General features: G+C 35.4%; 42 protein-coding genes and 2 riboswitches (1 of these 44 running past the window's edge). Of the genes, 5 read left to right on the forward strand and 37 right to left on the reverse strand.

Annotated features, from left to right (window positions below; genetic code table 11):
- The 14 genes from queA to KO493_RS00310 form a co-directional block, all read right to left on the reverse strand.
- Positions 1 to 545: the 5' portion of a tRNA preQ1(34) S-adenosylmethionine ribosyltransferase-isomerase QueA gene (queA, locus tag KO493_RS00245; protein WP_216065949.1), read on the reverse strand. It extends 505 nt beyond the left edge of the window; the window shows 545 of its 1,050 coding nt (coding positions 1–545); it begins with the start codon at positions 543 to 545; the stop codon falls past the left edge of the window.
- An 80-nt stretch (positions 546 to 625) separates the two neighbouring features.
- The gene (locus KO493_RS00250; RefSeq protein WP_216065950.1) at positions 626 to 1,849 is read right to left on the reverse strand and encodes a 3-phosphoshikimate 1-carboxyvinyltransferase; all 1,224 of its coding nucleotides are present in this window, start codon (positions 1,847 to 1,849) and stop codon (positions 626 to 628) included.
- Positions 1,850 to 1,883: 34 nt separating this feature from the next.
- Entirely contained in the window at positions 1,884 to 2,210 is a 327-nt protein-coding gene (locus tag KO493_RS00255) for a nucleotide pyrophosphohydrolase (RefSeq protein ID WP_216065951.1), read from the reverse strand.
- Complete coding sequence (locus tag KO493_RS00260; protein WP_216065952.1) at positions 2,210 to 4,225, reverse strand: DUF3857 domain-containing protein; 2,016 nt, start codon at positions 4,223 to 4,225, stop codon at positions 2,210 to 2,212. The genes KO493_RS00255 and KO493_RS00260 overlap by 1 nt, the downstream gene beginning before the upstream one ends.
- A complete protein-coding gene (locus tag KO493_RS00265; protein WP_216065953.1) occupies positions 4,225 to 6,138 on the reverse strand; it encodes a DUF3857 domain-containing protein in 1,914 nt (637 codons plus the stop codon). Before KO493_RS00265 ends, KO493_RS00260 begins: the two co-directional genes overlap by 1 nt.
- A gap of 76 nt (positions 6,139 to 6,214) precedes the next feature.
- A complete protein-coding gene (locus tag KO493_RS00270; RefSeq protein ID WP_216065954.1) occupies positions 6,215 to 6,739 on the reverse strand; it encodes a metal-dependent hydrolase in 525 nt (174 codons plus the stop codon).
- Positions 6,739 to 7,191 carry a D-aminoacyl-tRNA deacylase gene (gene dtd / locus KO493_RS00275; protein ID WP_216065955.1) on the reverse strand — a complete coding sequence of 151 codons (453 nt, stop codon included), beginning with the start codon at positions 7,189 to 7,191 and terminating at the stop codon, positions 6,739 to 6,741. Before dtd ends, KO493_RS00270 begins: the two co-directional genes overlap by 1 nt.
- Positions 7,188 to 8,138 (reverse strand): ribosome small subunit-dependent GTPase A, encoded by a 951-nt coding sequence (gene rsgA / locus KO493_RS00280; RefSeq protein WP_216065956.1) that lies wholly within the window; start codon positions 8,136 to 8,138, stop codon positions 7,188 to 7,190. Before rsgA ends, dtd begins: the two co-directional genes overlap by 4 nt.
- Positions 8,139 to 8,354: 216 nt before the next feature.
- On the reverse strand, positions 8,355 to 11,678 hold the full coding sequence (locus KO493_RS00285) for a proline dehydrogenase family protein (RefSeq protein ID WP_216065957.1): 3,324 nt from the start codon (positions 11,676 to 11,678) through the stop codon (positions 8,355 to 8,357).
- 390 nt (positions 11,679 to 12,068) lie between these two features.
- Positions 12,069 to 12,599, reverse strand: coding sequence for a porin family protein (locus tag KO493_RS00290; RefSeq protein ID WP_216065958.1), 531 nt, complete (start codon positions 12,597 to 12,599; stop codon positions 12,069 to 12,071).
- A 141-nt stretch (positions 12,600 to 12,740) separates the two neighbouring features.
- The gene (locus tag KO493_RS00295) at positions 12,741 to 13,823 is read right to left on the reverse strand and encodes a bifunctional 3-deoxy-7-phosphoheptulonate synthase/chorismate mutase type II (protein ID WP_216065959.1); all 1,083 of its coding nucleotides are present in this window, start codon (positions 13,821 to 13,823) and stop codon (positions 12,741 to 12,743) included.
- Positions 13,824 to 13,833: 10 nt separating this feature from the next.
- The gene (locus KO493_RS00300; protein ID WP_216065960.1) at positions 13,834 to 14,685 is read right to left on the reverse strand and encodes a prephenate dehydrogenase; all 852 of its coding nucleotides are present in this window, start codon (positions 14,683 to 14,685) and stop codon (positions 13,834 to 13,836) included.
- 2 nt (positions 14,686 to 14,687) lie between these two features.
- A complete protein-coding gene (locus KO493_RS00305) occupies positions 14,688 to 15,833 on the reverse strand; it encodes a pyridoxal phosphate-dependent aminotransferase (protein WP_216065961.1) in 1,146 nt (381 codons plus the stop codon).
- On the reverse strand, positions 15,830 to 16,657 hold the full coding sequence (locus KO493_RS00310) for a prephenate dehydratase (RefSeq protein WP_216065962.1): 828 nt from the start codon (positions 16,655 to 16,657) through the stop codon (positions 15,830 to 15,832). The genes KO493_RS00305 and KO493_RS00310 overlap by 4 nt, the downstream gene beginning before the upstream one ends.
- Positions 16,658 to 16,992: 335 nt before the next feature.
- Here KO493_RS00310 and gldA point away from each other — a divergent pair, with 335 nt between their 5' ends.
- The 3 genes from gldA to KO493_RS00325 all read left to right on the forward strand — a co-directional run bounded on the left by gldA (position 16,993) and on the right by KO493_RS00325 (position 21,322).
- Positions 16,993 to 17,889, forward strand: a complete 897-nt coding sequence (gene gldA / locus KO493_RS00315; RefSeq protein ID WP_216065963.1) for a gliding motility-associated ABC transporter ATP-binding subunit GldA — start codon at positions 16,993 to 16,995, stop codon at positions 17,887 to 17,889.
- A 152-nt stretch (positions 17,890 to 18,041) separates the two neighbouring features.
- A complete protein-coding gene (gene pta, locus KO493_RS00320) occupies positions 18,042 to 20,132 on the forward strand; it encodes a phosphate acetyltransferase (protein ID WP_216065964.1) in 2,091 nt (696 codons plus the stop codon).
- A 2-nt stretch (positions 20,133 to 20,134) separates the two neighbouring features.
- Entirely contained in the window at positions 20,135 to 21,322 is a 1,188-nt protein-coding gene (locus tag KO493_RS00325; RefSeq protein WP_216065965.1) for an acetate/propionate family kinase, read from the forward strand.
- Here KO493_RS00325 and KO493_RS00330 read toward each other — a convergent pair.
- The 23 genes from KO493_RS00330 to KO493_RS00440 form a co-directional block, all read right to left on the reverse strand.
- Positions 21,308 to 22,054 carry a head GIN domain-containing protein gene (locus tag KO493_RS00330; RefSeq protein WP_216065966.1) on the reverse strand — a complete coding sequence of 249 codons (747 nt, stop codon included), beginning with the start codon at positions 22,052 to 22,054 and terminating at the stop codon, positions 21,308 to 21,310. The genes KO493_RS00325 and KO493_RS00330 overlap by 15 nt on opposite strands.
- Positions 22,051 to 23,148 (reverse strand): acyloxyacyl hydrolase, encoded by a 1,098-nt coding sequence (locus KO493_RS00335; RefSeq protein WP_216065967.1) that lies wholly within the window; start codon positions 23,146 to 23,148, stop codon positions 22,051 to 22,053. Before KO493_RS00335 ends, KO493_RS00330 begins: the two co-directional genes overlap by 4 nt.
- 33 nt (positions 23,149 to 23,181) lie before the next feature.
- Positions 23,182 to 24,138 carry a methylenetetrahydrofolate reductase [NAD(P)H] gene (metF, locus tag KO493_RS00340; protein ID WP_216065968.1) on the reverse strand — a complete coding sequence of 319 codons (957 nt, stop codon included), beginning with the start codon at positions 24,136 to 24,138 and terminating at the stop codon, positions 23,182 to 23,184.
- Between the two features lie 123 nt (positions 24,139 to 24,261).
- Positions 24,262 to 26,961, reverse strand: a complete 2,700-nt coding sequence (gene metH / locus KO493_RS00345; RefSeq protein ID WP_216065969.1) for a methionine synthase — start codon at positions 26,959 to 26,961, stop codon at positions 24,262 to 24,264.
- On the reverse strand, positions 26,958 to 27,320 hold the full coding sequence (locus KO493_RS00350; RefSeq protein WP_216065970.1) for a four helix bundle protein: 363 nt from the start codon (positions 27,318 to 27,320) through the stop codon (positions 26,958 to 26,960). Before KO493_RS00350 ends, metH begins: the two co-directional genes overlap by 4 nt.
- 34 nt (positions 27,321 to 27,354) lie before the next feature.
- Positions 27,355 to 27,648, reverse strand: a complete 294-nt coding sequence (locus KO493_RS00355; protein ID WP_216065971.1) for an antibiotic biosynthesis monooxygenase family protein — start codon at positions 27,646 to 27,648, stop codon at positions 27,355 to 27,357.
- 96 nt (positions 27,649 to 27,744) lie between these two features.
- Positions 27,745 to 28,752: a homocysteine S-methyltransferase family protein gene (locus KO493_RS00360; RefSeq protein WP_216065972.1), complete on the reverse strand. Its 1,008-nt coding sequence runs from the start codon at positions 28,750 to 28,752 to the stop codon at positions 27,745 to 27,747.
- 52 nt (positions 28,753 to 28,804) lie between these two features.
- Positions 28,805 to 28,917: riboswitch (SAM riboswitch) on the reverse strand.
- A 107-nt stretch (positions 28,918 to 29,024) separates the two neighbouring features.
- On the reverse strand, positions 29,025 to 29,915 hold the full coding sequence (cysM, locus tag KO493_RS00365) for a cysteine synthase CysM (protein WP_216065973.1): 891 nt from the start codon (positions 29,913 to 29,915) through the stop codon (positions 29,025 to 29,027).
- Positions 29,905 to 30,642, reverse strand: a complete 738-nt coding sequence (epsC, locus tag KO493_RS00370; protein ID WP_216065974.1) for a serine O-acetyltransferase EpsC — start codon at positions 30,640 to 30,642, stop codon at positions 29,905 to 29,907. The genes cysM and epsC overlap by 11 nt, the downstream gene beginning before the upstream one ends.
- A 174-nt stretch (positions 30,643 to 30,816) precedes the next feature.
- The gene (locus KO493_RS00375; RefSeq protein WP_216065975.1) at positions 30,817 to 31,872 is read right to left on the reverse strand and encodes an NAD(P)/FAD-dependent oxidoreductase; all 1,056 of its coding nucleotides are present in this window, start codon (positions 31,870 to 31,872) and stop codon (positions 30,817 to 30,819) included.
- Positions 31,873 to 31,888: 16 nt separating this feature from the next.
- A complete protein-coding gene (locus tag KO493_RS00380) occupies positions 31,889 to 32,464 on the reverse strand; it encodes a precorrin-2 dehydrogenase/sirohydrochlorin ferrochelatase family protein (protein WP_216065976.1) in 576 nt (191 codons plus the stop codon).
- Positions 32,465 to 32,466: 2 nt separating this feature from the next.
- Positions 32,467 to 33,228 (reverse strand): uroporphyrinogen-III C-methyltransferase, encoded by a 762-nt coding sequence (cobA, locus tag KO493_RS00385; protein ID WP_216065977.1) that lies wholly within the window; start codon positions 33,226 to 33,228, stop codon positions 32,467 to 32,469.
- Positions 33,229 to 33,256: 28 nt separating this feature from the next.
- Positions 33,257 to 35,344 (reverse strand): HEPN domain-containing protein, encoded by a 2,088-nt coding sequence (locus KO493_RS00390; RefSeq protein ID WP_216065978.1) that lies wholly within the window; start codon positions 35,342 to 35,344, stop codon positions 33,257 to 33,259.
- A gap of 236 nt (positions 35,345 to 35,580) precedes the next feature.
- Positions 35,581 to 36,828 carry a sulfate adenylyltransferase subunit 1 gene (locus KO493_RS00395; RefSeq protein WP_216065979.1) on the reverse strand — a complete coding sequence of 416 codons (1,248 nt, stop codon included), beginning with the start codon at positions 36,826 to 36,828 and terminating at the stop codon, positions 35,581 to 35,583.
- 114 nt (positions 36,829 to 36,942) lie between these two features.
- Complete coding sequence (gene cysD / locus KO493_RS00400; protein WP_216065980.1) at positions 36,943 to 37,848, reverse strand: sulfate adenylyltransferase subunit CysD; 906 nt, start codon at positions 37,846 to 37,848, stop codon at positions 36,943 to 36,945.
- 91 nt (positions 37,849 to 37,939) lie between these two features.
- Positions 37,940 to 38,560 (reverse strand): phosphoadenosine phosphosulfate reductase domain-containing protein, encoded by a 621-nt coding sequence (locus KO493_RS00405; protein WP_216065981.1) that lies wholly within the window; start codon positions 38,558 to 38,560, stop codon positions 37,940 to 37,942.
- 10 nt (positions 38,561 to 38,570) lie between these two features.
- Complete coding sequence (locus KO493_RS00410) at positions 38,571 to 38,828, reverse strand: DUF2061 domain-containing protein (RefSeq protein ID WP_216065982.1); 258 nt, start codon at positions 38,826 to 38,828, stop codon at positions 38,571 to 38,573.
- A gap of 161 nt (positions 38,829 to 38,989) precedes the next feature.
- Positions 38,990 to 39,409, reverse strand: coding sequence for an RrF2 family transcriptional regulator (locus tag KO493_RS00415; protein WP_216065983.1), 420 nt, complete (start codon positions 39,407 to 39,409; stop codon positions 38,990 to 38,992).
- Between the two features lie 137 nt (positions 39,410 to 39,546).
- Positions 39,547 to 40,566 carry a polysaccharide lyase family 7 protein gene (locus KO493_RS00420; protein WP_216065984.1) on the reverse strand — a complete coding sequence of 340 codons (1,020 nt, stop codon included), beginning with the start codon at positions 40,564 to 40,566 and terminating at the stop codon, positions 39,547 to 39,549.
- Positions 40,567 to 40,786: 220 nt separating this feature from the next.
- Positions 40,787 to 41,956 carry a trans-sulfuration enzyme family protein gene (locus KO493_RS00425; RefSeq protein WP_216065985.1) on the reverse strand — a complete coding sequence of 390 codons (1,170 nt, stop codon included), beginning with the start codon at positions 41,954 to 41,956 and terminating at the stop codon, positions 40,787 to 40,789.
- Positions 41,957 to 42,253: 297 nt separating this feature from the next.
- A complete protein-coding gene (thrA, locus tag KO493_RS00430; RefSeq protein ID WP_216065986.1) occupies positions 42,254 to 45,652 on the reverse strand; it encodes a bifunctional aspartate kinase/homoserine dehydrogenase I in 3,399 nt (1,132 codons plus the stop codon).
- Between the two features lie 31 nt (positions 45,653 to 45,683).
- On the reverse strand, positions 45,684 to 46,958 hold the full coding sequence (locus tag KO493_RS00435) for an O-acetylhomoserine aminocarboxypropyltransferase/cysteine synthase family protein (RefSeq protein ID WP_216065987.1): 1,275 nt from the start codon (positions 46,956 to 46,958) through the stop codon (positions 45,684 to 45,686).
- Positions 46,959 to 47,144: 186 nt separating this feature from the next.
- Positions 47,145 to 47,246: riboswitch (SAM riboswitch) on the reverse strand.
- Positions 47,247 to 47,405: 159 nt separating this feature from the next.
- Positions 47,406 to 48,962, reverse strand: coding sequence for a hypothetical protein (locus tag KO493_RS00440; RefSeq protein WP_216065988.1), 1,557 nt, complete (start codon positions 48,960 to 48,962; stop codon positions 47,406 to 47,408).
- 148 nt (positions 48,963 to 49,110) lie between these two features.
- Here KO493_RS00440 and KO493_RS00445 point away from each other — a divergent pair, with 148 nt between their 5' ends.
- The gene (locus KO493_RS00445; protein WP_216065989.1) at positions 49,111 to 50,286 is read left to right on the forward strand and encodes a 2-isopropylmalate synthase; all 1,176 of its coding nucleotides are present in this window, start codon (positions 49,111 to 49,113) and stop codon (positions 50,284 to 50,286) included.
- A gap of 59 nt (positions 50,287 to 50,345) precedes the next feature.
- Positions 50,346 to 51,464 carry a 3-isopropylmalate dehydrogenase gene (gene leuB / locus KO493_RS00450; RefSeq protein WP_216065990.1) on the forward strand — a complete coding sequence of 373 codons (1,119 nt, stop codon included), beginning with the start codon at positions 50,346 to 50,348 and terminating at the stop codon, positions 51,462 to 51,464.
- Positions 51,465 to 51,748: the final 284 nt, after the last annotated feature.

Below are 51,748 nucleotides of genomic sequence, written 5' to 3' on the forward strand. Positions count from 1 at the left end.
GCCCCTTCATTTTTAGCGAAAATCGTTTGGTAGCGCTCTTCATCTTCTGGTTGTACGTCTCTTTTAATATATTTAGGAAGTGGTGTTTCACCAAGTTCATTTAATTTTAAACGGAATTCTCTGTAAGACCCATCATATAAGAAACGTAAAGTACGTCCTCTTGATGTGGTATTATCAATAACCTCTGCTACTAACGTATCATCATCACCAAAATAAAGCTTATTACCAATTCTTATTTTACGTGCTGGATCTACTAAAACATCCCATAGGCGTTGCTCTTCATTTAATTCTCTTAATAAGAAAACTTCAATTCTAGCGCCAGTTTTTTCTTTATTACCATATAAACGTGCTGGAAAAACTTTAGTATTATTCAGAATTAAAACATCATCCTCTTTAAAATAGTCGATCAAATCTTTAAACATCTTATGTTCAATAGTTTGCTCTTTTCTATTTAAAACCATTAAACGAGATTCATCTCTATTTTCAGCAGGAAATTCTGCTAATAATTCATCAGGTAATTCGAAACCGAAGTTTGATAATTTCATAGGTGTTGTTTATTATTTTTTATGAGAAAGCTGCAAATATACAATCTGCGAATAGGCCTTGTCAAGTAAATAGGTGATTATTATTTAGTTATTTGAAACCCTATAGCTTCAAGGTCTTCCCAAAATGTAGGGTATGACTTTGAAACCACCATAGCATCTTCAATAATAATTGGCACTTTTAAAGCCATAGGCGCAAACGCCATAGCCATTCTATGATCGTTATAGGTTGCAATTGGCACTAAACTATTAAAATCTTTAGAAGCCTTTAAATGTAAAGATTCATCAGTAATTCTAACCTCTCCTCCTAATTTTTCGATTTCAGTTTTTAGGGCAACCAATCTATCGGTTTCCTTAATTTTTAAAGTATGTAATCCTGTTAAATAGCAAGGCATTCCCAAGGCAAAACAAGATACCGCGATCGTTTGTGCGATATCTGGTGCGTTTCTTAAATCTAAATTCAAGCGATCAACTCCTTGCCTTTCCTTGTTTATTGTTAAAGCATTTCCATCAAAAGTCGCCGAAACTCCAAAGTTTTTATAAATTTCAATTAAAGCGGAATCGCCTTGTAATGAATTTTCTTTGTACGATGAAATCGTAACTTCTGTACCAATGTCGCTTAAGGCCACAATACTAAAGTAATAAGACGCCGAAGACCAATCGGATTCTACCGTTAAGGTTTTGGGTGTTAATTTTTCAGTAATCGGTTTTACGGTAATAACCTGACCTTCAAATGATGATTTTACGCCAATTTCATCTAAAAGCGCTAAAGTCATTTTAATATAAGGGACTGAAGTTATTTCACCTTCTAAAGTTAATTCTATACCATTTTCAAGTTTTGAAGCAATTAACAACAAGGCTGAAATATACTGACTACTTACATTAGCATTTAGGGACACCTTATTTTTTAACAGTTTTTTACCCTTAATTTTTATAGGCGGAAAACCTTTGTTTTCAACATAACTAATTTTAGCGCCTAAGGCTTTTAATGCACTTACCAATATTTTAATTGGACGCTCCTTCATACGTTTTGATCCCGTAAGAATCGTTTCACGACCTTCTTGAATGGAGAAATAAGCGGTTAAAAAACGCATAGCTGTTCCAGCATGGTGAATATCAACAACAGTTTCGGTTGAACTTAATGCATTTGTCATTAAATTACTATCATCTGAATTTGAAACATTTGCCAGTTTAAATTCTGGATATAAAGCTTGAAGAAGTAACAACCTGTTCGATTCACTTTTAGAACCAGTTATTTGAACAGAAGATTGTTTTGCTATTTTAGATTTTTGAAGCGTAAAGTGCATATTCGAGATATTTCTTTTTAGAGAAGCGGTAAATTTACTTTAATTTTTCGTTATTATGATGCCGATCATGGTCTCGTTTTGCTTTCTTATCCATTCTTTTATCGAATGCTTTTTGCAAATCTACTCCTGTTTGATTGGCTAAGCACAGTACGACAAATAAAACATCGGCTAACTCTTCACCTAAATCTTTATCCTTGTCGCTTTCTTTTTCGCTCTGTTCACCATAACGTCTGGCGATAATACGGGCAACTTCCCCTACTTCTTCAGTTAGTTGTGCCATATTAGTTAATTCATTAAAGTAACGAACACCGTGCTCGTTAATCCATTCATCTACTATTAATTGCGCATTTTTTATGTCCATTATATTCTACTTAAAACGATTTGCTCACCTTGTTTATCTACGAGTTGGCTAAAATACGTTTTTAATGCCGCATAATAAACTGGTGTAATTACAGATTCGCTAATATGAGTTTCTACCGCCAATTGCACTTTATTCCCTTGAGGTAAAATATTATATTTAAAAAGCCCCAAATCATCTGGCATCATAAAAGCTCCAGCCTCAGGAATACTCTCAATTTTATAACCTTCCGGAATCGATACTATAATTTTACAACTGGTTACCGAAGGATAAGCAAAATCGACAGGATACTCACGATTTTCTAATTTAAATGGATTTTGCGTATCACGTAAAAAGAACATCGGTGAAAAATATATTTTATCACCTATAATGTCGGCTTGATTCTCTTTTACAAATTTATAAGACTCTCGTACTGGTTGAGATAGATCTAAATCATTTTTTACAGCATAATCTGAAATCTCCATACCATCATATTTATTCTCCAAACGTTCCAAATAATCATCCAAATTAACACCAATATAATTTTCTCTAAACTCCAATGCTTTATGAGTCGTTTTCATTGTTCTACAAGCGCCTTCTATACTCCCATCTTCTTTCAATTTTGCCATCATGAAGATGGTATTCTTAGATTTTTCCTTTGGATATAAATCAATTAACGTAGACCCTCCGTGCTCTGAAATCATTCGACCTTGCCAGTTTAATGCTTTTGTTGGTAATACATTTGGAACTGCATACTTATTTGTGGCATCTAAAAGCATGTCTCCCTCAGGGAATCGAATGCAACTTACCACATAATTATACCCTTCTCTTGTTGGGAAAATTGGGATACCATGACTTCTCGTACTTACTAAAACCGGGTAAGCTCTTAATCCTGCATAACGCAACATAGATGTAAGCATCAAGTTTATTTCGGCAACATTACCTACGTGATCTTTGTATGCGCTTTTCACACCTTGATTCGTATAAAAACTATGATAATTATTCCATTTCATCCTAGATTTCACGAAATCGAATATTAAATAAGCTCTTTTAACAGGATCTGAAATAGACCCTATTAACGCATCAATATCTTTTTCGTAATAACCACTTTTATCCAATTCATCACCAAAACTTGAACTTTCATAAATTGTTTTAACAACATCTTCCCAAGTCGTAGAATAATAATCTACCGAACTATTAGGATAGTGCGTATAAGACAATTCGTATTTAACTCCTGATCTGTAGTTATCAATATTACTCACATATGGTTCCTCCTTTAACGCTGGAATATTTAATAGATCATATGATGTCTTATTTGTTAAATGAGTCACTTCTTGAGTATACCTCTCCTTTTTCACACTACTCGTTCCAGCTTCCCCAGTATTATTACTTACACCATGATACACGAATTTATCATTTAGTCTTTCTGTTTTTGGTGTTACAGGTAAGTAGCCTTTAACATTCTTTTTGTAAACAAAATATTCTGGTGCTTCAAAAACGGCCTCTAATTTTTTAATAGGAATATCTTCTTGAAAAACGTACTCATCAATATTTGTTATAAAAGGTGAAAATATTTTATATCGATATTCTACGATGCACCCGTTTTTTATATTAGGCAAGGTAAACTTAAGCTGATCCCAATATTTTGAAGTTTCCGTTTTAAAAACAGCATCTTTACTCATCTTATCTTCTATAATTTTTCCATCTATTAAATTATAGGTATAAGCTTTTAATCCACTAACTTCCTCTTCATTATTTCTACTCTTATACAGTGCAATTTGCTTTGTCGCGTATTCGTAACCTTCTTGATTGTAAATTTTAACGCGTTCGTGAACTTCAGTAACGACGTTAAATCCATTCTGGGGTAAATATTGAAAATGTGTTTTTCTGTTTTTGTACAAATAACTTGCCGTTGCCGATGAATCTATAGGGTTGATGACCTCTTGCAATTCTTCTTTAGATACTTTTCCAAACTTATAGTTTTGTGAAAATGCCGTTATTGAAATAAGTAAAGCTAATAGGTTAAAAGTGATTCTCATTATAATTTCTTTTTTATTAATGCTATTTTTGAGTTGTCTAGTTGTGCTACTTTTTTATAAAAATTTCTGAATGCACTATAATCTTCCTTAGGAAAATCACCATCGTTAACTATGAATTCGCGCTTATAAACGAGCGTGTTTTCATTTTTTTCTTCTAATTCAACTTTATAACTTCCAAATTTATTTTCGATTAGCGCATTATTGGGTTTTGCTTCAATTTGATAGCCTGCAGGAAGTTTTATTTCAACCTCATCAACATCTTTAAAACCTCTACTTATTTTAAGTGGCCATTTTCGGTTTCTATACCTATCTGGAATCTCTGTGTTTCTATTCACCGCATTTAAGGTAAGCAACAGGCGGTCTCCTATTTTTTTAGCATAACCTCCTGCCTGAAAATTGATATCTTCTATAAATTCTGCAGTTGACTTGTTGTTTTCAATATGCATGTTATCAATGGCCATGCGATTAAGGTATTTCCAACGATTTTTATAAGCTTTGTCTAACTCACGCTTGGTTTCAACTTCTAAATTATATTTATCGCCATACTGAATTCCTTTTGAAATCACTTTTACCTTTGCAGAGATTCCTCCATCGTTTTGCACTTCGTATTGCGCTTTAATGGTTTGAAAATTCTCTTCAACGGTGTATTTTTTTGTGTGTTTAATTTGTGCTCCTTCAGGCGTAATCACTAAAACATCTCTATCATCTGTAAAAACACCAATAAATCCGAAAGGCAGTTTTTGACTCGTACATTCTAACCAAACATCTTCACCTTCCGTAGGAATATTTAGAATAACATGATTCCCTTGCATGGAAGCAAAATCGGGTTCGAAACTACGTTGGGATGCCCTAGCATAAACCACCGTGTAATTAGACTTAATACCTACAGCCTGCAAAAGTGCCAACGTATAATTTGTTAACCCTTTACAATCGCCATATCCCAAAGCATCAACTTCTGAAGCGTTAAAGGGTTTCCAACCACCAATACCTACTTGAACACCTATATAACGGGATTTATTCTGAACATATTCGTATATTTTTTTAGCTTTAGAAAGATCGTCTGGCTCATCTTTTACCAGCTCCTGCATTTTGATTTTTGTAGCTTCAGACAAATCATGAGTGTCTTTAATTAAATCGTGATACATCCATTTTCCAAAGTCATTCCAATTTTCAACTTTTGTTTGCACACCCTCCAATTGAAATTCTGTAGAGCGTACCAGAACCATCGGGGCAATATCAAAAAAACCAGGACTATAATCTTCCTGTTTGAATGCCTCAATATTTTTAACTTCAAAATAAATTTCACCATCACCTACTTCCTTTTCTAAATTGAAATTCTCGAAGTTCTTTTCCTTTGACTTAATGTTTATATGCTCAGGATAAGTAATCCTATAGCTGCTCTTTTCTACACTTACCAAATAATCTTTTACCGGCATAAACGACCGAATAAAAGCGGTGTTTTTATTTACAATTTCATAATTAAATTCTACTGTATAAGGATACTTTATGGGCGTGTAGTTATAATATTTTACACGAGAATCTGAATAAAGTGTACCACCAGGAACAGCGCTTACATCCTTAAAATCATTTTCCTTTATTTTATCAATGAGAATTCCTGAGGCATTATAGATTGACACTTTTAGGTCCTTAATTTTAATATTAGGATCATAATAGACATGTGCATCGACATGCCTGTCTCCCCTTTTATTTAAAACAGTGATGATTTTTCTACCTTGAACATGCATTTCGGATTCTGAATCTATTATTACAGATTGTTCATTTAGTCGAATAACCGCATTAGAATTGGCTGAAAGCTCACTAGGAATAGTGATTACTGGGTATAGATTTTCTTGGCCGAAAACCAGCATAGTAGTGAATAGAATACAAATATTCACAGAGAATTTTAAATTCATCTTAGGGCGTTAGTATGTAAGCATAAATGACAAATGGTTAGTTTATCACAGCTTATTATTTTGAAAAAAATTAATGCTACTTTTTTGAGAGATGGTTTCTTAAAATTTTTCGTACGGCCAATATAAGAAAAACAGGGATAACTATATAAACAAATTCACTGAAAAGCACTTTCAAACCCCACTCTGAAAAAAACCGTTCCACCCCAATAGGTGATACTTTTATGGGTGTAAACGGAAAGAAATACCGTGAATTATCAAAAGGAATAAAGAAACCAACGCCTTTTCCTCCTGAAGTCATGGCATCTAACAGGCCATGAGATAAAGTAGCCAGTAAAATTACTACAAACCATATTGCTTTATTCCTCCTACCTAAAGTCACCATAAGAAGGAGCGCCCAAAGAAAGGCAAACACAATAGAATGCGTAAATCCGCGATGCCCTAAAACATGCTCGTATGGAATTCCGAAACGGAATGCGACAACATCAAAATCGGGTAAAATAGTTGAAAATATAGCTAAAAGAAGTAACCATTTTAAATCTTTCTGATCTGCTAATTTGGTTATTGCATACCCAACTATACCATGACCAAATATTGACGCCATTATGCTTTACTTTTAGAATCTATGATAATAGTTACCGGTCCGTCGTTAAGAAGTTCTACCTTCATATCTGCTCCAAACTGGCCAGTTTGCACGGGTTTCCCTAAATCTTTATGAAGTTGTTTTACAAAACTTTCATACAATGGAATAGCCACATCTGGCTTTGCTGCTTTGATATAACTTGGGCGATTTCCTTTCTTGGTGGCCGCATGCAAAGTAAATTGACTCACTACAATAACGTCGCCATCAATATCTTTTATTGAATGATTCATAACGTCTTTGTCGTCTTCAAAAACACGAAGATTCACTATTTTATTAGTTAGCCATATAATGTCTTCGGCGGTGTCTTCTGAAACTATACCCACAAGAATTAAAAACCCTTGATTGATGTTAGCGACTTTTTCACCAGCAATAGTCACACTGGCTTTAGAAACACGTTGAATAACTATTTTCATTCTTTATCCCAAATATCGGTTCTGTAGTGTTCATCTTCACCTTCAATAATTTGTAAATAACTACGATAACGCGAGTATTCTAACTCATCATTATCTAAGGCTTTTTTTACAGCGCAATGGGGTTCTTTAACATGGAGGCAGTTATTAAACTTACAATCTTGTTTTAGTTTGAAAATTTCAGGAAAGTAATCACCAACCTCTTCTTTATCCATATCAACAACACCAAAACCTTTAATACCTGGAGTGTCTATTATCTTAGCTCCAAAATCTAAATCGAACATTTCAGCAAATGTCGTGGTATGTTGCCCTTGCATGTGCTGAGAGGAAATGGCCTTCGTTTTAATATTTAAAGTTGGCTCAATAGCATTAACAAGGGTTGATTTCCCTACTCCAGAATGTCCTGAAAACATACTCACTTTATCTTTCATGAGCGTCTTAACCTTATCGATATTCTTGCCTGTTACCGCAGAAACACCAATACATTCATAGCCTATTTTCCTATAAATATGCGCCAGGTATCTTACCTCATCTAGCGTCTCCTTATCGTATACATCTATTTTATTGAAAAGTAAAACAGTTTTAATCGAATAAGCTTCTGCCGTTACCAAAAAGCGATCTATAAAGCTACTTAAGGTAGGCGGATTATTAATGGTAATCATTAAAAAAACCTGATCTAAATTCGCTGCAATAATATGCGTTTGCTTGGACAGGTTAACCGATTTTCTAACAATATAATTGCTTCTATCATGAATATTATGAATGACCCCAGATTCCTGATTGTTATCTGTTTCTAATTCAAAATCGACAAGATCACCAACGGCTATTGGATTGGTACTTTTTATACCTTTTAAGCGGAATTTTCCTTTTATACGACACTCATAGGTATGCCCTAATTCATTTTTTACCGTGTACCAGCTGCCTGTAGATTTGTATACTTGTCCTGTCATTTATAAACTCTATTATACCAATTTAACTGTGTAATGTCGTATTTTTAATTTGAATTATATGCGGTATTATATGGTTAAATATGGTATTACTGCAAATTAACAACTTTTAAGCTTAAGAAATAACAATAATCTTTCCTTATCGCTGTTCAAAAAAAAAACCTCGAAACAGGGTTTCGAGGTTTTACTATAAATTTTGACTTTAATTATAAAGTCTTTTTATTCATAAAATCTAGGTTTCTCATTTGGGTTATACTCAGCACCCATTAAGTTACCATAACGGTGGTAGTTATGAGAATAACTCTGCTCAATTAAATAATTAAGCAATTCTATACGTCCGCTATTTCTTGGTTCGTCTTTATATACATGAATGGCATTTTGATGACATCTAATTAAGAAGTGATCTGATAAAACCCCCAAAGTTCTTACACAGGTAAAATCTTTAGGATGGTGCTTTAAAGCATTTCCACAGGTATCCTTAACTACAGGAATGTTTAAAAATTCTGCGATGTACTCAATTTTATCAATATGCTTTTGCGGCGTGTGTACATCGTAAAACAATAAAATTTCCTTGTACGTATTGTAACTACAAATATTAGATTGACCACGTAGATTTACATAATCTATTTTTTTACTAAACAAGGCGTCGTACCATTTTTGATAATCGGCTTTCCAGTCGGTAACCTTAGAGTTAATATTAGTAAACTGAAGCACATAATTAATACCACCGGCTTTCATACCAAAACCAAAGCAAGAGGCTTTAATCCCCCCAAAAGGCTGTCTTTCTACAATAGCTCCAGTTGTAGACCTGTTAACATATTTATTACCAGCTTCTATATGTGTGTTCCAATACTCGATTTCATTGTGATCTAGAGATTCTAAACCAGCTGTTAATCCATAATCTACATTATTAGCAATATTAACAGCATCTTCTAAATCCTTAGCCTTTACTACTGATAGTATAGGCCCGAACAATTCATTTTGATACGGATAATCATCGGTAGTTACGTTCCAAATAATCCCAGGTGTTAACATGTGATTTCCGTTTAATTTAGGTTTTACTAACCATTGATCGTCCGGCGTGTTACGAATAACATGTTTTAACTTCTCTGATAACTGTACAGCTAAGGGGCCAATTTCAGTAGAATAATCCCAAGGATTTCCAAACGTTTTACTTTTGGCCGAATCTTTTAAAAGCGCTTTAAACTCTTTATCGCCAAACACATCTTCGGTTAAAATCAACAATGAGGTCGCAGAGCATTTTTGCCCAGCATTACCAAAGGCAGACTGCACAATATTTATAGCAGCTTGTTCTTTATCGGCTAAACTGGTTACTATCGTACTATTTTTTCCGCCCGTTTCGGCATATAAATTTAACTGCGGATTTCTTTCTAATAAGAAGTGTGCCGTGTCTGTTCCTCCCGTTAAAATAACAGCATCAAAAATATTACCAGTACTTAGAAAGTCATCAAGAATGGCTTCTTCACAAGGTAAAAAGTATAAGGCATCTTTAGGAATTCCAGCTTCCCATAAACATTTGCAAACTAAATAGGAACAAGCAGAAGCATTAGTAGAAGGCTTTAAAATCACCTTTTTACCGGCCGCTAAAGACGCTAAAGCGCCACCAATAGGAATGGCAATAGGGAAATTCCATGGCGACAACACCAAGTTAACACCTACATCGTCACTAGTGAATTCTTTAGCTATATCTAGAGCACTTTCGGCGTAAAAGTTAGCGAAATCAATCGCTTCAGAAACCTCAACATCAACTTCTTTAACGGTTTTACCTAATTCCGCTACAGCGACACCTATTAAATCTGCTCTGCTTTTTTCTATTTCTACCGCAGCTTTTTTCAATAACTCTGCTCTTTTTTCTACGGAATAATCTTGCCATTCACTGGTATTATCAATGGCTTTTTGATAATCTTCCTTAATAGACATTTCGTAATCCCATGGTGGCGTACCAGACCAGTTATTTACTTTTACTGTATATCTCTCATTATTATCTAAATCGCCAACAACAGGAACTGTTTTTCCAATAATATTTTCTGGTGTTTCCCAATCGGTTCTAATTTTTTGAGCCCATTCAATATTCTGTGGCAAGTTCCAATCGGTGTTAGGTACATTATGAAAACCTTCCATAATTTGAGGCACTTCTGTATTTCTGTCCTGTTTTCTATTAGGCGTGGTATCTAAGTTTTGCATCAAAGAAAGTGAATACAAAAATTCATCTTTTAACTCATGCCATTTCTCAGACCCAACTTCTAAATCGTAACCTTCCTTTAAAAAGTTTCCAGGTTGCGTTCCTTCATCTAGTCTTCTTACTAAATAAGCGATAGCTGCATTGTATTGATTTTCTTTAACAGTAGGTGTATATAATAATAAATGTACTTTTTCAGCCAATAAATTATCAACGGTTTGATTGGCCATACCTTCTAGCATTTCAAAATCGACACAATCTTCTAATTGATTTTCTTTAACCAAATTTAAAGCATAAGAAATATCGAATATATTATGAGATGCTACACCAACATTAACCACCCGCGCTGAATCTGAAGTTAGCATTTCTGCTAAAATTTTCTTGTAATTGGCATCGGTTTCAGGTTTAGTACTGTAAGTTGCTAATGGCCAATCTTCAATAGAAGATTCTGTCATTTCCATTTCCATATTGGCACCTTTTACTAATCTTACTTTTACACAAGATCCGCCGTTGTTTACTCTTTTTTGAGCCCAAGTATATAGTTGACGGTAATAGTGAATCATTTCAGGTATATAAGCCTGCAAAACAATACCTGCTCTAATATTTTTATAGGCTGGCAAGGATAAGGTTTTCATAAAAACATCGAATGTTATTTGCAAATCCTTGTACTCCTCCATATCCAAGTTTACAAACTTTTGAACACCTGTTTCCTTTTCAATCCTTAAAATTTCATCGTAAAACATAGCCAGTCTGATGGATAGTTTTTCAACAGTGTCTTCGTGTGCTAGGGATGAAATTTGAGAAAAAATGGTTGAAATCTTAATTGAGATGTAATTCACATCCTTTCTATTTAACAGGGCCAAATATCCTAAAATTCTTTTCTGAGCTTCATCTTCACCAATTAAGGCTTCACCAATAAGGTTTACATTTAATGTAATCTTCTGTTCTTTTCGTTTTTGAGCATGCTTTTTAAACTTTTTACTATTGATAAAAAAAACGACATCACTAGAAGTGGCCTGAATTTTTTTAAGCATTATAGACACACTTAACGAAGGCACTACTTTTCCAACGACTGTGAACGACTTTAACAAGGCATTTTCCACTGGAGTAAACAAAGATTCGTAATTCTTTTTTGTATTTAACAAGTAGATGACATGACCCGCAACTTTTTTATAATTTTTAGACCTAAAAGCAACATCCATCATCTGGATTAAAAAGTGCTTGCTTTCGGGTTCGTCTATAATAGTTTTAAGTCGATCTGCAAAAGGATTTTTCTTAGCAGAACCTTGATTTGATTGCAGTTTTTCTGCAAGCTTCAATGTGTTTTCAGTAGTTCTATCCATATAATTTATCAATTTAAAAAATTGGCGACAAAGCCAATTTAAGATGATGGTTATTTAGAATAAGGTTCTTAGATTTTATAAAGTACATATTCTAATATGACCAACCTAAGCTCTCAGACCGCAAATAAATAACTTTTACGATTAAGATATTAACCCGAAAGAAAATATTAACAAAACTTTAAATATACTAATAAATATGAAAGCGAAAAACGGATTTATTATTCAATATTAAAACATAATAAACTTAAAAACATAACAATTAACAACATTTTTGAAAGTGAAATTTCAGTAAAAGATTAGATTATAGTTGAGATCTATTTTTTGCTACTGAAAAGTTCTAGACTGAGTATGAGCCGATAGTAGTCCTCATTTTTAAAATGAATAGCTCCTTTAGAACTTCTTCCCTACACCAACACTAAGGTTCCATGAACTATATTCTTCTTTAAAGTCATAGTTAAATGAAGGTAATAGTAACCAAGATTCACCTAAATCTATTTTATACTCAGTGGTTAAACGGAAAACAAATAAGTCTTTATTACCTTCAAACTCTATAGCTGGACCTGCCATAACTCCCCAGTGTTCTGAAAGTTCGTAGCCTGCTATAATACCCACTAAAAAAGCATTCTCTCGATCGAGTTGGTCGTCATTAAAGTCTAATGAGTAATCACCCAACTCTAAATCCATGACAAAGCCTAAAACCCATTTTTCGTTCAATTCTCTAAAATAATCGATACCAATTGTAAGCACAAAAACAGGACCTTCTTCTTTACCATCTTCAAAAGCACTTGGAATATGGGTATAACCAATAACAAAATTGATTTGATTTTTATTCTCACGAACTTCAAATTCACTGTTTTCCTGCGCAGAAAGTTGTATGACAAAAAAGGAAAAAACAATTAAGGAAAGTAAGACTCTTTTCATAATACGTGATTTAAGATAAAAATAGCTCAACTAATTTAATCAAAATACTTATGAATAAAAAGCTCAAATAAAAGAGATCAGATATAAAAAAAAAGCCCTCCAATTTGGAAGGCTTTTTCTAATATTAGAATCCTAATTTTATTATGATTGAAGGATTTTTTCTTGGTGATTGATTGATTCTTGGTGAATCGCTTTGAACATTTTTAAAATGAATTCTTCACTTAAGCCAAATTGTTCTCCTTCAATAACCATTTTACCTAAAATCTCATTCCAACGTTTTGATTGAAGAACAGCAACGTTCTTATCTTTTTTCAACTGACCAATACCATCGGCAGCTTTCATACGTTTTCCTAATAATTCTATAATCTGATTATCTACAACGTCAATTTGAGCTCTTAAATTCTCTAAAGCATTGTTATAATCTTCTCCTGCATTTGTTTCTTTTCTAATTTTCAAATCTCTCATAATTTGAACTAAAGTAGAAGGTGTTACTTGCTGTGCAGCATCACTCCATGCATTTTCTGGATCGTAATGTGTTTCAATCATTAATCCGTCAAAGTTTAAATCTAAAGCCGATTGAGACACATCAAAAATCATATCTCTTTTTCCTGTAATGTGCGACGGATCGTTAATTAAAGGAATGTCTGGGAATTTATTTTGAAACTCAATAGCTAATTGCCATTCTGGGTTATTTCTATATTTAGTTTTCTCGTAAGTTGAGAAACCTCTATGGATCGCTCCAATGTTTTTCACGCCTGCTGCATAGATTCTTTCAATACCACCTAACCATAAGGCTAAATCTGGATTTACTGGATTCTTAATTAAAACAGGTTTATCAGTACCCTCCAAAGCATCTGCAATTTCTTGCATAATAAAAGGACTTACTGTAGAACGTGCACCAATCCATAATAAATCTACATCATGCTCTAAAGCTAATTTTACGTGCGCTGCGTTTGCAACCTCCGTACAAATTTTCATTCCTGTTTCAGCTTTTACTTTCTGTAACCATTTTAAACCTAAAGCTCCAACACCTTCAAACATTCCTGGACGTGTTCTTGGTTTCCAGATTCCTGCTCTAAAATAAGTGACATCAGTATCTTTTAACTCATGTGCAATTTTTAAAACTTGCTCTTCGGTTTCAGCACTACATGGTCCTGCAATTACTAGTGGGTGATCTAAATTTAGATCATCTAACCACTTTCTCATTTCTTTGTTGTTTTCCATAATTTTACCCTTAACTAATTCCTTTTAAAATATCTTTAATATGATTTGTACTTTCCATCTCACTAAAAATTGCATCAAAATCATCTTTTTGCATCAATTCTTTAAATTGCGTGAGGTTGTTAATATATTCTTCTAATGTCTCAATAACATTGGTTTTATTTTGCTTAAAAATGGCGGTCCACATTTCTGGAGAACTTTTTGCCAAACGTACTGTCGATGCAAATCCACTGCCCGCCATATCGAAAATATCACGTTCATTACGCTCTTTTTCTATCACTGTTTTTCCCAACATAAACGAACTAATGTGCGATAAATGCGATACATAAGCAATATGTTTATCGTGTGCCTCTGGGTTCATATAACGAATACGCATCCCTATATCTGCAAACAACTTCAGTGCTTTCTCTTGTAACTTAAACGTGGTTTTTTCAACCTCGCAAACAATATTTGTTTTCCCAATAAACAAACCAGCCAATGCTGCTGTTGGCCCAGAATGTTCGGTACCTGCAATGGGGTGCATGGCTAGAAAATTTCTTCGTCTTGGATGATCTTCTACGGCCTTACAAATATCTACTTTTGTTGACCCCGCATCTACAACCAACGTCGTATCAGATATTTTATCTAAAACAGTAGGCAGTAATTTTACGGTCGCATCAACAGGGATCGAAATAATAACCAAATCGGCATTTTCAAGATCGTCTAAAGTCGCCTTTTTATCTATTATATTAAGCTCAAGTGCTTTGTCAAGGGTACCATCTCTTCTACTAATACCATGAATAATCGCATCAGGATTATTCTTTTTAATATCGATAGCAAGACTTCCTCCTATTAAACCAACACCTATTGCATATATATTTTTCATACTTATTTAACTCTTGCTATGGTTTCTTTAATAGCAACGTTTGTTGCGCATAATGAAAACCTGATATATCCTTCTCCTTGAGTTCCGAAAACGGTTCCAGGTGTGATGAAAATATTTTTTTCAATTAAAATTTTATCTATAAAAGCTTCCGATTTCTCTCCTTCTGGCAATTTGGCCCAAACGAATAATCCTGATGCATTTTTATCGTACGTACAGTTTAAAGCATCGGCTAATTCCCATACTAGTTTACGACGTACTTCATATACTTTATTAAGTTCTGAGTACCACTTATCTGAACATTTTAAAGCTTCAATAGCTCCTTTTTGTATGCCGTAAAACATACCAGAGTCCATATTACTTTTCACCTTTAAAATATTGTTAATATGCTCTGCAGACCCCATAACCATACCAACACGCCAACCAGACATATTGAAGGTTTTACTCAATGAATTGAGTTCCAAGCAAACGTCTTTAGCCCCTTCAATTTCTAATAAACTCTTAGGCGCATCGTTTAAAATGAAACTGTACGGATTGTCGTTTACAACTAAAATATTGTGGCGTTTTGCAAAAGCTACTAATTCTTCAAATATAGATTCTGAAGGTTTTGCTCCCGTTGGCATGTGCGGATAGTTTACCCACATGACCATCACTTTGCTCAAATCCAACTTTTCTAAAGCTTCAAAATCTGGCATCCAATTATTTTCAGCATCTAAATTGTAAAGCACGCCTTTTGCTCCCACCAAATTGGTAACCGATTGATAAGTTGGATACCCAGGATTCGGAATTAAAACTTCATCACCTTCATTTAAGTAGGCCATAGAAATGTGCATGATCCCTTCCTTACTTCCCATTAAAGGAAGAATTTCGTTTGTAGGATCTAAAGTTACGCTAAACTGTGTTTTATAAAACTGAGCCATGGCTTCACGAAGCTCTGGCAAACCTTGATAACTTTGATATTTATGCGCGTTCGGACTTTTAAAACTTTCAGAAATAGCTTCTACCACTTCTGCTGGAGGCGCCAAATCTGGACTTCCAATACCTAAACTGATAATCGGTTTACCGCTTGCAATAAGCGCCCCTACTTCTCTTAATTTTTTTGAAAAGTAGTATTCTTCAACCGTCTGTAACCGATTTGCTACTTCAATCATAACTTCGCATTTTTATATTCTCCTAACACTTTAAAAGCATCGCTCATAATTTCTATGAGTGCTTTAGCTTTCTTGAAATCTTCGTAATTATCAAAAGTAACATCCACGAAAAAAGCATATTTCCATGGGGTTTCTATAATTGGTAATGACTGAATTTTTGTTAAACTCAATCTGCAATCACTCATCACGTTTAAAATCGCTGCGAGACTTCCGCGTTTATGGTTGGCTTCAAATTTTACTGAAGCTTTATTTATTTCATTTTCTGGAACCACCGAATTCTTACGCTTCACAATAACAAAACGGGTTTCATTATGTTTTATCGTCTGAATACTTTCTGCCAGAATATCTAATTCAAAAATTTCAGCAGCCGCTACACTAGCTATCGCTCCAATACCTATAAGTTGTTTTTCTTGAATACGTTCTGCCACCTCGGCCGTATCTTTATCTTCCACTAACTTAATATGAGGATGCTTTCTAAAAAATTGTTTACATTGTAATAAAGCCATAGGGTGTGAATACACTTCCTTAATATCTTCAATACTTTGCCCTTTTAATGCCATTAAATTATGTTGAATATCCAGATAATGCTCTCCAACAATATGCAACTCATTTTTATCAATTAGCGCGTAATTAGGGATTATTGACCCCGCAATAGAATTCTCTAATGCCATCACTCCAGCATCACTTTCTTGCGTGATTAAAGAATCTACCACGCTATCGAATGTCATACACTCAATAGAATCTACCGGATTATCAAAAAATTGCTGGGTAACAATATGATGAAAAGATCCTCTTACGCCTTGTATGGCAACTGTTTTAATCAATTTTTAAACTTTTATTAGTTTCTTAAATTATAGCACTTTTCATTGTAATCCTTAAACAAAAAAAAGTCTCGATTTTCATCGAGACTCATATCATTAATTTATGTTTATAAATTATACATACAACGCCTCGTTTCTTTTGCTAAAAAAGAAATAGTTGTTAAAAAATGTATAATATACTGTTGTTGTCATAATTACGGCGCTAAAGTAATTATAATTTCGAGAAATCAAAACACATTAAAATGTTTTTTATAGTTTAATGAAAAGTTTTAAAGATTTTACAGTAAAACTTCCTTTACATTAGATATTCATTTATTTTTGAATAAATAATTTTAATTATGTCTATTGAAGTCGTCGGTGTTTCAAAACTTTACGGAAATCAAAAAGCCCTTAATAACATTTCATTTCATGTAGGTAAGCCAGAAATTGTTGGATTTTTAGGCCCTAATGGCGCTGGCAAGTCAACTTTAATGAAAATTTTAACCACCTACATCAAGTCCAATAATGGACAAGCACTTGTTAATGGCTTTGATGTGAGTACAAACCCCAAGGCAGTACAGCAAAGCGTTGGCTACCTCCCAGAGCACAACCCTTTATATTTAGAACAGTACGTTAAGGAGTATCTAGATTTTAATGCCCAAGTTTATAGAATAAGCAAGGAACGTATTAATGAAGTCATAGAATTAACAGGCTTAACTCCTGAAGCTCATAAAAAAATCGGACAATTATCTAAAGGGTATCGCCAGCGTGTTGGTTTAGCCAATGCTTTATTACACGATCCCGATGTGCTTATTTTAGATGAACCCACTACAGGGTTAGATCCCAATCAATTAATTGATATTAGAAATCTCATAAAAACAATAGGAGAAACAAAAACGGTTTTTCTTTCTACGCATATTATGCAGGAAGTAGAAGCCATGTGTGACCGTGTTATTATTATCAATAAAGGTGAAATTGTAGCCGATAAAAACTTAAAAGACCTTAGAAACGAAGCCGAACAAGTGGTTATCGTAGAATTTGATTACCGCATAGAAAATGCCTTTCTACTCAAACTACCTAAAGTGGAAAGCGTTGTAAATACATACGATTTTGTTTATGAAATCACCTTTAAAACCACGCAGGATATGCGTTCCCATGTATTTGACTTTGCACACGACAACGCATTAAAGATTCTTCAGCTTAATCAAAAAAACGCCAGCTTAGAATCTCTTTTTAGGAATTTAACATCAGAATAACTATCTTAAATTCCGATTATGACAAAAATCATCTTTATCCAGACAACTACCTACTAATTTTGCCAAAGGAAATAATCCTTTAGCAACCTAAATTGATTCATTTAAATCAAAAATGAAATAAATTAATCTTGTTAAATTAGAAAATAAACAACATGAGTAAAGGTATTTATGTAGCAACTATTGAACCTAACAGCGGAAAATCTGTTGTAGTACTTGGTTTAATGCGAATGCTATTAGGGAAAACAGCAAAAGTAGGATACTTCAGACCTATTATTGAAGACACTGAAGATGGTGAAGTAGACAACCACATTGACACGGTCATGTCTTATTTCGAAATTGATATCAATTACAAAAAAACATTCGCTTATAAGCGTAGTGAAGTCCTTGATTTATATAACAAAGGCAAAGCCGGAGATGTTATTGATGAAGTGATTAAAAGATATAAATATCTGGAAGAGCGTTTTGATTTCATTCTTGTAGAAGGTACAGACTTCTCTCATGAAAATTCTAGTATAGAATTAGACATTAATATGCTTATCGCTAAAAACTTAAGCCTTCCTGTAATTCTAGTTTCACGTGGTGACAATTTACCAATCTCTGAAATTACCGACAATGTACAATTGGCTTATGATACTTTTAAAGAGGAAGTAGATGTACTTTCTATCATGACTAACAAAGTTGCACCAGAAGACGTTAAAGCACTTAAAGGGCAACTTGAAGCGCGAATTATTGGAAATACAGACATTACAGTTATTCCTAAGATAGAGAGTTTAGCAAACCCAACGATTAAAGAAATCATCAAAACTGTTGAAGGTGAAGTGCTTTTTGGCAAAGAGATGTTAAACAATCAAGCCGATAGTGCCATTTTAGGAACCATGCAATTGCGTAACTTCTTAACACGTATTAAGGACGATTGTTTAGTTATTACTGCAGGTGATAGAGCTGATATAATTTTAGGAGGCTTGCAAGCTCATATATCGAAAAACTACCCCAAAATTGCAGGAATTGTTTTAACCGGAGGTATCATTCCTGAAGATAGTATTTTAAAGTTAATCGAAGGTTTAACAAGTGTTGTTCCAATTATAAGTGCTAAAGAGGGTACATTCTCGATAACCAATAAAATTGGAAAAATTAAAACAAAAATTTACGCCGATAACATCGAAAAAATAGAAACTTCTATTGCAACGTTTGAAAAACACGTAAATACAAATAAACTGTCTAATGATTTAATCACTTTTAAATCTGGAATTTTCACACCTCGAATGTTCCAATACAATTTATTACAACGTGCTTTAAAAAACAAAAAACATATTGTTTTACCAGAAGGTTATGACGAACGAGTTTTAAGAGCTGCTGCAAGATTAATAGATGCACACGTTGTTGATTTAACTTTAATTGGTGAAAAAGACAAGATTCAAGAGGTAATTACAAGACAAGATATTCCATTAGATTTAAATGATGTTAATGTGGTTATGCCACAACAATCAGAGCATTATGAAGATTACGCTAATACGTTTTACGAATTAAGAAAACATAAAAACGTAAATCTTCAAATGGCTAAAGACACCATGTGTGATGTGTCCTACTTCGCCACGATGATGATCTATAAAGGTCATGCAGATGGTATGGTTTCTGGTGCGGTTCATACTACACAACACACCTTAAGACCAGCGCTGCAATTTATTAAAACGAAACCTGGTGTAAACATTGTGTCTTCTGTATTCTTTATGTGCTTAGAAGATCGTGTATCTATATTTGGTGATTGTGCCATTAACCCGAATCCTAATGCAGAACAATTAGCTGAAATCGCTATTTCATCTGCACAAACGGCTCAAGATTTTGGTGTAGAACCTAAAGTAGCACTATTATCTTATTCTTCTGGTTCTTCAGGAAAAGGAGAAGAAGTGGATAAAGTAAGAAAAGCAACTGAAATTGCTAAAGAAAAAGCGCCTCATATGAAAATTGAAGGGCCTATTCAATACGATGCTGCAGTAGATATGCGTATCGGAAAAAGCAAATTACCAGATTCTGAAGTTGCAGGACAAGCGAGTGTATTAGTTTTCCCTGATTTAAATACAGGAAATAACACTTACAAAGCCGTGCAAAGAGAAACTGGTGCCTTAGCTATTGGCCCTATGTTACAAGGTTTAAACAAACCGGTTAACGATTTAAGTAGAGGTTGTACTGCAGATGATATTTACAGTACAGTAATAATAACAGCAATTCAAGCTCAAGATATATAAAAATGCAAGTACTTATTTTAAACTCAGGAAGTTCATCACTTAAATTTCAATTGTTTTCTATGCCAGAAGCCACTATTTTATGCTCTGGACTTATAGAACGTATTGGTATGGATGATGCAAAATTCATTTACAAAACGGATAATGACAAGATTGAACTTGAAACCCCTATATTAAACCATAAAGAAGGTTTATCATTATTATCTGAACAACTTTTAGACCCTAAAACAGGGATTATCAAATCGGCAGACGATATTGATATTGTTGGGCACCGTGTGGTTCAAGGGGGATCTCTTTTTGATAAAACAACTGAGATCACACCAGAAGTTAAAGAACAAATAAAAAACCTTTTTAGTTTAGCACCACTTCACAACCCTGCAAATTTTGAAGGTATTGAAGTTGCTGAAACTATTTTCTCTAAAGCGAAACAAGTGGCCGTTTTCGATACAGCATTCCATCAAACCATTCCAGAACAAGCGTATCGGTATGCGATTGCTAAGGAATTTGTTACGGAACACAACATTCGTTTATACGGTTTCCATGGAACAAGTCATAAATACGTATCTGAAAAAGCCATTGAATTTCTTGGTAAAAAAGAATCAAAAATCATTACGGTTCACCTAGGGAACGGATGTAGTATCACAGCAGTAAAAGACGGTAAAAGTGTAGACCACTCTATGGGGTTAACACCTTTAGACGGTTTAATTATGGGAACACGTTCTGGGGCTATCGATCCTTCAGTTGTTTTTCACTTGGCTTCGAAATTAGATTATAGTCTAGATGAAATCAACACCCTTTTACAGAAGAAAAGTGGTATGCTAGGATTAACTGGTTATAGCGATTTAAGAGATATTCAAGCTGAAGCTGCTAAAGGCAATAAAGAATGTCAGTTAGCATTAGAAATGAATACATACCGTATCAAAAAATACATTGGTAGCTACGCCGCTGTTTTAAACGGCATTGACGCTATTGTATTTACGGCAGGTATTGGTGAAAACTCCGATCTAATTCGTGAGATGGTTTGTGAAGATATGGATTACTTCGGATTAGAATTAAACAAAGAAGAAAACAAGAAACGTTCTGGCGATATTCGTGAGATAAGTTTACCATCTTCTGAAACAAAAATTCTTATCATTCCAACAAATGAAGAGCTAGAAATAGCGAAACAATCGGTAGATTTATTCAAAAATTAATCGCCCTTTATAAACTTCTTCAACCTCTACAATTGGAGGTTTGTTAACAGAAATAATATCACCCGTACTCGAGATCTTTCCTTTAAGTTCTTGGTACGGGTTTATTATGATGTCATTTGAACTTCTATTATAAGCCCATACTTTTTGAGCAAGCAATTCACGACCTTCAAAACGTGAAGTCCCAGAAGCAAAAGTCACACTCAAACTTTCCGTTTGCCCTTTTACATAGGCGTTGGACAAATTATTAAAGACAAACCTCAAACTGGCATTGTCTACTTCTAAGTAAAAATCGGCATTGGTATAAGTTCCTGGTGCACCATAATCCTCAGATAAAATCGTTAACTGTGGATAGGTTAAAACGCCATCCGATTTTATATCATGTTGGGTCGAACTCCTAATTTCCGTAATGTTTGGAGCCGTAATATATACTTTAGTCGATCCATATTCACGAATATAATTACAACTGTTGTTATCCGTCAAGGTCAACTTACCACTTTCAACAATGGCTGTTACATCAGGCAATAAGTTTTTCCCGGTTTCAATAATTACTTTTTGAGAGGCACCTTCCTTAATAATGAGTTCAATATCTTTATTTACAAAAATAGTTTCAAAAGCATCCAGTTGGATTTCCTTTTGAACAAAGTTTCCAGTGGTTTGAAAACAGTTGTTTGCCGATTCGCTATCGCAAGCTAAAAGAAACCCTAAAAAACATATGTAAATTAACTGCTTCATATCCTGATTCCTACTCCAAATTCAACCGATTCTGCTTTAGCTCCATGAGATTTGATACTTATTTTACAAAACATCTTTTTCCCAAAATATTGTTTCATCCCGAGCCTAAAATACACACGCCCCTCAAAGTCATAAGGATAATAAGCATAGTATCCAAGCTGACCGATTAAGGACAATTTATTAATAAATAATTCGTGTCCTACAAAAACACCAACGCGTTTATAATCTTCATCTCCAGAAATATTTTCTTCGGGATAGGCCACACTATAATATTCAATAAGTTCCTTTAAAGCTCTAGTAAAGAACACTTCTGTCCCTAGCTGAAAGGCACTCTTTCTAGTAATACGTTTATCTACCGCCGCCGAAAGGGTATAAAACGGAAACTGTCCGCTACCCACCACATCACTTTCCATGATACCTGTTGTAAAAGTGAAGTTGTACCTGAAAGGCTCTGTGAATTTCCTGTCGTTTTCAGTCAAATTATACTGATATTCTAACGGCTGCTCATCAATATTATACGTAACACCAACATTTAACAAAAAGGAATTTGTACTTGTATTTGGAGACTTAAAACTCCCGTTTGAATAATGAATAACAGTTAATCCTGCTTGCAAACCAAACCGATCGAAAACTCTTTCTTTTCGGTAGTTAAGCGTCAAAAAAGTACTACTTAATAAATGGGAACCAAAAGCTACATTTCGGTAATTAGTTTCCTTATCGTATGGGCTATCAGTGTACGCCATACCTTGCCCCAAACGTAACATTAAATGTCTTTTTAAAAAGTATAGATTGTAGTGCGCGTATAATGCTGCTAAACTTCCAAGATACGCGTTTTTCATGTTTTGGTACGCGTAAGTTACCCCAAAATCAGGATAATTATACCGTTGTTCCCAGTCTTCAAAACCAAACGTTTTGCGGTTCCAACTCAACATAAAACCTTCCGGGTGGCCCGTAATTAAATGGGATATATCCGGGTTGTGTTCAGCTATATTTCCGTAAAAATAATTTAAATCTACTGTAGAAGTATGTGTTTTATCCTGTCCAAATCCCAGGACACAAAACAAACAACATAGGCAAAATAGATAATACTTCATCAACAGATTTATATTCGGCAAATGTAAATGCAATTAAAACAATGCCGATGCTATCGCTTGCACGTTGTCACTTTTCCCCATTGAATAATAATGCAAAAAAGGCACACCTGCATCTCTAAGTTCTTTAGATTGCTGAATAGCAAACTCAATACCTACTTGACGCACGGCCTTATTGTCTTTACAACCTTCAACCGCTTCAATAAGTGTTTCTGGTAAATCAATTTTAAAAACCTGAGGCAAAATTTGTAAATGACGTTTCACGGCTAAAGGTTTAATGCCTGGAATAATAGGAATCGTAATACCAATTTCTCTAGCCTTAGCAACGAAATCGAAATATTTCTGATTATCAAAAAACATCTGCGTCACCACGTAATCAGCTCCTGCATCTACTTTTGCTTTTAAGCGTTTTAAATCGGTAGTTAACGACGGGGCTTCCATGTGTTTCTCAGGATAGCCAGCCACACCAACACAAAAATCGTAGTTGTGTTCTACCTTAATATCATCGTGTAAATACTGACCTTTATTTAAGTTTGAAATTTGCTGAACCAATTCACTAGCATAAGCATTCCCGTCTTTTGTTGGGATAAAATAGGACTCATCTTTTCTAGCATCGCCACGAAGCGCCACCACATTATCAATACCTAAATAGTGACAATCTACCAATACGTATTCCGTTTCCTCTTTAGTAAACCCGCCACAAAGCAAGTGAGGAATCGCATCCACCTTATATTTGTGCATAATAGAAGCACAAATACCAACAGTTCCCGGACGCATACGCGTAATGCGTTTTTCTAGAAGTCCGTCGCCCTTATCAACATAAACATACTCTTCTCGAGAAGTTGTTACATCAATAAATGGTGGTTTAAATTCCATTAACGGATCGATATTATTGTATAAATCCTGAATGTTTTTCCCCTTTTGCGGAGGAATAACTTCAAAAGAAAATAATGTTTTTCCGTTTGCTTTTTTTATGTGATCTGTTACTTTCATAGGTCAGCCCCTTAATCCCCAAAGGGGAAACTCTTACTCGGGCAAAATAAGAATTTTTGGTTTGTTATTTTATTTAATTTCTAAACACTACCAGTTCCTCCCCTTCGGGGAGGCTAGGTGGGGCTACTCCGCAATATTCGCGTGTAACCACTTTCTAGCCTTATCCTTTGGAATGCCTTTACGTTCGCAATAATCACTTACCTGGTCGTCGGTAATTTTACCTAAACCAAAATACTTCGCTTCCGGATTCCCGAAATAATAACCAGAAACCGCAGCTGCTGGCCACATGGCTAAACTTTCAGTAAGGGTCACTCCTATTATTTTTTCAACATCTAAAAGTTCCCAAATGGTTTCTTTTTCTAAATGATCTGGACAAGCAGGATATCCTGGTGCCGGACGAATACCTTTATAACTTTCTTTAATTAAATCGTTGTTAGTTAGTTCTTCATTTGCAGCATAACCCCAATGTTTCACACGAATTTGCTTGTGTAAATATTCAGCGAACGCTTCAGCAAATCTATCGGCGATGGCCTGTGCCATAATACCGTTGTAATCATCGTCTTTAGCTCTATAACTATCGGCTAATTCTTGTGCTCCAAAAATCCCTACACAAAACGCTCCCATATAATCTTTTTTACCAGAATCTTTAGATGCTATAAAATCCGCTAAGGCATGATTAGGGATCCCTTCGCGTTTCTTCAATTGCTGACGCAAGGTTCTAAATACAGCGATTTCTTCGCCTTTCTTCTGAATGGAAATATCATCATCGTTTATAGAATTCGCTTCAAACAATCCGAAAACAGCTTTGGCCTTTAACGATTGCTTGGCAATAATTTCTTGAATCATGGCCTGGGCCTCTTCATACATAATCGTGGCTTGCTCCCCAACAACTTTATCGGTTAATATATCAGGAAATTTACCGTGTAAGTCCCAACTTCTAAAAAACGGACTCCAATCTATAAACGGTACTAATTCTTTTAAACTAATTTGTTTCAGCATCTGAACCCCTAACTCATTAGGTTTTACAATTTCAGAAGTCTCCCAATCAATTTTATATTTACGCTTACGCGCTTCTTCTATTGATATGTATGATTTTTCTTTACCACGTTTTAAAAACTTGGTTCTAAACTCATCGTAATCGGCTTTCATCTTCGCCACATACTCGTGTGATGATTTTTTATTCAATAAATCACCAACCACAGTCACAGCACGAGAAGCATCGTTCACATGCACTACAGCATTATTGTACTGCGTATCAATTTTCACCGCGGTATGCGCTTTTGAAGTTGTTGCCCCACCAATTAACAATGGCAATTCAAAATTATTACGCTGCATTTCTTTAGCCAAATACACCATTTCGTCTAACGATGGTGTAATTAATCCAGACAAACCAATAGCGTCTACACGCTCCTTAATAGCGGTTTCTATAATTTTTTCTGGCGGTACCATAACCCCCATATCTACAATCTCGTAGTTGTTACACGCTAAAACAACGCTTACAATATTTTTACCAATATCGTGTACATCACCTTTAACGGTAGCCATTAAAATTTTACCAACAGGCTCATGCTTATCGGTTTTTTCCGCTTCAATAAACGGATTTAAATAACCAACAGCTTTTTTCATAACACGTGCCGATTTCACCACTTGAGGCAAGAACATTTTTCCTGCACCAAATAAATCACCAACCACGTTCATACCAATCATTAAATGACCTTCGATAACATCAATAGGTTTTTCGGCTTCTTGTCTTGCTTGCTCGATATCTTCAATAATAAAAGCATCGATTCCCTTTACTAAAGCATGAGTAATTCTATCTTGAATCGGGTTTTCACGCCATGATAAATCAACACCTTTTTCTGCCTTAGAACCTTTTACGGTTTCAGCGAAATCTAATAATCGCTCAGTAGCATCATCGCGACGATCGAGCATCACGTCTTCGATATGCTCTAATAAATCCTTTGGAATGTCATCGTACACCTCTAAGAGCGCCGGATTAACAATGCCCATATTCATACCCGCCTGAATGGCGTAATATAAAAACACAGAGTGCATGGCTTCACGCACGCCATTGTTTCCTCTAAAAGAAAAAGACACGTTACTCACACCACCACTCACACTCGCATTTGGTAAGTTTTGACGAACCCATCGTGTGGCTTCAATAAAATCTATGGCATTCCTACGGTGCTCTTCCATTCCTGTCGCTACAGGAAATATGTTTAAATCGAAAATAATGTCTTCGGAAGGAAAACCAACTTCATCCACTAAAATATCATACGAACGTTTCGCTATTTCTATACGGCGCTCGTAATTATCGGCTTGACCAACGTCATCAAAAGCCATTACAATCACGGCAGCTCCATAACGTTTTATCAGCTTGGCTTCTTGGACGAACTTCTCCTTCCCTTCCTTTAAAGAAATAGAGTTTACCACACATTTTCCTTGTACCACTTGCAGTCCTGCTTCGATTATTTCCCATTTGGAACTGTCAATCATAATCGGCACACGACAAATATCTGGTTCGGCAGCAATTAAATTCAAGAAACGAACCATCGCTTCTTTACCATCAATTAAACCGTCGTCAAAATTTATATCGATAATTTGTGCACCACCATCTACCTGATGTCTGGCAATATCTAAAGCCTCATCAAATTTTTCTTCCTTAATTAAGCGAAGAAATTTTCGAGATCCAGCCACGTTAGTACGCTCTCCTACATTTATGAAATTGCTGTTTTCGTTTAGAACTAGTGGTTCTAAACCTGACAGCTTCATATATTTCGATTGGTTAATGGTTGCTCGTTTTTGGTTATTGGTATCACTCATACTAATAATTTCTTGTAATAATTAATAAACCCGTTAAGCAATTTTTTGCAGGTTTCTATTTGAGGTAAAATAGCATTTAGGTTTTCTTCTGAAAGAAAATTTAAATCGTTTGATAGATATAGTTGGGTTTCTAATTCATATAAAGAACCCCGAGATACATACAAAAAACGAATACTATCTTTCGGTGTTTGCCTTCCACACCCCTCAGCTATATTTGATGGAATAGAAATCGAACATCTTCTAATTTGATTTGTTATTCCATACACTTCTTCTTTTGGATAATTTGATGTTACTAAATAAACTTTACTAACTAGTTTTCTAGCTTCCTTCCAAATATCAAGTTCAATATATGATTTCATTTCTTACTTATATCTTTCTAAAAACTAATAACTATTAACTAAAAACCTCAGAATAATGTTCTACTGTTGGAAAGGGCTCGTAAAAATGGTGCAATAAAGCTTTCCATTGTTGATAGTCGTCAGATTGTCTAAATCCGATTTCATGATCTTCGATTGTCTCCCAGTTTACTAATAATATATATTTATCATCTTGCTCTACACACTTTTTTAATTGGTGTGAGACATAGCCGTGCATTGATGAAATGATTTTTTCTGCTTTTTTGAAATTAATTTCAAATTCAGCTGAAAGTCCTTTTTTTACATTTAATATCGCTACTTCAAGAATCATTTTTTATTTTTTTTAGCCCTTTCTGGTTTTAAAAAGCTGAAAGATCTTTCGCTTTCACTCACCCTTATTTGTAACGCGTGATGGCATTAAGAGCTATTATGAGATTCCTGCTTCCGCAGGAATTCTAGGTTTATATTTGGCGGCCAACTTTGCTATTACGCTAATGTGGTCTGGCGATGTACCGCAGCAACCTCCAATAATATTGATTAAATTCTTCTTTAAATACTCTTCTATTTGTTCACCCATTTCTTCTGGTGATTCATCATACTCGCCAAAAGCATTTGGTAAACCGGCATTGGGGTGTGCTGAAATGGCAAAATCAGTTTTATTCGCAATCGCTTCTAAATGCGGTTGTAATAAATTCGCCCCTAAAGCACAGTTAAACCCAATAGACAACAATGGAATATGAGATACTGAAATTAAAAAAGCTTCCGCCGTTTGTCCTGAAAGTGTTCTTCCAGAAGCATCGGTAATCGTTCCGCTTAACATCACTGGAATATCTATACCGCGTTCCTCCTTAACCTCTTCAATCGCAAATAATGCGGCTTTGGCGTTTAAAGTATCAAACACCGTTTCAACTAAAAGTATATCGGCACCACCATCCATTAAAGCCTCTACTTGCTGCTTGTATGCGATGCGCAACTCATCAAAAGTAACAGCACGGTACCCAGGGTCGTTCACGTCTGGCGACATACTAGCTGTACGGTTTGTCGGTCCGATTGAACCTGCTACAAAACGCGGTTTGTGTGGTTCTTTCGCTGTGAATGCTTCTGCGACTTCTTTAGCAATTTTAGCCGATTCATAGTTTAATTCATAAACCAAATCTTCCATCTGATAATCGGCCATAGCGATGGTTGTACCAGAAAATGTATTGGTTTCCACGATATCTGCTCCAGCTTCAAAATACTTGGCATGAATGGTTTTGATAGCTTCAGGCTGTGTGATAGAAAGCAAATCGTTATTACCCTGCAATGGTGTTGGGTAATCTTTAAAACGCTCACCACGAAAATCGTCTTCAGTGAATTTATAGGCTTGAAGCATGGTACCCATAGCACCATCTAAAACCAAAATTCGCTCTTTTAAAGCCTGTTGTATGTTTGACATTTTTTGATATTATTTTTAAGTATAATATCATCAAGAAAAGTAAAATCACTCTTCGTTATCTTTCCAATAATTTTTAATTATCAGTAGAACGTAGCACCTTCTTTACCAGATAAAGGGTTGCCAAGGCTTCAACGGGTCTAATCCCTCATCCTTTCTTGATAACATTAATACGTTAATGAACAAAATTCAATACTCTAATAGTTATTGATTTCGCGAACAAAAATACTAACTATATTCCTTTATTCACAGGAAATTGATAAAAATTGCAACCGCTATTCAAATAGGGTTGATGACAGGTAACGATCCCCACGATCGCAAATAACGGCAACAATAACACCTTCCTCTAAAGTTTCGGCAATTTTTAAGGCACAAAACACAGAACCGCCACTGCTCATTCCGGCAAATACACCTTCTTCTTTGGCTAAATTGATGGTGGTTTGTTTAGCATCTTCTTCCGAAACATCGACAACGATATCCACTCTTCTAGGGTCGAAAAATTTAGGCACATATTCAGGCGACCATTTTCTAATCCCTGGAATTCTTGCCCCATCGGCAGGCTGTGCGCCAACAATGGTTATATTTTTATTTTGCTCTTTTAAAAAGGTAGAAACCCCAGTTATGGTCCCTGTGGTTCCCATAGCTGAAACAAAATGTGTTATTTTATGATTTGTAGCTTCCCAAATTTCAGGCCCTGTCGTGTGGTAATGTGCTTTCCAGTTATCTGGATTCTCAAACTGATTGAGCAACACATACCCTTTTTCATCTCTGAGTTTGAAAGCCAAATCGCGCGACCCCTCAATACCAACATCGGCTGGGGTTAAAATCACCTCAGCACCGTAAGCGCGCATGGTTTTCACACGTTCTTCGGTAGAGTTTTCAGGCATAATCAACACCATATTAAGCCCTAGTAACTTGGAGATAAAAGCTAAAGCAATACCTGTATTTCCGCTAGTCGCCTCTACTAGAGTGCCTCCTTTTTTAATATCTCCACGTTTTAAGGCTTCATTAATCATATGAAAAGCAGGACGGTCTTTTACACTTCCTCCAGGGTTGTTTCCTTCTAACTTTAAAAACAAGCGAACGCCTTTTTTCGAGATAAGGTGCGTGGCTTCCACTAATGGCGTGTTCCCTATTTGACCAATTATACTGTTTTTATATTCCATTCTTCTTAGGTCTAATTTTTATTTCTGTTTGATAAGTTACCAACGAATTTTCAGGAACAGATTCTGTGATCCAAACATTCGCTCCAATAATGCTATATGCTCCAATAACAATATCGCCTCCCAAAATGGTAGCGTTTGCGTAAATGCAAACATTATCCTCAATGGTAGGATGACGTTTTGTAGACGCTAAATTTTTAGACACAGAAATACCACCTAGTGTTACCCCTTGATATATTTTAACATTTTCGCCAATAATACTTGTTTCTCCAATTACAATCCCTGTTCCGTGATCGATGTAAAAAGATTTCCCAATAGTTGCCCCCGGGTGAATATCTACCCCTGTAATGCCATGAATATATTCACTCATCATTCGTGGTAAGATGTGCACGCCTAGTTTATAAAGCGCGTGACTTAACCTATAAATAGAAATGGCATAAAACCCTGGATAGGCCAAGTAAATTTCGGCTAAGGAATGTGATGCTGGATCATTACTTTCAAAAGCAATAGCGTCTAAATCCAATGTTTTTCTAATTTCAGGAAGTTCCGCTTTAAATTTTTTCCAAATCTCCTCGCCATTCTCAATCTCTAACTTGGATACAATTTTAAGAAATTTTTTCTCTAAATATTTACCATGCGCTTCTTCTTGCTCGCAGTCAAACAAAGAATAAAACAGTCTTTTAGTAAATGTTTTCGCGGTGTCTTTAAGGCAAACGTTATAACTTTTCATATGTGCTATATGCTTTATTAGTCTTAATGATTTTTGTTTATAAATGTAAAACTTATCCTTTTAAATCCTCCTATTTTAAACACTAAATCCTACAAGGTTTTTACAAACTTTGTAGGATTAGAATATTATTTTAACAGCTTTTAAATTCAAATCTAAAAGGCTGAATTGAACTTATTAATTAATAGCTTGTACAACAGCTTTTGGGGCCTCTTTACGAGAACCATCAAAACCATCTACACCAGAAACTGTAGTATATTTTAAAATATTTTTCTTCCCTGGATGTATAATTTTATATGCGGCTTGACACATGATAGTCGCCTCATGAAAACCACAAAGTATCAATTTTAATTTCCCTGGATAGAAATTACCATCACCAATAGCAAAAATACCTGGGATATTCGTTTGATAATCTAAGGCATTATTAACCTTAATGGCATTTTTTTCAATTTCTAATCCCCAGTTGGCGATAGGTCCTAATTTAGGTGATAACCCAAATAAAGGTATAAAATGATCGGTTTCTAAAGTAAAAGGCTCTTCTCCTTTTTTTGTGATTTCAATACCTTCAACCTTACCATCTCCGATAATATCTGTAACTTCAGCGGGTGTAATCAAATTAATTTTTCCTGCATCTTTTAATTCTTGCACTTTTTCTACAGAATCTAAATGCCCTCTAAATTCATTACGTCTATGAATAAGCGTCACACTTTTTGCAACATCGGCTAAAAAGATTGACCAATCTAAAGCAGAATCTCCACCACCAGCAATGATGACGTTTTTATCACGATACACTTCTGGTTCTTTAATCATATACTCCACACCTTTGTCTTCATATTGAGCAAGGCTCTCCAACTGTGGTTTTCTAGGCTCAAAACTACCTAAACCACTAGCAATAGCAACCACTTTAGCGTGATGCTTTGTTCCTTTATTAGTAGTCACTATAAAGGTACCATCCTCTTGCTTTTCAACCGTATCTGCACGTTCACCTAAAGTAAAACCAGGTTCAAACTGTTTTGCTTGCTCAAGTAAGTTTTTAGTTAAATCTCCAGCTAAAATTTCAGGAAATCCAGGAATATCATAAATTGGTTTTTTAGGATATAATTCTGAACACTGTCCGCCAGGTTGTGGCAACGCATCAATTAAATGGCATTTCAGTTTTAATAATCCAGCTTCGAATACTGTAAATAGTCCTGTTGGCCCCGCGCCAATTATTAGTATATCTGTTTCAATCATTGTATGGTACTTTTACTTATTTTTCAATTAATCCTTTTGTGAATTCGTTCAGTTTTTCAACCTTTTGTTCGAAATCACCTTTTATTGTTTTTCTGTATTCGTTCAAGTTCTGCACTAAATCATCTACATTTTCTGGAATCACATCCTCAAAAAACTGTCGTAAACGTTTGGCTGTCGTAGGTGATTTTCCGTTTGTGGAAATCGCGACTTTCACGTTGCCTTTGGTTACAATACCACCCATATAAAAATCACAATATGGCGGATTATCGGCTACATTAACCAAAAGACTCCTTTTTCTACAGTGTTTATGCACTTTAATATTTACTTTAGGCTTATTGGTAGTTGCCACCACAATATGCTTTCCTTTTAAATATTTTTTCTTGTACTTATCTTCAATTAAAGTGACGTTTCCCTTTTTTGCTAATGCAATCGTTTCTTCTCTAAACATGTTAGAGACCATCGTAACATTAGCATCGGGGCTTGATTTTAGAAGAAAGGTTAATTTCTCTTCCGCCACATAACCACCTCCAACTATAAGTATATTTAAACTTTTCGTTTTAAGAAAAATGGGATATAAATTATTTCTTTCCATTCCTATTCTTCTTTAACTTCTGAATAAATAGAACTTAATACCGCGCGTTCTCTCACAACATCACCAATAACTATAATTGCAGGAGAAGACAATCCTTTTTCTGCAACAATCTTTTGAATGGTTCCAATGGTTCCAATGCCAACATTTTGATTCTCTCGAGTGCCGTTTTGAATGATAGCTATAGATACATCTTGTTTATTTTCAGCAGAAAAAATCTTTACAATTTCGTCTAGCTTACTCATGCCCATTAAAATTACTACCGTTGCCGACGACTTGGCTGCCAGCGCAACATCACTAGAAATCTGGTGTTTTTTAGTCGTTCCTGTAATCACCCAGAAACTTTCGGAAGCACCGCGTTTTGTTAGCGGTATCCCTTGGTAAGCAGGCGCAGCAATGGAAGACGATATGCCCGGAACCACAAAGGTTTCTAAACCAAATGGTCTTACATAATCGATCTCCTCGGCACCACGACCAAAAATAAACGGGTCGCCACCTTTTAAACGAACCACATGTCCTTTTTCTTTCGCTTTAGCAACAATCAAATCATTAATTTGTTCTTGTTGAAAAGCGTAACACCCTTTGCGTTTTCCCACAAAAATAAGCTCTACATCTTTTGAAGCATATTTAAGAAGTGATTCGTTTATAAGCGCATCGTATAGGATCACATCGGCAGATTCAATCGCTTTAATTGCTTTAAGCGTAATTAAATCTTCGTCTCCTGGACCTGCGCCTACAACGGTTAATATGGGTGTTTTTACTTTCATTTATTAAATTTATACTGCTTTACTTTAGTTAAGCAACGGTTTCCGATTCTCTGAAAGCTCTTACCTTTGCTAAAAACACATTGGCATTATCAATATATTTTGTTGCAAACGCTTCCGTTGGCGCAAATTTATTGATTTGGTAGATTAAATCAGAAAAAGAAGTTCCTAAATTTATTTTCTCTGTTTCCACAAACAAGGCATCAAAATCTTTAATGATCCCAGCATGCGTATTTGTTTTCTTGTTTTCTGCTAATAATAACGCTTTCGCGGAATTTACTAAAGATTGGTAAGCGAAATAAATAGCTCCAGAATACACTTTGTTTTCAAAAGATTCTTTAGCATTATCTATTTTTTCTTCACTTTCTAAGAACAAAGTAGCAATTAAATCGATCACAACACCAGCACATTCACCAACTCCAATTTCTTTTACATATTCTTCGTTAGTTCCCCAATCGATAAAATCTTCCTGTGTTAAGTTGCTAACATCTTGTAAATCTTGTAAGAAATCGTAGAAATATTTCTGCCCTTTCTCTTTATAGTAATCTACATAAGATTTTCCACCTGCATTGGCCTCATAATCATTAAGCACACGTCTTAATGCCTCTGGCCCTCTTTTACTAGGCACTTTCACCACTTTATCGGCGAAAGCTCCGTTTCCATCCCCTATATTACCACCACCTAATAAAACTTGTAATGCTGGTGCAACTAATTTATCTGGCGTACGAACCGACATCCCTTGGAAACCAATATTTGCCATATTATGTTGTCCACAAGCATTCATACATCCACTAATTTTAATCACTAAATCTTCGTTTTTAAGATATTGTGGGTATTCTGCTTTAATCACACGCTCTAACTCATCAGCAATTCCTGTACTACTAGCAATTCCTAAGTTACACGTATCGGTTCCAGGACAAGCAGTAATATCAACGGCTTTATTATAACCCGCTTCAACAAATCCTAATTTTTCTAATTCTTGGTAAAAAAGTGGTACTAAGTCTTCCTTAACAAAAGGAATTACGATATTTTGACGTAACGTTAAACGCACTTCTCCTGCACCGTATTCATCAACTAAATCAGCTAATAAACGAGCTTTATCGGTATAAAAATCACCTAATAACACTTTGATTCCAATAGCCACATAACCTTCCTGCTTTTGAGGAATAAGGTTTGTAGATTTCCATAATTCGAAAGCTTCTTGATCTATTATTTCAACTTGTGGCGCTTCCACCGAAACAGGTTTTGAAGGCACATAAGCATCAGCATCAATAGCTACTGTTTTAAATTCGATTGCTTTTTGTTCTTCAGCAATTAATTCTTTAAAAGCCTCTAAACCGATATCTTTTAATAAGAATTTCATACGCGCTTTAGCACGACTTTTACGCTCACCATAACGATCGAAAACTCTTAAAACACCTTCCATGATTGGAATGATTTTATCGGTTTCAACAAAATCAAACAATACATCGGCATGACGAGGCTGGGAACCTAATCCTCCAGCAACAACAACTTTAAATCCGCGTACCCCATTTTGCTCTTTGGCGATATAACCAATATCATGTAAGTAAGATAATCCCGTATCTTCATCGGTAGAAGAGAAAGATACTTTAAACTTACGTCCCATTTCTTGACAAATTGGGTTACGTAAAAAGAATTTATACAGGGCATCTGCGTAAGGAGACACATCAAAAGGTTCGTTTACATCGATACCTGCAGTTTCAGAAGCCGTTACGTTTCTTACCACGTTACCACAAGCTTCACGCACAGTTACCTCATCTTTTTCAAGTTCTGCCCATAATTCTGGAGTTCTATTCAAATCCACATAGTGAATTTGGATATCTTGACGTGTGGTAATATGTAAGCGACCACGAGAATACTCATCGGATACTTCAGAAATTCGACGTAATTGATTACTTTTTAATTTTCCGTAAGGAATTTTAATACGAATCATTTGCACGCCTTCTTGACGCTGACCGTAAACCCCACGAGCTAAACGGAGACTTCTAAATTTTTCCTCATCAATTTTACCATTGTTAAAAAGCTCAATTTTATTCGCTAATTCAATGATATCCCTTTCTACAACTGGATTCTCTATTTCTGATCTAAATGTTTGCATGATATGCCCCTCCTAACCTCCCCGAAAGGGGAGGAATTCTTACTCGGGTAGTGCAAGAATTTTGTTGTTAAATGCGCCTCCTAATCTCCCCATAGTGGAGAAATTATTACTCAAGAGGAGCAAACTCGTTTTATTTTTCAACAATTCACAAAATTTAAAACTTTGTGAAACTGTTTGGTTTTTTTTTCGCAACCTAGCTAATTCCCCCTATGGGGGCTAGGGGGCCTCGCTTCTTTCTACTGGATAAATCCAGCTCCTACCGTATTATTCGATTGTGGGTCGATTAAAATAAACGAACCATTTGTTCTGTGATTTTTAAACTGATCGTAAAAAATTGGTTTGTTTAATTTAAAGGTTACCGAAGCAATATCGTTTACACCTAAAGATGTAGCACCCTCTTCGATTCCAGAATAATCTGGATGTATTTTATGGTTTATTTTATCAACTTTAGCCAATACTTTGTTTACACCGTGTTGCACTAAGTATTTACCTCCTGTTGTTAAATTAGAAGCATCCATCCAACAAACATTAGCGGTAAATTGCTTTTCAATAGTTGGAAGATCATCTGCTTTAACAATCATATCGCCACGACTTACATTGATATCATTTTCTAAAGTAATGGTTACCGATGAACGTCTTGAAGCGGTTTCATACTTCTCGTCGTAGAAATAAATATCTTTAATCTTCGATTTTGTTTGAGACGGTAAAACAACAATATCATCACCTACACTTAGGTTTCCACCGTAAACTTTTCCGGCGTAGCCTCTAAAATCGTGAAATTCTTCCGTTTTAGGACGTACCACATACTGCACAGGGAAACGCGGTGTACCTACGTTAAAAATATCCGATTTATCCAATTCTTCTAAATGCTCTAATAAGGTTTGTCCTTTATACCAAGACATTTTATCTGTCTTGTTTACCACATTATCACCTTTTAAGGCACTTACAGGAATGAATGTGATGTTTTGATCTTGGTAATCTCTCTTACCCATTAATTCTGAAAAATCTTCTTTGATTTTATTATAAGTTTCTTCAGAATAATCCACTAAATCCATTTTGTTAATCGCAACCACAACATCTTTAATTCGTAATAAATTATTGATGAAAAAATGACGATTTGTTTGCTCAATCACCCCTTTTCTAGCATCAATTAAGATGATAGAAGCCTGTGATGTTGAAGCTCCAGTTACCATGTTACGCGTATATTCTACGTGGCCTGGTGTGTCGGCGATGATGTAACTTTTCTTTTTAGTAGAAAAATAAATATGCGCCACATCAATGGTGATTCCTTGTTCTCTTTCTGCAACTAAACCATCGGTAGCTAACGAAAAATCTAAGTAATCATAACCACGTTGCTTACTTGTTTTCTCAATGGCTTCTAACTTATCTGTTGTCAATGATTTTGTATCGTAAAGAATACGTCCGATTAACGTACTTTTTCCATCATCTACACTTCCTGCTGTTGCAATTTTTAATACTTCCATTTTATTTTTTGCTTTATGCTATAAGCTTTACGCCTTAAGCAATCTGAACTTTATTTTTTTTAGCGTTAAGCATATAGCTTAAGGCTTAGAGCGAAAATTTTCTTAAGAAAATTTTTAGAAATACCCTTGTTGTTTACGTTTTTCCATGGCTGCTTCCGAACGTTTATCATCGATACGTGCACCACGTTCTGATATTGTTGAATCTCTAATTTCTTCTACAACTTTAGAAATTGAAACAGCATCAGATAAAACGGCTGCTGTACAACTCATATCACCAACGGTTCTAAAACGTACCATCTCTTCAATCACTTGCTCATTTTCGTCTCTATAAACAACATCATCTTCCGCAGACCAAATCATACCGTCTCTTAAGAATACTTTACGTTTGTGAGCGAAATAGATTGAAGGAATTTCAATATTTTCTTGTTCGATATACGACCACACATCTAGTTCTGTCCAGTTTGAAATAGGGAACACACGTACATTCTGACCGTGCTCAATATCGCCATTCAACATATCGAATAATTCAGGACGTTGGTTCTTTTCATCCCATTGTCCGAAATCATCACGAACAGAAAAAATACGTTCTTTAGCTCTTGCTTTTTCTTCATCACGACGCGCACCACCAATACAAGCATCAAACTTGAACTCTTCGATGGCATCTAAAAGTGTGGTGGTTTGCAACATATTTCTACTTGCATAACGTCCAGATTCTTCTTTCACTTTACCTTCATCAATAGAATCCTGAACATTTCTCACGATCAATTCTAAACCTAATTCTTCACATAAACGGTCTCTAAACTCAATCGTTTCTGGAAAATTATGCCCCGTATCGATATGCATTAATGGAAAAGGAATTTTTGCAGGATAAAAGGCTTTTACCGCTAGACGTACTAACGTGATAGAATCTTTTCCTCCTGAAAATAATAACACAGGTTTTTCAAACTGTGCCGCTACTTCTCTCATAATATATATCGCTTCGTTTTCTAGCGAGTTAATATTGGATGTGTCTTTTTTCATAATTTTTTATGATTATTGGTTGTGGTTTTTAGTTGATGGTTTTTCTTAATTACTACAACATTAAACTTTTAACCTTAAACTTTAAACTGCTTTAAGCGTGTAATCCACACTCTCTATTTTCTAATGCTTTTGTTGGGTCGAAATATTTAAATTCGTTTGGCAAGTTATTTTGCGATAAATATCCATCTAATTTTTCATCAGACCAAAAGTAAAACGGACTAACCTTTAAAACGCCATCTTTACTTAAACTAAAAATCCCAATACTATTTCTAAAGGCTGTTTGCCCTTGACGTAAGTTTGTAAACCACACTTTTGGCTTGTGTTCTGCCATAGCCCTAGTAAAAGGCTCTAGCTTTACTTGCTCTGTAAACAAAGCATGCTCCGGAGCATCAACCGTTGGAATTCCCATAACCACATCGCGATGTGCCGATGTTTGTTTAGGCACATACAAAAACACATTTAAAGCTAAATCTTTAATCACTTGCTCTGCATGTCTATAGGTTTGAGGCGTATTATATCCTGTATCACACCAGATTACAGGAGTTTCAGACTCTACTGCATTTACAGCATGTAAAATAACAGCTTCGTACGGTCTGAAATTTGTTGTAACAACGGCTTCCTTACTAAGTTCAAGCGCTTTTTTTATGATATCGGCTGGTGCCGCATCCTTGAACGCCTTGTTTAATTCCTCTATTTGATTTTCTGTAAACATAATTCTTTATTTATTTTCCCCACTTAATAGAATTCCATGCACGTTCGTGGAAAAAGTATAACACCATTTTTGTTACTAATTCGATAGAACCTATTGAAAAAGCTAAGGTTAATTCTCCGGTTACTAACCAAGAAATTAATATCGTATCTAACGTACCGATAGTTCTCCAACTAAGTGATTTTACAACACTTCTAATTGGCTTTTCAGTTGCACTATCCTCTTTATATGTAGACTTCTCTTTATTTTTAATTAACATCTGCGCAATCATTTGTTGACGTTTTATATTAATCCTATCAATTTAGTAGGGATTACAAAAGTAATACATTTTATAACATATAAAAGTAATTCTCGAACTTTTTAGAATTTTAGAATATTTTTCAGGCTAAGGTTTTATTTCTTTAAGAAAAGTGTAGATAATTTAAGAATTTCTTATTCACCTGTATGAGACAAATCGGCCAATGTCGTATTTCTGAACACTTTAAGCGTACTATCACGTACCTGAAGCATCAACTTATTGACACTACATAAATCTTCATCTACACAGTCGTCGCACTTTTCGTAGTAGTTCAAACTTACGCAGGGTACCATGGCAATGGGCCCTTCTAAAACACGCATAACATCGGTCATTAAAATTTCCGAAGGTTCCTCTCTTAAATAATAACCACCATGCTTTCCTTTTTTAGAACCCAAGATTCCCGATTTTCTTAAAGTTAGCAGGATACTTTCTAGAAATTTCTGCGGAATTTGTTCTTGTTTAGCAATTTCGGCAACTTGTAAAGGCATATCTCCTTCACTTCGAGCAATAAAGGTAAGGGCCTTTAATCCGTATTTTGTTTTCTTAGATAACATCCTGCTAATATAGATATTTTATTACAGCCTTAAAATAAAAAAACACCATAGAATAATAGTCTATAGTGTTTTAGTATGCTTTAACTTGGTTGTATAAATATGAGTATATAAACTCATTTACTATACTGTTTTTAAACCTAATACGTTGTATGCGATTTTTCTAATGCATAAAAAGTAGCTTGTACATAATCATCAGCATCACCCGTGTTATTTTGATTATAAACACCAGCTTTAAAATACATATATTGTCCAGAAACGTTAAAACCACTGCTTTTCATATTTACAGTTTTATATACGTCTGGCTTCCCTTCTCTTGAAATCGTAACGGTTAAAGCGTCACCTGTAACCTTAATGGCATAACTAAATTTCTCACCTAATGCAATGCCATCAGTAGGGTTGGAAGCACTATTACTTCGAGAACCAATCATTTCATGCCATTGCTCATCACCGTTACCGTCGGTAGGTTCGTGAGCAAAATAGATAGATCCTAAGTCGTTATTTTTTAATTTTCTGTAGTAAATACGAACAGGCTCATCATCATTAGCATGAATTTGCCCTACAATAACACGACCAATATGACTATTACTCCCTGTTGTTGTTACATGGTTTACAGCCAATGTTGCGGTCATTTCACCATCATATCCAAAGGCTGCTTTTTTATCAGCTTCTGGGGCAGTACCGAAAACCCAATTGTTTTTATTAACACCCTGCGTTTTAATACTGGTATTCGTCCCCCTAAGCATTTCTCGTAATTCAACACGAGTATACGAAGTGTTTACAGAGGTTTTAAAACCATCATTAGGACATTTAAAAACCATACCGCCATCTGCTGCAGTGTAAAAATACTCATCATGCTCATAACCTGCATTTATTTCAGCCACCGTTTTTGTAAGCGCTGTACCTTTTCCACTATTCACTGGAATACTCAAATTCCAAGTTGATAAATCAAAATTTTCAGAAGGTGCTCTATTTGGATCAAGTTCTCCATCGTTATCCTCTTCAGGTTCTGGTTCAGGCTCAGGCTCAGGTTCCTTATCTTCCTCTGGCTCGGTAGGTGTTTCCTGCTCAACCTCTTCAAAATCATCACTTGGACTACTGCAATTATATACTGCAAAACCTAATAATAGAACAATAAACAAATAAGGTAATCTCTTCATATCAGTACGCTTTTTTAAATAAAATTAAAGCACTGCAAAGGTACTTATAATTGGTTAACCAATTTGCAAATATTCTGTTAAATCTTAATACAGGGAGGTTGCAAGCCCGTCACCCTCAATAACAACACCTAAATATTCAGCAACCATTCTAATTTAATTCTAAAAAAAATGCCTCCACAATCATGTAAAGGCATTTCATTTATATTTAATAGGTTTTTGCTTATTGTAAAGCCTGTTCTAAATCGGCAATCACATCATCTACATGCTCCAAACCAACAGATACACGCACCATACCATCGGTAATACCAGCAGCGGCTTTTACATCGGCCTCTACTTTAGCGTGCGTTGTACTTGCAGGGTGCGTTACAATGGTTCTTGTATCTCCTAAGTTAGCCGATAACGAACACATTTTAATGGCATCTAAAAATGTTCTACCACCTTCTATGCCGCCTTTTACTTCAAAAGCGATAATATTACCTCCTAATTTCATTTGCTTTTTAGCCACTTCGTGTTGTGGGTGCGACTTCAAGAAAGGATACTTTACCCAGGTTACTTTTGGATGCCCTTCTAAAAAAGTTGCCAATTTTAACGCATTTTCACAGTGTTTATCTGTTCTAACCGCTAATGTCTCTAAAGATTTCGATAACACCCAAGCATTAAACGCGCTCATCGACGGACCAGTAAGTCTTGAAAACAAGTAAATTTCACGAATCAATTCTTTTTTACCCACGGTTACACCACCAAGCACACGCCCTTGACCATCCATTAATTTTGTAGCCGAATGGATTACTAAATCGGCTCCATGTTTAATCGGATTTTGTAAATACGGCGTTGCAAAGCAATTATCAATCACCAACAACAAACCATGTTTTTTACAAATGGCACTTAACAAATCTAAATCCAACACATCCACACCAGGGTTCGTAGGTGTTTCAGCGTAGATAAATTTAGTATTTGGCTTGATTAAGTTTTCAATATTATCAACTTCATTCACATTGAAATAAGAATATTCAATATTCCATTTCGGTAAATATTTAGTAAACAAACCATGGGTTGCACCAAAAACCGAACTACAGGACACCACATGATCTCCAGCATCCAGCAAAGTTCCAAACGTTGAAAACACCGCAGCCATACCACTCGCGAAAGCAAAACCTGCCTCTGCCCCTTCCATCAAGCACACCTTGTCAACAAATTCGTTGACGTTCGGATTACTGTAACGGCTGTATAAATCGCGCTGTTTCTCTTCTGCAAACGAGGCTCTCATTTCCTCAGCATCGTCAAAAACAAAGCCTGATGTTAAATACAACGGCACCGAATGTTCCGAAAACTGAGACGTTTCTGTCTGCGTTCTAATCGCTAAAGTTTCAAATTTCTTGTTATTACTCATAATTCGTTTTAATAATTCATTGTTTGGCATTTCCCTATCGGGTCGGGCTTTCCGCTATATCTTTTTTCACCTTTTAGGAGGCAAAAAAAGGATGCCGCTTCTATCCCTAATGCGCTTATCCGCCAAAGTTGGTTAAATTACCAGACTTACTGTTTTAACTAGTTAGCCTTTGAGGTTTTCTAAACCTAATTTGGACTTATATTTTTATGCTTCTTGAGATTCCCGCCTAGACACTCTTCCCTAAACTGAATTTATCCTTTAACATATTCTTCTTGAGATTCCTGCTTTCGCAGGAATTTAATTAATGTGTTTAGACAATCTCAATATATCACCAAACACCCCACGCGCCGTTACTTCTGCTCCTGCTCCAGCACCTTGAATCACGATAGGTTGTTCACCGTAAGATTCTGTAAATATTTCAAAAATCGCATCACTTCCCTTAACATGGCCTAAAGTACTATCTTCAGGAATAGATACTAATTTGACTTCCAATTTCCCTTTATCTTGAGATAAATCTCCAGACAAATCACCTACATAACGTAACACGTGATCTGGCTCCTGGTTAGCCTTCAGTTTTTGAAATTCATCATCTAAAACATCCAATTGTTTTAAAAACTCTTCCACCGAAATGTTTTGATATTGTTCCGGAATTAAATTCTGAACCTCAACATCTTCAAACTCATTATGCAAATCTAACTCTCTTGCTAGAATTAACAATTTTCTAGCCACATCATTTCCAGAGAAATCCTCACGCGGATCTGGTTCTGTAAAACCTTTGTCGATCGTTTCCTGAATAATTTCACTAAACGCTTTGTCTTCCACAGAAAAATTATTGAATAAATAACTTAAAGTCCCTGAAAACACCCCACGAATTCTCGTGATATTCTCTCCCGACTCGTGTAACAACTTAATGGTATCAATTAACGGTAAACCTGCACCAACCGTGGTTTCGTATAAATATTGCTTATTGTTTTCTTTTAACTCAAAACGTAAATCCTTATAGAATTTATGCGATACCGTATTCGCTACCTTATTGGAAGACACCAAGTCGAAACCAGCCTCAATTAAAGGAATATAATTTTCATAAAAACTAGGACTTGCTGTGTTATCTACGGCAATTAAGTTCTCTAAATGATTGGTTTTTGCAAAGGCAATAATATTTGCCAATGAGCTGTTATTATCCGTTGTTTTTATATCCTCTTCCCAAGTTAATTCAACGCCATCTTTACTTAACAATTGCTTTTTAGAATTGGCTATGGCAAAAATATTAAGGTTAATGCCTTTACGAGATTCAATATCACCTTTCGATTTTAAAATCTGATTAATTAACGCGCCTCCAACACCTCCGTGGCCAAAAATAGCAATGTTTATCTTTTTTGAAATTCCGAAAACTTCACCATGAATCACGTTTACCGCCTTATGCAGTTGGTCCTTTTTAACCACCAAACTCACGTTCTTTCCAGTCACCGTATTATTAAATAACAGTGGTGTAATTTGGTTTTTTATAAGCGCATTAAATGGTTTATGGAAGGAACTCAACTCAATTCCCACGATGGAAATTACAGCTACATCATCAACCACATCAATTTTATTAACATCCTGCGAGTAAAAATCACCTTCAAACTCACGTTCTAAAGCAATCACTGCTTGCGTCGCTTGATCCGAATCAATAATTAACCCAATACCACGTTCCGAAGACCCTTGAGAAACGATACTCACACTAATACCGTAATTACTTAAAGCTTTAAATATTCTAGCATCTACACCAATTTTACCTAGCAATCCGCGGCCTTCAAAATTTAAAAGCGCCACATTATCTAAAACCGATAACGACGTTACTTCTTTGGTGCTCGGTCTTGCGGTAATTAAAGTCCCTTCATCATCTGGATTAAAGGTATTTAATATTCGGAGGCTGATGTTTTTTTCAACAAGCGGAATGATTGTTTTAGCATGCAACACCGAGGTTCCGAAATTCGCTAACTCATTTGCTTCACTAAACGACAGCTCTCTAATTTGCTGCGCATCGGCAACCATATTTGGGTCTGCTGTGTAAATTCCGTTAACGTGTGTGTAGTTCTGAAGCTCTTCAGCATCTAAAAAATTAGCGATTAATGCCGCCGTATAATTACTACCGTTTCTACCTAAAGTGGTGGTTTCATTCTTTAAATTAGAAGCGATAAAACCAGTAATCACGTTCACGGTATCTTTATGCTTTTTAAAATAAGCTTGGGTATTCTCTTTAGATAATTTTGCTAAAGGCTGCGCATTTCCAAAAACCTCATCGGTTTTAATAAGCTCACGCGAATCGGTAGCATGTGCTTTAATACCACGTGCATCTAAAATACTAGTAATTAACTTAACCGATAACAATTCGCCTTGCGCCAAAATATTATCCTTGGTCTTACTACTGTAATCCCCTAATAAGCTAACTCCTTCAAAAAGTTTATCTAAAGTGGAAAATTCTGTTGTGAAATCCACATTTTTAGACGGGGCACTTTGATAGGCTTTAAAAGCTTCTAAATCCTCCTTATAAGGTTTTCCTTTTAAGGCCTTGCTTAAAATAGCTTCCAAATCATCGGTTGCCGTTCCTCTTGCCGAAACCACAATACTGATGCGCTCGCCAGCGTTTACTTTATTTTCTATAATGGAAAGCACGGTGTTTAAACCTTCTCCGTTTGCTAATGATTTGCCTCCAAATTTTAATACTTTCATTCTTTTTCTTTTAGAATTTGGCACAAAAATGCCTTCTATTATTTTTTCCAACTGGTCATATTCCATTAAAAACGCATCATGACCATGTACGGAATTAATTTCGTTATACGTCACATTATGATGTGTTAATGCCAACTGTTTTTGGGTTTCTCTGTTTTCTTCCGCAGTAAAAAACAAATCGGAATCCACTCCAACAATATGAATATTGGCTTCAATGTTTTCTAACACATTAAAATTCTCGGTTCTCCCTTTAGTAACATCAATGGTTTTAAGCAGCTGATTCATTAATTTATAAGCAGAAAGCTGGAAACGCTCTTGCAACTTATCACCGTGATGTAACAACCAACTCTCCACATTAAAAATCTCTAAATCGTCATTTTTTGAACGTTGAAAACGCTCCTTAAACGACTCCGGCGTGCGGTAACATAGCATAGCATGCATACGCGCATCATGAACAGGATGCTTAGAGTTTAGTAAAAATTGCTCTTGAATTTGGCAGTTTGCAATTAGCCAATCGGTGGATTTCCAATCGGTTGCTACTACAACCAAATTTTCGGTTAAATCTGGTTTTATCACAGCCATTTCCCATGAAATACCACCACCTAACGAACCTCCAACTACGGCAAATAATTTACCTGTTTTAAGTTCTTCTAAACCAATTAAAAACAACTTCGCGATATCTCTAGCTACAAAATCTTTGTAGTTATCAATCACGAAACCATCGAAACCGTTTCCTGGAATATTAAAAGCCAGAACGGTGTAAAGCTTGGTATCGATAACTTTGTCATCTCCAATTAAATCACTCCACCAGCCCCCTTTTCCGGCTACATGACTATTCCCCGTAAGGGCATGATTTACCAAAACAATAGGTGCCTCACCAATAGGTTTACCAAAAACCTGGTAGCTTAAATTGATTTCGGAATTAAGGGTTTGATTTTCGGTAACGAAATCTTTAATGACAATATGTTGCAATGACTGCTCCAAATTCTATATTTTAAAACGTTGTGTTCTTAATTTAAATCGTCTTAAAAGCTTCTGACAAATCTGCTTTTAAGTCTTCAATATCTTCAATTCCCACAGATAATCTTATTAAATCTGCTGAAACCCCTGCCGAATTTTGCTCAGCTTCATCCAACTGTTGATGGGTTGTACTTGCGGGATGAATGATTAAAGATTTTGTGTCGCCAATATTAGCCAATAATGAGAACAATTTGGTGTTATCTGCTATCTTTTTTGCAGCATCAAACCCGCCTTTATGTCCGAAAGTAACAATACCACTTTGTCCTTTTGGCAAATATTTATCGGCTAACTTTTTATATTTATTACTTTCTAAACCTGGATAATTTACCCAAGCAATCTCTTCCTGCGCTTCTAACCATTTGGCTAGTTCCAATGCGTTTTCACAATGTTGCTTGATTCTAACCGGTAAGGTTTCTAAACCTTGAATGATTTGAAAGGCGTTAAACGGACTCAAAGCACCACCGAAATCTCTTAAACCTTCTAAAATTAATTTAAAAGTATATGCCGCAGCACCTAAAGCTTCGTGGTATACTAAACCGTGATATCCAGCTGAAGGCTCTGTAAACTCAGGGAATTTCCCGTTGGCCCAATCAAAATTACCACCATCAATGATAGCACCTCCAAGCGATGTCCCTTGTCCGCCAATGTATTTCGTTAACGAGTGTATCACGATATTCGCACCGTGCTTAATCGGATTTAGTAAAGCTGGCGTTGCCACCGTATTATCTACTATAAAAGGAACGCCTGCTGCTTTTGAATGTACCGCAATGGCTTCAATATCTAAAACATCTAATTTCGGATTCCCTAAAGATTCTACAAAAAACGCTCTGGTGTTGTCTTTTACAGCGGCTGCAAACTCGTCAGGATTAGAACCATCAACAAAAGTGGTTGTAATACCCAAACGCGGTAACGTTACACTCAACAAATTATAAGTTCCACCATACAAACTGCTTGACGCTACAATATGATCGCCTGCTTTTAATAAAGTAAGTAAACCTGTAGAAATCGCCGAAGTACCCGAAGCAAAAACGACAGCACCTATACCGCCTTCGATAGCGGCTAAACGGTCTTGTAAAATTTGATTTGTTGGATTGTTTAAACGGGTGTAAATAAACCCTAATTCTTTTAATGAAAAGAGATTCGCCGCATGGTCTGAATTGTTAAAAACATACGAAGAAGATTGATAAATTGGAACGGCTCTTGTGCCGCCATTGGCTGCAAAATCATGTCCGGCATGTAATGCGTCTGTTGCTAATTTTTGTGTACTCATTTTTCTAATTTTTTTAGTTAATAATGATTCCCGCCTTCGCGAGAATAAAAATTTCAAAGGACACAGAAAAAAAACATTTCCTGAAGGTCTTTGAGAAACCAAAAAGTCAAAATACACGATTATCGACCGTGTGCTTAATAGAAAAATGTTATAAAGAATTTAGAAACTACAGTAGGTAATTTCGTTTCGTTATCTATCCGATTAAGGGTAGAATTTAGCACCTTCTTTACAGGTAAAGGGTTGCTAAGGCTTCATTGGGTCTAATCCCTCTGCCTTTCTTGATAACATTTCAATAAGTTTTTTGAACTTTGTGAATGCAAATATTCGTTCAGAAAAAGTTAATATCCAAATTTTTATGAAGTTATTTTATATTTTCAATGCCTATACCAGGTATAACTCACAGGTAAACAGGGCCTTTTTTACTTTCAAGAACCACCAAAAACAATGCTATGATAAACCATTGTGTTCCATCAACACAAACTTATTCCTAATGATTTCACCAATAGGTTTATTTTCAATTTTAGATTCTAGCCAAGAGATGATATCTAAATATAAGAAGGCGCGACTTTGATAAGGATCATCTTCAAACTCTTTTAATTTTTTATGAAGTTTAATGAATTCATTTTTCACTTCGTGCGGATAAATATCTCCCAAGCCACGTAAAAACTTAATAAACTCTTTTTGAACCTCATACAAATCTTCCATTTTAATTAAAAACTTATAAGTACTTCTAATTAAAACGTCAAGGTTGTAATCTAATCCAGCTTCGTAATGGGCTACAAGATTTAAAATTCTTGAAAAACACAATAAATCTTCTCGCATTTGCAGCGATTTATTACTTATTATTTTTTCTAGATAATAAATACATTTGCGGTTATCGCCAGCACCAAAATACATGCTCGCTATTTTATAATAAAACACCATAACGTGATGTTCGTCTATACGATCTTTATATTTTTTTAAGCGTTCTAAAACATCATCAATTAAAGGCAGACCTTCTTCAAAACTACCTTCAATAAAATGCAAATTAAATTTATTGTTATAAATAAAAAGAAATGACAAACCTTCAATATTATCATCCATTGGAAACCATTTTTCCTGAATGATATTTTCAAATCGCGATAACGAGAATTTAAATTTATTATATTGTCTCAAGTAATAAAGCGACTCCAATAAATAATGATTTCCTCTAAGGAAAAAGACAGGATTTAACAAAATCATGTCTTTATTTTGATAGAATAATTCCACCCACTTTTTGGAATACTTATAGCAGGCTAAAAAATCTTGAGTCAAAAAACTATACCATAATCGAGCCTTGTAAAGCCACAATTTTTCTCTAAACCCCAATTCACTTATATGGAATTTAGGCAACCTGGCATTAAAATAATCGGTAATCCTTTTGGTTTCCGCTTCATTTTTAACATAACCCGTTTTTAAAAACTGACCATATAACTGAAGTGATAAGTTTGAAAGCTTACTCGCTAATACATTTTGACGACTTAGTTCTTTGGCTTCAATCGACAATTGATCGGCTCTGTTATTTAGACTACGTGTTATATATTGCGATTCAATAACTTTTTCTAGATCGACAATTTCATAAGCTGCATTCTTTTCTTCATTAGCGATGGCTAAATTTTTAGCCTTATCCAAAATTTTCAAACTCTGCTTGTATAAGCCTTTATGATAAAGAATGGTAGCGAAGTCTAACTGTTCCCGAATTTGAATACGCACATCTTGATGCGACGGGTTTAAACGTAAACTAATTAAGATCTGTTTATATAGGTGTGCTTTTAAATTAGACAATTGTTGTTTCTTAACAATGCCCTTTTTTAAAATCACGACTTCATCGTAGGTCGTTAACTTATCCAGAATATTGAACAAGGTCAAAAATTTGGAATCTTCATTAACACCTAATCGCCCTACATAAAGTTTAAATTGTCGTTTTTCCGATTTGGATAACGACTTAATTAAAACAAATAAATTATCTTTTTGATCTCTTGTCATAGTTATAAAAACATACGTAAGATTCTGTTATACAGCTTTTTAACTGTTTTATCAATGTGTTTAACATCGTAAAAAACAAATGTAGAATGGAATATTTACAAAACCAAAATATACATTCGTAAAACAATACGAAAATAAATTTTAATAAATGTCTGATAATAAAGTCCAAATTTTTGACACAACTCTTAGAGACGGCGAACAAGTCCCTGGCTGTAAGCTTAATACTGAACAAAAAATAATCATTGCTGAACAGCTGGATTTTTTAGGTGTTGACATTATTGAAGCTGGTTTTCCAGTGTCTAGCCCTGGAGATTTTAAATCGGTTGTAGAGATTTCAAAAATTGTAAAAAATGCTACAGTTTGTGGTTTAACACGTGCTGTAGAGAACGATATAAAAGTAGCTGGTGAAGCATTAAAACTTGCTAAAACCGGACGTATTCATACGGGAATTGGTACTTCAGAATCTCATATTAAGTATAAATTCAATTCTACTAAGGAAGCGATTATAGAACGTGCTGTAAAAGCCGTATCTTACGCTAAGACCTTTGTGGAGGATGTTGAATTTTATGCTGAAGATGCAGGAAGAACCGATAACGAGTATTTAGCGCGTATCTGCGAAGCTGTCATTAAAGCGGGGGCAACAGTATTAAACATTCCGGATACAACAGGTTATTGTTTACCAAGTGAATATGGTGCTAAAATTAAGTACTTAAAAGAGAACGTGAAAGGCATTGAAAAAGCGATTATTTCATGCCATTGTCATAACGATTTAGGTCTAGCAACAGCAAATTCCATTGAAGGTGTTATTAACGGCGCCAGACAAATTGAGTGTACCATTAATGGTATTGGAGAACGTGCAGGAAATACTGCCCTTGAAGAGGTGGTTATGATTATGAAGCAACACCCTTACCTAAACTTAGACACCGGAATTAAAACAGAAATGCTTTACGGATTAAGCCAATTGGTTTCCGATAGCATGGGTATTTACACACAACCTAACAAAGCCATTGTTGGTGCGAATGCATTTGCTCACAGTTCTGGAATTCACCAAGATGGGATGATTAAAAACCGTGAAACTTACGAAATCATGGATCCTAAGGATGTTGGTGTTACCGAATCGGCAATTGTTTTAACAGCACGTTCTGGAAGAGCAGCCTTAGCCTATAGAGCAAAAAAGGTGGGTTATGAACTTACAAAACTTCAATTGGACGAAATCTACACCATCTTTTTAGATTTTGCAGACAAGAAAAAAGAAGTTGATGATGAAGACATCCATAAAATTATAGCAAGCAGTAAAGTTTATAAAGAAATTATTTCTGCGTAAATTAGTAGCCACGTTGGTGTTTTCGCTTTCGCGGAAATTACCACTATAAAAAGTTAGATATGAAGTTAAATATTGGCGTTTTACCCGGAGATGGTATCGGACCAGAAGTGACAGCTCAAGCCGTTAAGGTTTTGAAAGCTATTGCCATGGAATTTGATCACGTATTTACTTTTGACAAAGCCCTAGTTGGTGGCGTAGCTATAGAAAAAACAGGTACAGCTTTACCTGATGAAACCATTGCAATATGTAAGAAAGCAGACGCTGTTTTATTTGGCGCGATTGGTAACACAAAGTATGACGACGATCCTGACGCGACAGTTCGTCCTGAACAAGGCCTTTTAGGTATTCGTAAGGAGTTGGGATTACATACTAACATCAGACCCGTAATTGCTTATGAAGATTTATTAAACAAATCGTCACTAAAAGTAAAAGCGATTAGAGATACAAACCTTGTTATTTATAGAGAGTTAACTGGCGGTATTTACTTCGGAAAAAGACACCTAAGTGAAGACGGCAATACAGCATCAGACGTTTGTGAATACCAACGTTTTGAGATAGAACGTATTGCGCATGCTGCTTTTAAAGCTGCCCAATCGAGAAAACGCAAATTAACTTTAGTAGATAAAGCGAATGTTCTAGAAAGCTCAAGACTTTGGCGTCGTGTGGTTAAAGACATTTCAAAGCAATATTCTGATGTTAAATTAGATTACACTTACATCGATAATGCAGCTATGGATTTGATTATTAACCCAAGACAGTTTGATGTGATTTTAACTGAAAACATGTTTGGTGATATCCTTTCTGAAGAGGCTAGTGTTATTGTAGGTTCTATAGGTTTATTAGCTTCTGCTTCTATAGGCGATAAGCACGTGATGTTTGAACCAATTCACGGTGCATACACCAAAGCAGCTAATAAAGGCATAGCGAACCCTATTGCGTCTATTTTATCGGCTGCCATGCTATTAGACCATTTTGGTTTAGATGAAGAAGCAAACCGTGTGAGAGAAGGTGTTGACAAGTCGTTAAAACTACACATTACCACACCAGATTTAAACAACAAATACGATCATATAAGCACCACAAAAGTTGGTGATTTTATTGAGGATTTTATTCACAATCCAGACGAGACCAATCTAAACTTTACTAATATACATTTAGGGCAATCCACGATTATTTAATTATTTGAGTTAGTCAACAAACCAATTAAACTAAACTAGAAAGTCCTTAAAAGCGCATCTCACCGATGCGCTTTTTTAATGGAAAGCGCCCTGTAACCCCCGAAGAGGGATATTTGTTTGCTTGTTAAATAAGGAAGTTATTGATTACTCGAAAGGCTACAACCGATGCTCTAGGCACTAGTCTGAGACTAGCGCCAGCGAAACTTTAGTGTTTTATAAATGTTTGACCATAAGTATTGCGGACACGGCTACCGCTCGTTTGTACCTTAAATCCGTATGTTTTC

This window comes from Pseudotamlana agarivorans, from assembly GCF_018860245.1.
GTDB lineage: Bacteria > Bacteroidota > Bacteroidia > Flavobacteriales > Flavobacteriaceae > Pseudotamlana > Pseudotamlana agarivorans_A.

Bases quoted from the DNA above. Each gene is read 5' to 3' on its own strand.
- KO493_RS00250 (WP_216065950.1), bottom strand. From the start codon at position 1,849: ATGCACTTTACGCTTCAAAAATCTAAAATAGCAAAACAATCTTCTGTT.
- KO493_RS00255 (WP_216065951.1), bottom strand. From the start codon at position 2,210: ATGGACATAAAAAATGCGCAATTAATAGTAGATGAATGGATTAACGAG.
- KO493_RS00260 (WP_216065952.1), bottom strand. From the start codon at position 4,225: ATGAGAATCACTTTTAACCTATTAGCTTTACTTATTTCAATAACGGCA.
- KO493_RS00265 (WP_216065953.1), bottom strand. From the start codon at position 6,138: ATGAATTTAAAATTCTCTGTGAATATTTGTATTCTATTCACTACTATG.
- KO493_RS00270 (WP_216065954.1), bottom strand. From the start codon at position 6,739: ATGGCGTCAATATTTGGTCATGGTATAGTTGGGTATGCAATAACCAAA.
- dtd (WP_216065955.1), bottom strand. From the start codon at position 7,191: ATGAAAATAGTTATTCAACGTGTTTCTAAAGCCAGTGTGACTATTGCT.
- rsgA (WP_216065956.1), bottom strand. From the start codon at position 8,138: ATGACAGGACAAGTATACAAATCTACAGGCAGCTGGTACACGGTAAAA.
- KO493_RS00285 (WP_216065957.1), bottom strand. From the start codon at position 11,678: ATGGATAGAACTACTGAAAACACATTGAAGCTTGCAGAAAAACTGCAA.
- KO493_RS00290 (WP_216065958.1), bottom strand. From the start codon at position 12,599: ATGAAAAGAGTCTTACTTTCCTTAATTGTTTTTTCCTTTTTTGTCATA.
- KO493_RS00295 (WP_216065959.1), bottom strand. From the start codon at position 13,823: ATGGAAAACAACAAAGAAATGAGAAAGTGGTTAGATGATCTAAATTTA.
- KO493_RS00300 (WP_216065960.1), bottom strand. From the start codon at position 14,685: ATGAAAAATATATATGCAATAGGTGTTGGTTTAATAGGAGGAAGTCTT.
- KO493_RS00305 (WP_216065961.1), bottom strand. From the start codon at position 15,833: ATGATTGAAGTAGCAAATCGGTTACAGACGGTTGAAGAATACTACTTT.
- gldA (WP_216065963.1), top strand. From the start codon at position 16,993: ATGTCTATTGAAGTCGTCGGTGTTTCAAAACTTTACGGAAATCAAAAA.
- pta (WP_216065964.1), top strand. From the start codon at position 18,042: ATGAGTAAAGGTATTTATGTAGCAACTATTGAACCTAACAGCGGAAAA.
- KO493_RS00325 (WP_216065965.1), top strand. From the start codon at position 20,135: ATGCAAGTACTTATTTTAAACTCAGGAAGTTCATCACTTAAATTTCAA.
- KO493_RS00330 (WP_216065966.1), bottom strand. From the start codon at position 22,054: ATGAAGCAGTTAATTTACATATGTTTTTTAGGGTTTCTTTTAGCTTGC.
- KO493_RS00335 (WP_216065967.1), bottom strand. From the start codon at position 23,148: ATGAAGTATTATCTATTTTGCCTATGTTGTTTGTTTTGTGTCCTGGGA.
- metF (WP_216065968.1), bottom strand. From the start codon at position 24,138: ATGAAAGTAACAGATCACATAAAAAAAGCAAACGGAAAAACATTATTT.
- metH (WP_216065969.1), bottom strand. From the start codon at position 26,961: ATGAGTGATACCAATAACCAAAAACGAGCAACCATTAACCAATCGAAA.
- KO493_RS00350 (WP_216065970.1), bottom strand. From the start codon at position 27,320: ATGAAATCATATATTGAACTTGATATTTGGAAGGAAGCTAGAAAACTA.
- KO493_RS00355 (WP_216065971.1), bottom strand. From the start codon at position 27,648: ATGATTCTTGAAGTAGCGATATTAAATGTAAAAAAAGGACTTTCAGCT.
- KO493_RS00360 (WP_216065972.1), bottom strand. From the start codon at position 28,752: ATGTCAAACATACAACAGGCTTTAAAAGAGCGAATTTTGGTTTTAGAT.
- cysM (WP_216065973.1), bottom strand. From the start codon at position 29,915: ATGGAATATAAAAACAGTATAATTGGTCAAATAGGGAACACGCCATTA.
- epsC (WP_216065974.1), bottom strand. From the start codon at position 30,642: ATGAAAAGTTATAACGTTTGCCTTAAAGACACCGCGAAAACATTTACT.
- KO493_RS00375 (WP_216065975.1), bottom strand. From the start codon at position 31,872: ATGATTGAAACAGATATACTAATAATTGGCGCGGGGCCAACAGGACTA.
- KO493_RS00380 (WP_216065976.1), bottom strand. From the start codon at position 32,464: ATGGAAAGAAATAATTTATATCCCATTTTTCTTAAAACGAAAAGTTTA.
- cobA (WP_216065977.1), bottom strand. From the start codon at position 33,228: ATGAAAGTAAAAACACCCATATTAACCGTTGTAGGCGCAGGTCCAGGA.
- KO493_RS00390 (WP_216065978.1), bottom strand. From the start codon at position 35,344: ATGCAAACATTTAGATCAGAAATAGAGAATCCAGTTGTAGAAAGGGAT.
- KO493_RS00395 (WP_216065979.1), bottom strand. From the start codon at position 36,828: ATGGAAGTATTAAAAATTGCAACAGCAGGAAGTGTAGATGATGGAAAA.
- cysD (WP_216065980.1), bottom strand. From the start codon at position 37,848: ATGAAAAAAGACACATCCAATATTAACTCGCTAGAAAACGAAGCGATA.
- KO493_RS00405 (WP_216065981.1), bottom strand. From the start codon at position 38,560: ATGTTTACAGAAAATCAAATAGAGGAATTAAACAAGGCGTTCAAGGAT.
- KO493_RS00410 (WP_216065982.1), bottom strand. From the start codon at position 38,828: ATGATTGCGCAGATGTTAATTAAAAATAAAGAGAAGTCTACATATAAA.
- KO493_RS00415 (WP_216065983.1), bottom strand. From the start codon at position 39,409: ATGTTATCTAAGAAAACAAAATACGGATTAAAGGCCCTTACCTTTATT.
- KO493_RS00420 (WP_216065984.1), bottom strand. From the start codon at position 40,566: ATGAAGAGATTACCTTATTTGTTTATTGTTCTATTATTAGGTTTTGCA.
- KO493_RS00425 (WP_216065985.1), bottom strand. From the start codon at position 41,956: ATGAGTAATAACAAGAAATTTGAAACTTTAGCGATTAGAACGCAGACA.
- KO493_RS00435 (WP_216065987.1), bottom strand. From the start codon at position 46,958: ATGAGTACACAAAAATTAGCAACAGACGCATTACATGCCGGACATGAT.
- KO493_RS00440 (WP_216065988.1), bottom strand. From the start codon at position 48,962: ATGACAAGAGATCAAAAAGATAATTTATTTGTTTTAATTAAGTCGTTA.
- KO493_RS00445 (WP_216065989.1), top strand. From the start codon at position 49,111: ATGTCTGATAATAAAGTCCAAATTTTTGACACAACTCTTAGAGACGGC.
- leuB (WP_216065990.1), top strand. From the start codon at position 50,346: ATGAAGTTAAATATTGGCGTTTTACCCGGAGATGGTATCGGACCAGAA.